Annotated in this window: 57 protein-coding genes and 1 pseudogene (2 of these 58 running past the window's edge); 18 read left to right on the forward strand and 40 right to left on the reverse strand. The window is 64.8% G+C overall.

The features are described 5' to 3' along the window. From MUG94_RS13265 to MUG94_RS13280, 4 genes are all read left to right on the forward strand, one after another. On the forward strand, positions 1-53 hold the final stretch of the coding sequence (locus MUG94_RS13265) for an acyl-CoA dehydrogenase family protein (protein WP_227906558.1). 1,198 nt of this gene lie to the left of the window's left edge; the window shows 53 of its 1,251 coding nt (coding positions 1,199-1,251); the start codon falls outside the window, past its left edge; the stop codon is at positions 51-53. After that, positions 53-883, forward strand: a complete 831-nt coding sequence (locus tag MUG94_RS13270) for a DUF8021 domain-containing protein (RefSeq protein WP_227906560.1) — start codon at positions 53-55, stop codon at positions 881-883. Before MUG94_RS13265 ends, MUG94_RS13270 begins: the two co-directional genes overlap by 1 nt. Further along, a complete protein-coding gene (locus tag MUG94_RS13275; protein WP_227906562.1) occupies positions 880-1,650 on the forward strand; it encodes an IclR family transcriptional regulator in 771 nt (256 codons plus the stop codon). The genes MUG94_RS13270 and MUG94_RS13275 overlap by 4 nt, the downstream gene beginning before the upstream one ends. Positions 1,651-1,980: 330 nt before the next feature. Continuing rightward, positions 1,981-3,525, forward strand: a complete 1,545-nt coding sequence (locus MUG94_RS13280) for an FAD-binding oxidoreductase (protein WP_227906564.1) — start codon at positions 1,981-1,983, stop codon at positions 3,523-3,525. Positions 3,526-3,936: 411 nt separating this feature from the next. Here MUG94_RS13280 and MUG94_RS13285 read toward each other — a convergent pair whose 3' ends face one another. Beyond that, the gene (locus MUG94_RS13285; RefSeq protein WP_227906577.1) at positions 3,937-4,398 is read right to left on the reverse strand and encodes a hypothetical protein; all 462 of its coding nucleotides are present in this window, start codon (positions 4,396-4,398) and stop codon (positions 3,937-3,939) included. Between the two features lie 380 nt (positions 4,399-4,778). Between MUG94_RS13285 and MUG94_RS13290 the strand changes: the two genes are divergently transcribed. Continuing rightward, entirely contained in the window at positions 4,779-5,123 is a 345-nt protein-coding gene (locus MUG94_RS13290; protein WP_227906578.1) for a hypothetical protein, read from the forward strand. 257 nt (positions 5,124-5,380) lie between these two features. Here MUG94_RS13290 and MUG94_RS13295 read toward each other — a convergent pair whose 3' ends face one another. From MUG94_RS13295 to MUG94_RS13320, 6 genes are all read right to left on the reverse strand, one after another. Then, positions 5,381-5,833, reverse strand: a complete 453-nt coding sequence (locus MUG94_RS13295; RefSeq protein ID WP_227906580.1) for a hypothetical protein — start codon at positions 5,831-5,833, stop codon at positions 5,381-5,383. Positions 5,834-6,055: 222 nt separating this feature from the next. Continuing rightward, complete coding sequence (locus MUG94_RS13300; RefSeq protein ID WP_247098817.1) at positions 6,056-6,577, reverse strand: hypothetical protein; 522 nt, start codon at positions 6,575-6,577, stop codon at positions 6,056-6,058. A gap of 153 nt (positions 6,578-6,730) precedes the next feature. After that, on the reverse strand, positions 6,731-7,237 hold the full coding sequence (locus MUG94_RS13305; protein ID WP_227906584.1) for a hypothetical protein: 507 nt from the start codon (positions 7,235-7,237) through the stop codon (positions 6,731-6,733). Positions 7,238-7,910: 673 nt separating this feature from the next. Next, positions 7,911-8,996: a redox-regulated ATPase YchF gene (gene ychF, locus MUG94_RS13310; protein WP_227892240.1), complete on the reverse strand. Its 1,086-nt coding sequence runs from the start codon at positions 8,994-8,996 to the stop codon at positions 7,911-7,913. 22 nt (positions 8,997-9,018) lie between these two features. Next, positions 9,019-10,098, reverse strand: coding sequence for a 4-hydroxy-3-methylbut-2-enyl diphosphate reductase (locus MUG94_RS13315; RefSeq protein WP_227892241.1), 1,080 nt, complete (start codon positions 10,096-10,098; stop codon positions 9,019-9,021). A gap of 104 nt (positions 10,099-10,202) precedes the next feature. Then, positions 10,203-11,021 (reverse strand): hypothetical protein, encoded by an 819-nt coding sequence (locus tag MUG94_RS13320; protein ID WP_227906585.1) that lies wholly within the window; start codon positions 11,019-11,021, stop codon positions 10,203-10,205. 65 nt (positions 11,022-11,086) lie between these two features. Here MUG94_RS13320 and xseA point away from each other — a divergent pair, with 65 nt between their 5' ends. Together xseA and MUG94_RS13330 are read left to right on the forward strand one after the other, a co-directional pair. Next, positions 11,087-12,358: an exodeoxyribonuclease VII large subunit gene (gene xseA, locus MUG94_RS13325; protein WP_227892243.1), complete on the forward strand. Its 1,272-nt coding sequence runs from the start codon at positions 11,087-11,089 to the stop codon at positions 12,356-12,358. A 47-nt stretch (positions 12,359-12,405) separates the two neighbouring features. Beyond that, entirely contained in the window at positions 12,406-12,645 is a 240-nt protein-coding gene (locus MUG94_RS13330) for an exodeoxyribonuclease VII small subunit (RefSeq protein WP_227906586.1), read from the forward strand. Positions 12,646-12,683: 38 nt separating this feature from the next. Here the strand turns inward: MUG94_RS13330 and MUG94_RS13335 are convergent, their stop codons facing one another. The 11 genes from MUG94_RS13335 to galU all read right to left on the reverse strand — a co-directional run bounded on the left by MUG94_RS13335 (position 12,684) and on the right by galU (position 23,126). Continuing rightward, positions 12,684-13,901 (reverse strand): pyridoxal phosphate-dependent aminotransferase, encoded by a 1,218-nt coding sequence (locus MUG94_RS13335; RefSeq protein ID WP_227892246.1) that lies wholly within the window; start codon positions 13,899-13,901, stop codon positions 12,684-12,686. 82 nt (positions 13,902-13,983) lie between these two features. Beyond that, positions 13,984-14,946: an ABC transporter substrate-binding protein gene (locus tag MUG94_RS13340; protein ID WP_227906587.1), complete on the reverse strand. Its 963-nt coding sequence runs from the start codon at positions 14,944-14,946 to the stop codon at positions 13,984-13,986. Next, positions 14,943-15,731: an ABC transporter permease gene (locus MUG94_RS13345; RefSeq protein ID WP_227892251.1), complete on the reverse strand. Its 789-nt coding sequence runs from the start codon at positions 15,729-15,731 to the stop codon at positions 14,943-14,945. Before MUG94_RS13345 ends, MUG94_RS13340 begins: the two co-directional genes overlap by 4 nt. Before the next feature lie 10 nt (positions 15,732-15,741). After that, positions 15,742-16,515: an ABC transporter permease gene (locus tag MUG94_RS13350; RefSeq protein WP_227892253.1), complete on the reverse strand. Its 774-nt coding sequence runs from the start codon at positions 16,513-16,515 to the stop codon at positions 15,742-15,744. Position 16,516: 1 nt separating this feature from the next. Beyond that, entirely contained in the window at positions 16,517-17,659 is a 1,143-nt protein-coding gene (locus tag MUG94_RS13355; protein WP_269438430.1) for an ABC transporter ATP-binding protein, read from the reverse strand. Between the two features lie 115 nt (positions 17,660-17,774). Then, entirely contained in the window at positions 17,775-18,227 is a 453-nt protein-coding gene (locus MUG94_RS13360; protein WP_227906588.1) for an NUDIX hydrolase, read from the reverse strand. Further along, a complete protein-coding gene (locus MUG94_RS13365) occupies positions 18,220-19,146 on the reverse strand; it encodes an N-acetylglucosamine kinase (RefSeq protein ID WP_227906590.1) in 927 nt (308 codons plus the stop codon). Before MUG94_RS13365 ends, MUG94_RS13360 begins: the two co-directional genes overlap by 8 nt. A 39-nt stretch (positions 19,147-19,185) precedes the next feature. Further along, positions 19,186-20,424 (reverse strand): phosphotransferase, encoded by a 1,239-nt coding sequence (locus MUG94_RS13370; RefSeq protein WP_227906592.1) that lies wholly within the window; start codon positions 20,422-20,424, stop codon positions 19,186-19,188. A gap of 25 nt (positions 20,425-20,449) precedes the next feature. Then, the gene (locus tag MUG94_RS13375) at positions 20,450-21,514 is read right to left on the reverse strand and encodes a hypothetical protein (protein WP_227906594.1); all 1,065 of its coding nucleotides are present in this window, start codon (positions 21,512-21,514) and stop codon (positions 20,450-20,452) included. An 87-nt stretch (positions 21,515-21,601) separates the two neighbouring features. Continuing rightward, positions 21,602-22,216: a GNAT family N-acetyltransferase gene (locus MUG94_RS13380; protein WP_227892260.1), complete on the reverse strand. Its 615-nt coding sequence runs from the start codon at positions 22,214-22,216 to the stop codon at positions 21,602-21,604. Between the two features lie 4 nt (positions 22,217-22,220). Continuing rightward, the gene (galU, locus tag MUG94_RS13385; protein WP_227892261.1) at positions 22,221-23,126 is read right to left on the reverse strand and encodes a UTP--glucose-1-phosphate uridylyltransferase GalU; all 906 of its coding nucleotides are present in this window, start codon (positions 23,124-23,126) and stop codon (positions 22,221-22,223) included. A 78-nt stretch (positions 23,127-23,204) separates the two neighbouring features. Here galU and MUG94_RS13390 point away from each other — a divergent pair, with 78 nt between their 5' ends. Next, complete coding sequence (locus MUG94_RS13390) at positions 23,205-23,828, forward strand: 5-formyltetrahydrofolate cyclo-ligase (protein ID WP_227906597.1); 624 nt, start codon at positions 23,205-23,207, stop codon at positions 23,826-23,828. Positions 23,829-23,922: 94 nt separating this feature from the next. Next, positions 23,923-24,015 (forward strand): annotated as a pseudogene (locus MUG94_RS13395) (FmdB family zinc ribbon protein); the annotation flags it as partial. 62 nt (positions 24,016-24,077) lie between these two features. On the opposite strand, the gene MUG94_RS13400 reads toward MUG94_RS13395, so the two are convergent. Continuing rightward, a complete protein-coding gene (locus tag MUG94_RS13400; RefSeq protein ID WP_227892389.1) occupies positions 24,078-24,224 on the reverse strand; it encodes a hypothetical protein in 147 nt (48 codons plus the stop codon). A gap of 171 nt (positions 24,225-24,395) precedes the next feature. On the opposite strand from MUG94_RS13400, the gene cpaB reads away from it, so the two are divergent. Then, positions 24,396-25,016, forward strand: a complete 621-nt coding sequence (cpaB, locus tag MUG94_RS13405) for a Flp pilus assembly protein CpaB (RefSeq protein WP_227906599.1) — start codon at positions 24,396-24,398, stop codon at positions 25,014-25,016. 21 nt (positions 25,017-25,037) lie between these two features. On the opposite strand, the gene MUG94_RS13410 is transcribed toward cpaB, so the two are convergent. From MUG94_RS13410 to groES, 11 genes are all read right to left on the reverse strand, one after another. Then, positions 25,038-25,226 carry a hypothetical protein gene (locus tag MUG94_RS13410; protein WP_227906601.1) on the reverse strand — a complete coding sequence of 63 codons (189 nt, stop codon included), beginning with the start codon at positions 25,224-25,226 and terminating at the stop codon, positions 25,038-25,040. After that, positions 25,223-29,131 carry a DUF4011 domain-containing protein gene (locus MUG94_RS13415; protein ID WP_423724216.1) on the reverse strand — a complete coding sequence of 1,303 codons (3,909 nt, stop codon included), beginning with the start codon at positions 29,129-29,131 and terminating at the stop codon, positions 25,223-25,225. Before MUG94_RS13415 ends, MUG94_RS13410 begins: the two co-directional genes overlap by 4 nt. Before the next feature lie 158 nt (positions 29,132-29,289). Then, the gene (gene guaA / locus MUG94_RS13420; protein WP_227906603.1) at positions 29,290-30,879 is read right to left on the reverse strand and encodes a glutamine-hydrolyzing GMP synthase; all 1,590 of its coding nucleotides are present in this window, start codon (positions 30,877-30,879) and stop codon (positions 29,290-29,292) included. Positions 30,880-30,934: 55 nt separating this feature from the next. Then, positions 30,935-31,375, reverse strand: a complete 441-nt coding sequence (locus MUG94_RS13425; protein WP_227892266.1) for a DUF3817 domain-containing protein — start codon at positions 31,373-31,375, stop codon at positions 30,935-30,937. Then, positions 31,372-32,196, reverse strand: coding sequence for an SURF1 family protein (locus tag MUG94_RS13430; RefSeq protein WP_227906607.1), 825 nt, complete (start codon positions 32,194-32,196; stop codon positions 31,372-31,374). The genes MUG94_RS13425 and MUG94_RS13430 overlap by 4 nt, the downstream gene beginning before the upstream one ends. An 89-nt stretch (positions 32,197-32,285) precedes the next feature. Then, positions 32,286-32,726 (reverse strand): PTS sugar transporter subunit IIA, encoded by a 441-nt coding sequence (locus MUG94_RS13435; protein WP_227892380.1) that lies wholly within the window; start codon positions 32,724-32,726, stop codon positions 32,286-32,288. Between the two features lie 67 nt (positions 32,727-32,793). Then, positions 32,794-34,518, reverse strand: a complete 1,725-nt coding sequence (locus MUG94_RS13440; RefSeq protein WP_227906609.1) for a glycerol-3-phosphate dehydrogenase/oxidase — start codon at positions 34,516-34,518, stop codon at positions 32,794-32,796. Between the two features lie 62 nt (positions 34,519-34,580). Next, entirely contained in the window at positions 34,581-35,720 is a 1,140-nt protein-coding gene (locus MUG94_RS13445) for a GuaB3 family IMP dehydrogenase-related protein (protein ID WP_227892270.1), read from the reverse strand. Between the two features lie 104 nt (positions 35,721-35,824). Further along, a complete protein-coding gene (gene guaB / locus MUG94_RS13450) occupies positions 35,825-37,345 on the reverse strand; it encodes an IMP dehydrogenase (protein ID WP_227906611.1) in 1,521 nt (506 codons plus the stop codon). Between the two features lie 212 nt (positions 37,346-37,557). Beyond that, positions 37,558-39,168 carry a chaperonin GroEL gene (gene groL / locus MUG94_RS13455; RefSeq protein WP_227892272.1) on the reverse strand — a complete coding sequence of 537 codons (1,611 nt, stop codon included), beginning with the start codon at positions 39,166-39,168 and terminating at the stop codon, positions 37,558-37,560. An 80-nt stretch (positions 39,169-39,248) separates the two neighbouring features. Then, complete coding sequence (gene groES / locus MUG94_RS13460; protein WP_227892273.1) at positions 39,249-39,545, reverse strand: co-chaperone GroES; 297 nt, start codon at positions 39,543-39,545, stop codon at positions 39,249-39,251. Between the two features lie 373 nt (positions 39,546-39,918). Here groES and MUG94_RS13465 point away from each other — a divergent pair, with 373 nt between their 5' ends. From MUG94_RS13465 to MUG94_RS13480, 4 genes are all read left to right on the forward strand, one after another. Further along, positions 39,919-40,878 carry a siderophore ABC transporter substrate-binding protein gene (locus tag MUG94_RS13465; RefSeq protein ID WP_227906612.1) on the forward strand — a complete coding sequence of 320 codons (960 nt, stop codon included), beginning with the start codon at positions 39,919-39,921 and terminating at the stop codon, positions 40,876-40,878. A gap of 86 nt (positions 40,879-40,964) precedes the next feature. Continuing rightward, positions 40,965-42,011, forward strand: coding sequence for an ABC transporter permease (locus MUG94_RS13470; protein WP_227906613.1), 1,047 nt, complete (start codon positions 40,965-40,967; stop codon positions 42,009-42,011). Beyond that, positions 42,004-43,020 (forward strand): iron chelate uptake ABC transporter family permease subunit, encoded by a 1,017-nt coding sequence (locus MUG94_RS13475; protein WP_227906614.1) that lies wholly within the window; start codon positions 42,004-42,006, stop codon positions 43,018-43,020. The genes MUG94_RS13470 and MUG94_RS13475 overlap by 8 nt, the downstream gene beginning before the upstream one ends. Continuing rightward, a complete protein-coding gene (locus tag MUG94_RS13480) occupies positions 43,017-43,775 on the forward strand; it encodes an iron ABC transporter ATP-binding protein (protein WP_227906615.1) in 759 nt (252 codons plus the stop codon). Before MUG94_RS13475 ends, MUG94_RS13480 begins: the two co-directional genes overlap by 4 nt. Here MUG94_RS13480 and MUG94_RS13485 read toward each other — a convergent pair. The 5 genes from MUG94_RS13485 to MUG94_RS13505 are packed head-to-tail and all read right to left on the reverse strand — an operon-like array spanning position 43,772 to position 47,230. Further along, positions 43,772-45,163 (reverse strand): hypothetical protein, encoded by a 1,392-nt coding sequence (locus MUG94_RS13485; protein WP_227906616.1) that lies wholly within the window; start codon positions 45,161-45,163, stop codon positions 43,772-43,774. The genes MUG94_RS13480 and MUG94_RS13485 overlap by 4 nt on opposite strands. Next, entirely contained in the window at positions 45,160-45,555 is a 396-nt protein-coding gene (locus MUG94_RS13490) for a hypothetical protein (protein ID WP_227906617.1), read from the reverse strand. Before MUG94_RS13490 ends, MUG94_RS13485 begins: the two co-directional genes overlap by 4 nt. Positions 45,556-45,596: 41 nt before the next feature. After that, on the reverse strand, positions 45,597-45,950 hold the full coding sequence (locus tag MUG94_RS13495) for a hypothetical protein (RefSeq protein ID WP_227906618.1): 354 nt from the start codon (positions 45,948-45,950) through the stop codon (positions 45,597-45,599). A 9-nt stretch (positions 45,951-45,959) separates the two neighbouring features. Beyond that, entirely contained in the window at positions 45,960-46,898 is a 939-nt protein-coding gene (locus tag MUG94_RS13500) for a hypothetical protein (RefSeq protein ID WP_227906619.1), read from the reverse strand. Continuing rightward, positions 46,898-47,230 (reverse strand): hypothetical protein, encoded by a 333-nt coding sequence (locus MUG94_RS13505; protein ID WP_227906620.1) that lies wholly within the window; start codon positions 47,228-47,230, stop codon positions 46,898-46,900. Before MUG94_RS13505 ends, MUG94_RS13500 begins: the two co-directional genes overlap by 1 nt. A 230-nt stretch (positions 47,231-47,460) precedes the next feature. Between MUG94_RS13505 and MUG94_RS13510 the strand changes: the two genes are divergently transcribed. Next, positions 47,461-47,757, forward strand: coding sequence for a hypothetical protein (locus tag MUG94_RS13510; protein WP_227892282.1), 297 nt, complete (start codon positions 47,461-47,463; stop codon positions 47,755-47,757). A gap of 30 nt (positions 47,758-47,787) precedes the next feature. Here the strand turns inward: MUG94_RS13510 and MUG94_RS13515 are convergent, their stop codons facing one another. Continuing rightward, positions 47,788-48,963, reverse strand: a complete 1,176-nt coding sequence (locus tag MUG94_RS13515) for a MalY/PatB family protein (RefSeq protein WP_341482147.1) — start codon at positions 48,961-48,963, stop codon at positions 47,788-47,790. A 54-nt stretch (positions 48,964-49,017) separates the two neighbouring features. Between MUG94_RS13515 and MUG94_RS13520 the strand changes: the two genes are divergently transcribed. Then, the gene (locus MUG94_RS13520; protein WP_227906621.1) at positions 49,018-50,241 is read left to right on the forward strand and encodes a class I SAM-dependent methyltransferase; all 1,224 of its coding nucleotides are present in this window, start codon (positions 49,018-49,020) and stop codon (positions 50,239-50,241) included. A gap of 10 nt (positions 50,242-50,251) precedes the next feature. Here the strand turns inward: MUG94_RS13520 and MUG94_RS13525 are convergent, their stop codons facing one another. Next, positions 50,252-51,064, reverse strand: a complete 813-nt coding sequence (locus MUG94_RS13525) for a shikimate 5-dehydrogenase (protein WP_227906622.1) — start codon at positions 51,062-51,064, stop codon at positions 50,252-50,254. Between the two features lie 162 nt (positions 51,065-51,226). On the opposite strand from MUG94_RS13525, the gene MUG94_RS13530 reads away from it, so the two are divergent. Together MUG94_RS13530 and MUG94_RS13535 are read left to right on the forward strand one after the other, a co-directional pair. Continuing rightward, complete coding sequence (locus MUG94_RS13530; protein WP_227906623.1) at positions 51,227-52,375, forward strand: glutamate--cysteine ligase; 1,149 nt, start codon at positions 51,227-51,229, stop codon at positions 52,373-52,375. A 199-nt stretch (positions 52,376-52,574) separates the two neighbouring features. After that, the gene (locus MUG94_RS13535) at positions 52,575-54,125 is read left to right on the forward strand and encodes an HNH endonuclease (RefSeq protein WP_227906624.1); all 1,551 of its coding nucleotides are present in this window, start codon (positions 52,575-52,577) and stop codon (positions 54,123-54,125) included. Positions 54,126-54,179: 54 nt separating this feature from the next. Here the strand turns inward: MUG94_RS13535 and tsaD are convergent, their stop codons facing one another. The 3 genes in view from tsaD to tsaB are tightly spaced (at most 38 nt apart) and all read right to left on the reverse strand, a layout consistent with a single transcriptional unit that may run on beyond the window. Further along, on the reverse strand, positions 54,180-55,247 hold the full coding sequence (gene tsaD, locus MUG94_RS13540) for a tRNA (adenosine(37)-N6)-threonylcarbamoyltransferase complex transferase subunit TsaD (protein ID WP_227906625.1): 1,068 nt from the start codon (positions 55,245-55,247) through the stop codon (positions 54,180-54,182). After that, on the reverse strand, positions 55,244-55,714 hold the full coding sequence (rimI, locus tag MUG94_RS13545) for a ribosomal protein S18-alanine N-acetyltransferase (RefSeq protein ID WP_227906968.1): 471 nt from the start codon (positions 55,712-55,714) through the stop codon (positions 55,244-55,246). Before rimI ends, tsaD begins: the two co-directional genes overlap by 4 nt. Positions 55,715-55,752: 38 nt before the next feature. Further along, positions 55,753-55,910 carry the 3' portion of a tRNA (adenosine(37)-N6)-threonylcarbamoyltransferase complex dimerization subunit type 1 TsaB gene (gene tsaB / locus MUG94_RS13550; RefSeq protein WP_227906626.1) on the reverse strand. It continues 511 nt past the right edge of the window, so the window shows 158 of its 669 coding nt (coding positions 512-669); its start codon lies beyond the right edge, outside the window; it ends in the stop codon at positions 55,753-55,755.

Below are 55,910 nucleotides of genomic sequence, written 5' to 3' on the forward strand. Positions count from 1 at the left end.
CGATCAACTACGGCCGCACGCACTTTGGGCATGAACCAGTGGGGGTCGCCTGATGAACAAGAGCAGCCTATTGGCACTTCTCGATGATTATCTGGCAGCGGTAACCACCGGCAATACGAGCGGACTTCTGCTGGCGGACGACTTGCGCTGCACCGAGAACGGTGCGTTTGTCCCGACGCGCGGTGGGATCTGGCTCCAGGCACCTCGCTTCGAGGGGATCATTGCGTTCGCCGACGAGCTCACCGGACAGGCTGTTTGCATGGGTGTTGCCGTCGTGAGCGGCAGGGAACGACCGTTCGCCCAGCGAATCGCAGTGCGTGATGGTGTCATCACCGAGGCGGAATCAATCGTCGGATCGGACTCGAACGGACACTTTGCAGATGTCCAGCAGTTATTGCGACCGGACATCATCTATTCCGCAGTGGTGCCGCCGGAGCGGCGCGTCGATCGCGACGGGCTGCGTGACGCCGCAAACCGTTACTGGGAAGGCTTGGAGCAGAGTGACGGCCTCATCCCCCGATTCAACTATCGGTGCGACAAATACGATAACGGCGCAAAGACGACGAACACGCTGCGCACGCTGCTGTCGCCGGATGGAAAAGTGCACACCTGTGCGTCTGCACTCAATGACACTCGAGCTGCGCGGCCGCACGCACGCGAGCGTCGTTTCCCCGTTCTAGATGTGGAACTAGGTGTCGCTGCGAGTTTTGTCGTCGTAGATTTTCATCCGATCGCGGACCAGCCCCGCCCTGACGCCGGGGCAATGTATATGCTGGGTGTTTTCAAGGTGGTAGACGGCGAACTTCGGATTATCGATGAGATCCGCGAATTCCTCCCCCTTGGGACGGCTACGGGCTGGCAGCCCGAAGGAGTAAAAGCGTGATCGAGGATTTCCGAAGCAGGGCGCAGCATGGGTCCAGTTCCGACAGGATGATGTCGGTCATGGGTTTGTTCTCTCCCGAGCGTCCCGAATGGACGGTCGAGGAGGCTTGTGCCGTCCTAGGCCAATCGGAGAGTACGGTATACCGGCACTTTCGGACGCTGACCGCGGCGGGGTTGATTTTTAGCTACTGGCCCGGACGCTACCTACTGGGGCCAGGCATCGCCTACTACGATCGGCAGCTCAGGCTCTCGGATCCGTTGCTGAGGGTCGCAGGGCCCGCACTGTCGGAACTTGCGTCGCAGTTTGAGGGTCCAGGATCACTCTTCGTCAGCAGGCTCTTCCGCGACCATGTTATGACCATGCACGAGCATCGCCTGGGTGCGGGAGTCCCCGAGGGACTGTTCGCTCGTGGCCGGCTGGCACCGCTGTTTGGCGGAGCACCGGCGCTCGCAATCCTCTCCTTCTTAGAGGTCAGGGCTGTGCGAGTTATGTTTCAACGCTCGGGATGCGACGCCACCGAATGGTCAGAGATCAAACGTGTCATGCGTGCCATTCGCACGAATCGGTATGCGGTGGCAGTAGGAGATCCAGACCCGGGCATCACTCACCTATCAGTCCCGCTCCTGCAGGATGATGGCGGGGTTGTGGGAAGCCTCAGCCTCGCAACCCCGAGCGGGCCTAACGCGGCGACCGAGAAAGTTGCAGAGCTATTGTTGGCGTCCGCGAACGACATGGCGTCTCAGATCCGCGGAGACGCCATCCGCTAACCGGTGGTGCCAAGCGCCTCCGCAGCGGGATTCGTCGCGCTTGGGATTGGTCGGCCAGATCGACAAATGAAGGCCGCGAATACAAGCACCTGGTCGACCTCAGCCCACTCCCGCGGCTAACTCGCACTCGAACTGGTCACGCTGCACCGTTACAGCCTGCTGATTGGCCTCACCATCGCCTCAGCGATGATCGATCGGATCGCCCTCCACGTTTACAGTCGGCAGAAGTGGCCCCAATTTCGGATGGCTCTAAGACATGAATTCGCGTATGTTAGGAATCGAGGCCGCTTTGATGGGGCCCAGCCCCAGTGTTCACTACGAAGGAGTAGCATGACTGAGCGTCCGACCCTTGCCCCCGCCGTCCTCGACGAGCTCGTCGCCGTCCTTTCCGCGGATCGCGTCGTCAGCGACGATGCCGGCGTCGACGAGTTCAAGGACCCATACTGGATCCCCGGCGACGACACCTACGTCGGCTCCGCCGTCGTCTACCCGACGAGCGTCGAGGAGGTCCAGGCGGTGATGCGGACCGCGAACCGCCACGGCGTCCCAGTCTGGCCGCACGGTCAGGGCCGCGGCGGCTACGGCGGCCCATCACCGGTTGTTCGCGGCTCGATCCAGATCAGCCTACGGCAGATGAACCGGGTCCTCGAGATCAACGAGGAGCTCGCCTACGCCGTCGTCGAGCCGGGCGTGCGGTGGTCGGACCTCTACGATCAAATCGAGGCGGGCGGGCATTCGCTCCAGCTTTCCATCCCCGACCTTAGCTGGGGATCGGTGATCGGAAACTCGATGGATAACGGCATAACCTACATGCCACACGGGGCCGATTTCCAGCTTCTATGCGGCCTCGAGGTCGTCACGCCGACCGGGGAGCTTGTCCGCACTGGCATGGGAGCGATCCCGGATAACAAGGCGTGGCACCTCTATCGCCGCGGCCTCGGCCCTTCCTTCGGCGAGATGTTCGCGCAGAGCAACTTCGGGATCGTCGTGAGGGCTGGCGTCTGGCTGCAGCGCAAGCCCGAGGCATACGCCCCGCTCCTGCTCACGGTGGCGAACGACGAGGACCTCGAAATCCTCGTCGACACGCTCCGCGACCTGCTTCTCGAGGGCACGGTCACAGCGGTTCCGGGGGTCATGTCGACGCTCACCACGATCTCGACGATCTATGAAGCCCCCGTCCCGCCGGCGGACCTCCTCGACGAGGCGGGCGTCCGGGCGCTTGCCGAGCAGTACGGGGTCGGCGCCTGGGCGGTCCGCACCGCCCTCTGGGGTCGCAAATCCGTCGTCGACGCGAAGCTCGCCCGCATTCGGGAGGTCTGGGAGGCGATCCCCGGCGCGACGGTCGACAGCCATCGGATCTTCGCCCCGCACGAGTACGGCGAGATCGACCGAGAGTCCGATAAGGTGCAGGCCGGCATCCCGACGATGAAGCTCCTGGAGTCCGGCCAGTGGCCGGCCGACCTCGGCCACGCCGCCTTCGCCCCGATCGTCCCCCTCGTCGGCACTGAGGTCCGCTATGTAATGGACCAGATCAAGCTGCGCTTCCACGAGAACGGACTCAACTTTATCGGCGGCTTGTTCGCATTCAATCAGCGCACCGCCTGCGTCGTTGCCGGCTTGACCTACAACATCCACGACAAGGAGCAGGTCACGAAGGCGTATGCCGTCGCGAAGCAACTGGTCCAGGAGGTCGGCGAGCTCGGCTACGGCGAGTATCGGGCACACGTTGACTTCATGGATGAGGCGCAGGGCATCTTCAATTGGAACGACGGCGCGTATCGGCGGTTCGCGGAGACGATCAAGGACGCGGTCGACCCGAACGGCATCCTCTCCCCCGGCCGTCATGGCATCTGGCCGGCGAAGTACCGGGAATAGCAGCCTGGCCGTCGAACGGCGGCACGATTTGTCAGCCAGCGTTCCGTCGCGTCGCCCGCGAGACATTCTCGCGGGCGACGGCTGTGTCTCCGAAGACGCTGTCCCAACCAGCGAATGTCAGATTGCCGGTCAGGATCAGCGAGGCGGGTTAGTAGCGGGACGAGTCGAGTCGGAAGGCTCGGCCGGCACACAACAACGACCTGCCCCGTGCCTACCGAAGCAGGTGGAGCAGGTCGTTGTGCGAATCGCTCAAGCCGCCAGGGAGTCCTGAGGCAGCCTCGCTACATAGCGATTCAGGATCTAGACATTGAAGCGGAACTCCACCACGTTCCGTAACCGAGGAACCTGGTGGGCCGGCCGCATCCGACGACGACCTCAGGCTCGGCGGATGCCGACTCTCACCAAGCGGCATCACTGTCCGGGATGCCTAAATGGGTCGGGCCACCACCAGCGATGCCGTGACCTGCGCTTTTGTGTACGCTCTGCCGTGCGTCGGGCGGCGTTGTAATAGTCCTCGCGCGCCGCATCAAAGACCGCCTGAGGCAGGGTCAGCGGCGCACGGCTCAACTCTCGTCCTGCCAGAATCTCGCTGATGGCGCTCGGGATCATCCGCATCCCTTGTCTACCTTTGACGGACCGCCTGACCTGTTCCCCCTCCTCCGTGAGCAGCATTCCCCATGACGAGTCCAACTCTGCCAGGCCGGAACCAACCAGGATCGACATCGCCGTCTCCATCTGTTCCCGTGAAGGGACATTGACCTGCAGCATGTCCCACCCCGGCAGCAGCGTACGGAGCGTTGAGGGGCGCTTTCCACGATGCAGCAAGGTCATAAGCGTTGCTGCATCGAAGATATCCATTTCTCTGCGGTCCATGACGGTCAGGCTAGCGCAGCCTGTCCCCAAAGCCGGAAAGGCCTGGGATGCAATCAGCACCCCGGGCCTTCCTCAAGCAATCAACTGAAACCTACACGTTAAATCTAAACTCAACCACGTTCCGAACCAGAGCAACGTCATATTAGAAACAGGATGTAGGCCGGGTCGCCTGCTCGGGCCATTTTATAATGACGAACGAAAAGTAACGCTTCTTGGGGCGCCTGCCTAGGAATGTGAACCCGATAGACCCCCAGTCTGCACATAACGCCCAACAAGGATGGGATATAGCAGACGCGGTAGCTTGAGTTGCTACGCAGAGAAATGACGGTACTGGAAGTAGGCTAAGTCCCAAGCACGAAATTAAATTACTGGAGGAAGATATGACCGGAAAACCGGACTGCAAGCCTTGGTGTAAAGACCACCAAACCGAATTCGGAGAGAACGACTGCCAGACGAGCTTCATGATCTACGACGACGGAAGAGAAGAAGAAGTTCCTCCGGCTCCTGGATCTATGGAGGCTTTCATTCAGGACGGTATGCCATTGGAAGTCTCGCGGATCACTTTAACGGCATGGCAGAACGAAGAACACAAGGAGCCCTTTATGGACCTCGAGTTCTTCGAGGCGGGAGATGACCCGATGCAAAGTGCGATCATGCATGTGAAATTGGACGACATAAGGACTCTCCACTCTAGGCTCGCTTACATACTCAAAGACCTTTCATAGCTGGTGCATTCCCATGAAGGTCCTGGCACATTCTTCACGAGGATCACCTGCAGAGTGTCGCCCTGTACGCAACGAGAGGCCCGGGATGCTAAAGCATTCCGGGCCTCTCTTATGAATTAAACCTAAGCGGTTTTAGACATTAAATCTGAACTCCACCACATTCCGTAACCGAATAACCCCTGCTCCACACCAAATGAGAACTGTCCGACGGACGACCAGCGCTCAGCGCCGGGGCAGGCCGGGATTGCTTCGTGGAATTACTGCGGAGGCTCTTCCTGAAGGACCAGGCCTTCGTCTCCGGGGAGTACTTTGCCTTGATCCCGCTCGGCACTGTCCTCCTCATTCAAGGTCCAAGCGTCTCCCGGCGAGCAGGGAGCAGTAGCCCCGATACTGTACGACTCGTCCGATGCATCAGTATCGAATTCAGCCCTGAGGACGGGACCACCCTCGGCGAAGACAGTCGGGTGTGTTGTCGGATTTACCGTGCGTACGCTCATGCCCAGGGACTCCCAATACTCGGCGACGCGCTTGGCATCCCCAATATGGTCGGTTCCCTGGGGCGCCCAGCGGTCGTAGCTGTAACTGGCGGTGGCATCCTCCCGTCCATGGCTGCTTTCGGGGGTGCACTCCCGCGCCCCCGCTGACCCGTTGCGGGGCCACCACCCGGTGACGTCGAGCTGTTCGGCGGTATTGAAAACGAGTTCGACCACCCGGTCCCGTCCTTCCCTGGCACTGATTGTCGTACTGGGCTCCTTCTCGGCGCATGCGGTTATTGTCATTCCCATCATGAGCGCGGAAGCCGCTGCCGTGAGGATCCTTATATGTGGCTTAGCGGCGGACATTTCATTCCTTCGAGTAAGGGCTTTAGCGCACCAGACGGTCCCACCGGAACCTGCGGGCGGGGCGCCGGGCGAGGTAGTTGCTTCGTGGAGTTACTGCGGAGGCTCTTCCTGAAGGACGAGGCCTTCGTCTCCCGGGAGTACTTTGCCCTGATCCCTCTCGGCACTGTCCTCCTCATTCAAGGTCCAAGCGTCGCCCGGCGAGCAGGGGGCTGTAGCGCCAACACTGTAGGACTGGTCAGCTGCATGAGTATTGAATACTGCCCGGGCGACGGGGCCGCCCTCGGCGAAGACAGTCGGGTGCGTTGTTGGGTTTACCGTGCGTACGCTCATGCCAAGGGACTCCCAATACTCGGCGACGCGTTTGGCATCCCCAATATGGTCCGTTCCACGGGGTGCCCAGCGGTCATAGCTGTAACTGGCAGTGGCGTCGTCCCGTCCATGGCTGCTTTCGGGGGTGCACTCCTGCGCTGCCGCTGACCCGTTGCGGGGCCACCACCCAGTGATATCGAGCTGTTTGGTGGTATTGAAGACGAGTTCCACCACCCGGTCCCGTCCTTCCCTGGCACTGATTGCCGTAGTGGGCTCCTTCTCGGCGCACGCGGTTATTGTCATTCCCATCATGAGCGCGGAAGCCGCTGCCATGAGGATCCTTATATGAGTCTTAGCGGCGGACAATTCATTCCTTCGAGTAAGGGCTTTAGAAGACCAGCCGGTCCCACCGGAACCTGCGGGCGGGGCGCCGGGAGGGGTAATTGCATTGTGGGATTACTGCGGAGGCTCTTGAAGGACCAGGCCTTCGTCTCCCGGGAGTACTTTGCCCTGATCCCTCTCGGCACTGTCCTCCACATTCAACGTAAAGGCGTCGCCCGGCGAGCAGGGAGCAGTAGCCCCGATACTGTACGACTCGTCCGATGCATAGGTGTCGAATTCGGCCCTGAGGACGGGACCGCCCTCGGCGAAGACAGTCGGGTGCGTTGTCGGATTTACCGTGCGTACGCTCATGCCAAGGGACTCCCAATACTCGGCGACGCGTTTGGCATCCCCAATATGGTCAGTTCCACGGGGGGCCCAACGGTCATAGCTGTAACTGGCGGTGGCATCCTCCCGTCCATGGCTGCTTTCGGGGGTGCACTCCTGCGCTGCCGCTGACCCGTTGCGGGGCCACCACCCAGTGATATCGAGCTGTTCGGCGGTATTGAACACGAGTTCGACCACCCGGTCCCGCCCCTCGTGGGCACTGATTGTCTCCTCGGGGGTGTTTTTCTCCGACATTCTCGTGTTTGTCTCCTTCTCAGCGCACGCGGCTAGTGTCGTTCCCATCATGAGCACGGCAGCCGCGGCCGCGAAGATCTTTATACGCGTCTCAGAGACTGGCACCGTTCATTCCTTCTATTAAGGCCTTCTGCTGGTCAGTCGGCCCCAACGGAGCATACTCGGTGATCAACTCCATTTCCCCTTTAATTGCCCGGGCCGTATTTTTAGGGGTTCTGTTCCTTTGTCCAAGTATCCGGCTTGTTCACCGTTATCAGACACATGCGTGGAGTGGTCCGTGACGACCCGTCCGGCGTCACCGCCGGTATCAGTGCCGAAAGCGTGGGACCCGAACTCAGAGTCCATGGGGTTCACCTTGTGATCACGGCTGGTGTCCCGGCCGATCCAAGCCCACTGGTCCCCACTTTCGGTTTCCCAAGGCATCTTGTCTCGTGCGTGTCCGGAATATACCTGTCCGGCATTGAGATCGGCGGCGCTATCGACGTTCCGCGGCCGTTGCTTGCGGAGCGGCCAGAATACGAACGCCACTGATATTGGACCGGATGGACAAAAACGACCATCGAAGCCCTGAAACACGACCATCATGGCCTGAAGCTATTGACCCCGATTATAAGAAATGCCGCCCTCAGCGTTTCCGGTGAGGGCGGCATTCTCATTCTTTCAGGCGATAAACCTATACATTAAATCTAAACTCAACCACGTCGCCGTCGGCCATGACGTATTCCTTGCCTTCGATGCGGACCTTGCCGCGGGACTTGGCCTCGGCCATGGAACCGGCCTCCACCAGGTCATCGAAGGACACAACCTCGGCCTTGATGAAGCCGCGCTGGAAGTCGGTGTGGATGACGCCGGCAGCCTGGGGCGCGGTGTCACCCTTGCGGATGGTCCATGCACGGGTTTCCTTGGGACCGGCCGTCAGGTAGGTCTGCAGGCCCAGGGTGTGGAAGCCGACGCGGGCCAGCTTGTCCAGGCCGGACTCTTCCTGTCCGCTCATCTCCAGCATCTCGCGGGCTTCTTCTTCGTCCAGCTCCACCAGGTCGGCTTCGAGCTTGGCATCAAGGAAGATGGCGTCAGCGGGAGCCACCAAAGCGCGCAGTTCTTCCTGGCGCTCCGGGTTGCCCAGCACGGCGTCGTCAACGTTGAACACGTAGATGAACGGCTTGGCGGTGAGCAGGCTCAGCTCGCGCAGGTGCTCCATCTCCAGCTTGTCCTTCTCCACGGAGGAGAAGATGGTGTCGCCGCGCTCCAGCACGGTCTGAGCGGCCTGCATGGCAGCCAGCTGCGCGGGCTCGCGCTTCTTGATCTTGACTTCCTTCTCGACGCGCGGGATCGCCTTTTCCAGCGTCTGCAGGTCGGCCAGGATCAGTTCGGTGTTGATGGTCTCCATGTCCGAGCGCGGATCCACCTTGCCGTCCACGTGGATGACGTCGGGGTCATCGAACACGCGGATGACCTGGGCAATAGCCTCGGCTTCGCGGATGTTGGCGAGGAACTGGTTGCCCAGCCCTTCACCTTCCGACGCGCCCTTCACGATGCCGGCAATGTCCACAAAGGAGACGGTTGCCGGAAGGATGCGCGCGGAACCGTGAATCTCGGCCAGCTTGGCCAGACGCGGATCCGGAAGGGACACGACGCCGACATTCGGTTCGATGGTGGCGAACGGATAGTTCGCCGCCAGAACGTTGTTGCGGGTCAGCGCATTGAACAGGGTTGATTTGCCGACGTTGGGCAGGCCGACGATGCCAATAGTAAGAGCCACGTTGCAATCATACCGGTGCCCGTCAGGCTCCGGCGCGCCGCCCGCCCAGACCGCGCGAGGTATCCCCCATGGCCTTGAGGGTGGCGCGGATCTCCTTGGGCAGGGAGAAGATGATGTCCTCCTGCGCCGTGACCACTTCCTCGACGTCGCCGTAGCCGTACTCAGCCAGCAGGTGCAGGACGTCCTGAACCAGGTTTTCCGGCACGGAGGCACCGGACGTCACGCCTACGGTGGCAACGCCCTCAAACCAGCTCTCGTCAATCTCATTGGCGAAGTCCACCCGGTGGGAAGCCTTGGCACCGTATTCCAACGCAACTTCCACCAGCCGCACGGAGTTCGAGGAGTTCGCGGAACCCACCACCAGCACCAGGTCCGCCTCGGGAGCGATCTTCTTGATAGCTGCCTGCCGGTTGGAGGTGGCATAGCAAATATCGTCGCTGGGCGGATCCTGCAAAGTGGGGAACCTCTCGCGCAGCAGGTTAACCGTATGCATGGCTTCATCCACGCTCAGCGTGGTCTGGGACAGCCAAATGACCTTGTCCGGATCACGGACCACAACCTTGTCCACGTCTTCGGGACCGTTGACGATCTGCGTGTGCTCGGGTGCCTCGCCATAGGTGCCTTCGACCTCTTCGTGGCCGGCGTGTCCGATCAGCAGAATGTCAAAGTCGTCGCGGGCAAAACGCACCGCTTCCTTGTGAACCTTGGTCACCAGCGGGCAGGTGGCGTCGATGGTCTGCAGGTTCCGGTCCTTCGCGGACTGCACGACGGCGGGAGAGACGCCGTGGGCGGAAAAGATCAGCCGTGCACCCTCCGGAACCTCGTCGGTTTCATCGACGAAGATGGCGCCCTTTTCCTCGAGCGTCTGGACGACGTGCAGGTTGTGGACGATCTGTTTGCGGACATACACGGGCGGCCCGTAGGCCTCCAGCGCCTTTTCCACGGCAATGACTGCGCGGTCGACGCCGGCGCAATAGCCCCGGGGTGCTGCGAGCAGGACGCGGCGCGCGCCGGAGACAGGTGCGGCGGCGGCTACCTCCTGCGGGCTGCGGCGCCTGCGCGGCACGGTGGGCATAGGCACGGAAACGGCAGTGCTGGTCATGCCTCCATGCTATCGGGTGGCCGGGCACCGAACTCGCGCGACGGCCTTGCGTCCGCTGTCGGCGCACTGCTCCGGGACCACCGAACGCGGAGGCCTCACCGGGCTCAGCGGCGCGCGCGCCGCCCGCCCACTGCCCGGATGAGCAGGCCCAGCACCAGGATCACCGCGGCACCAAGCAGAAACGGAATCATCCAGGCCTGCAGGCTGGGTCCGGCCTCGGCGGCAAAGGCTGCGGCGAAGGTCTCAGCCAGGGCGCTGTAGTACGCCGGACGCGCGGCGAACGAGGGAAGGGAGCCCGCAGCAAACCACAGCGCGCCCCCGCCCAGCAGCGCACCGGCGCCCATCCAAGCCAGTGCCGCTCCCCTGCTCCGGGCCACCAGCAGTGCCAGCACCGCTGCTATCCCGGCTCCCAGGGCGAGAAACGGCCAGGCATTGGCGGCTTTGACGGCGAGTTCGATTTCGGAGCGCTGGTCCGCGCCGCCCAGCTCCAGAAGTGATTGCTCCGGTGCCTGCACGTCCGTCCCGGCGGCGCTGCCCAGCTCGTTCGTCACCAGGCCCACCACCGGCGCGAGATCCAGTGTGACTCCGCCGTCGCCGTCGAACGTTTGGGCGTGCGAGCGCTGCAGCGTTTCATCCCACGCCTGCGGATAGCCTGGCAGCGACTGTACTCCCTGCACCGCGCTGGTGATCAGCGGCTGCACAAAGGAAGCGACGGCGTCGGGCAGCTGGACGCTGTTCGTCACCTGGGCTCCCAGCTCCTCGGCGAGGTCCTGCTGGAACGCCTCATTGGTGCCCAGCGGCTGCCCCAGGGACACAAAGCCGTCTTCCGACACCACGTTGACGGCCAGCCACGCCGAGCACAGTGCGGCAACTGCCAGCAGGACGGCGGCAAAACCCAAGATGGCCGAGCCGAATGTTCGCATCGGGTGTTTCCTCACTCTGGTTACGGAACCCCGCGTTGGGGGCGGCACCTGATAGACATTAACTTATGCAAGACCCCATAGAGAGCACCGGCACCGACGAGCCCGCCGTTCCGACGAGCCTGCCGAAGACCGCTGCGGAAACCAGTCCAGAGAACCCGTGGCCGCTGCAGCTGCTGTCGCGGAACCTCAAGAGCTACATCGACCGCGCCCCCGCCACCTGGGTGGAGGGGCAGATTATCGAGCTGAACAAGCGGGCCAACGCCTCCTACATCACGCTGCGCGACGTCGACGCGGAGATCTCGCTGTCCCTGACGGTGTGGAGCACGGTGATGAACCGGCTGGAGCTGCCGCTGGAACGCGGCGCCCGCGTGGTGGCCCAGGTCAAACCCGATTTCTGGGTCAAGACCGGGCGGCTCTCCATGCAGACCCGGGACATCCGTCCGGTGGGCATCGGCGATCTCCTGGCCCGGATTGAACGGCTGCGCCAGTCCCTTGCAGCGGAAGGCCTGTTCAGGGATGACCGGAAGCTGCCGCTGCCGCTGCTGCCGGGGAGGATCGGACTCATCACCGGACGCAATTCCGATGCCATGAAGGACGTTATCCGCAACGCGTCGCTGCGCTGGCCGGCCGTGGTCTTTGAAGTGCGTGAAGTGGCGGTGCAGGGCGTCAACGCCGTGGCAGAGGTAACCCGGGCACTGGCCCAGCTCGACGCCATGCCGGAAGTTGACGTGATCGTGATTGCCCGCGGCGGCGGTTCCCTGGAGGATCTGCTCCCGTTCAGCCACGAGGACCTGGTCCGGGCCGTGTCCGCCGCGCAGACACCGGTGGTCAGCGCCATCGGCCACGAAGCGGACCGCCCGCTGCTCGACGAGGTGGCGGACCTGAGGGCCTCCACCCCCACCGATGCCGCCAAACGGATTGTTCCCGACGTCGGTGAGGAGCTGCAGCGCATTGGTGCGGCCCGGGCACAGCTGCGGCGCATCGTGGAGCTGACCGTCGGCCGGGAAACGGAACGGCTGAACCACATCAGGTCCCGTCCCGTGATGTCCGCTCCGGAAACCATGGTGGATGTGCGCCAGCAGGACGTGTCCCGGCTGCGCGAGCGTGCCCTGTCCTGCATCACCTCCGAAGTGCGGCGGGACACCGACCGGATCGCGTACCTGCGGGCGCAGGTCCGCGCCCTCTCACCGCAGAACACGCTGGACCGCGGCTACGCCGTCGTGCAGTTGGCCGACGGCTCGGTGGTCCGGGACGCAGCGGCAGTTCCCGACGCCGCGCGCCTGCGCATCCGGGTGGCCGCCGGCGAGCTGGCGGCCACCGCCGCCGTCCCGGAATGATCCAGCTTCCTCAGAACCAGTTGCTCCAACCGAAAGAAGACCCAGAGATGAACCCCGCAGCAAACGAAGCATCAACCATTCCGGCAGAGATTGAAGCCATGAGCTACGAACAAGCTCGCGACGAACTGGTGTCAGTGGTCAGCCGGCTCGAGACCGGTGGCGCCTCGCTGGAGGAATCGCTCGCCCTCTGGGAGCGCGGCGAGCAGCTTGCCACCCGGTGTGAGTCCTGGCTCGAAGGTGCCCGCCGCCGCCTCGATGCAGCGCGCGAATCGGCCGCAGGCGAATAGTTCCCGGGCCGCAGCGAATAGGCCCGCCCCGAATAGGCCTATTGCTTGTAGGTGCTGAGGAAATCGGCGAGCCGGATCATGGCGTCCTCGATGTCATCCACATTGGGCAGGGTCACCATCCGGAAATGGTCCGGCCGCACCCAGTTGAAGGCTGTGCCCACGGAAATCAGGATCTTCTGCTGCTTGAGCAGATCCAGGGCAAACTGCTCGTCGCTGGCGATCGGATAAACCTCCGGGTCCAGCTTCGGGAACAGGTACAGGGCGCCCATGGACAACTCGCAGCTCACTCCGGGAATGTCGTTGAGCATCTTGTGGGCCAGATCGCGCTGCGCCTTGAGCCTGCCGCCGGGCAGGATGAGGTCGTTGATGCTCTGGTAGCCGCCCAGGGCGGTCTGGATTGCATGCTGCGCCGGAACGTTGGCGCACAGGCGCATATTGGCGAGCAGGTTGATGCCCTCGATGTAATCGAGGGCCTCGTGCTTGGGTCCGGAGATGGCCATCCAGCCGCTGCGGTAGCCGGCAATCCGGTAGGCCTTGGACAGGCCGCTGAAGGTCAGGCACAGAACATCCTCGCCGGTGATCGTGGCTGAGTTCAGGTGCACGGCGTCGTCGTACAGGATCTTTTCGTAGATTTCGTCCGAGAAGATGATCAGCCCGTGTTTGCGGGCCAGGTCCACGATCGCCTTGACCACGTGCTCCGGATAGACCGCTCCGGTGGGGTTGTTGGGGTTGATCAGGACAATCCCCTTGGTCCGGTCGGTGATCTTGGACTCAAGGTCCTCGACGTCAGGCCACCAGTGCTCGTTTTCGTCGCACAGGTAGTGCACGGCGGTGCCGCCGGCCAGCGAAACGGAGGCAGTCCACAGCGGATAGTCCGGTGCGGGCACCAGGATCTCGTCGCCGTTGTTCAGCAGCGCCTGGAGCGAGAGCGTAATCAGTTCGCTGACCCCGTTGCCGAGGTACACGTCATCGACGTCGATGTTCTGGATGCCGCGGCTTTGGTAGTACTGAACGACGGCGGTGCGGGCCGAGAAAATGCCGCGGGAATCGCTGTACCCCTGGGCCTTGGGGAGGTGGCGCATCATGTCCACCAAAATGGCTTCCGGCGCCTCGAAACCGAAGGGCGCCGGGTTGCCGATGTTCAGCTTCAGGATCCGCTGCCCGGCCGCTTCCATACGCTGTGCATGCTCCAGCAGCGGCCCACGGATGTCATAGAGAACGTTGTGGAGCTTGTGGGACTGCTTGAATTCGGCCATAAAAACATGGTGCCACAGGCAGGGACCCCTCCCCGCACATATGAAGCGGAAAGGGGTCCCTGTAACGACGGTGATTCAAGGGTTAGATGAAGCCCTTTTCCTCCAGCCACATGCGGGCGGCTTCACTGGGATCCATCTTCTGGTCCCCGCTGACGGCCTGGTTCAGGTCGATGAGGTCCTCGGTGGTCAGTTCAGCCGACACTTTGTTCAGCACCTCCACAGCCTGGTCACTGACCGTTTGCGAGGAGGCCAGCGGAACCACCTGCTGGGCGGGCCAGTTCTGCAACGGGTCCTCCAACACCACCAGGTCATTTTCCTCAATGGCCGGAGTGGTGGTGTAGATGTCGGCGACCTGCACGTCGTCCTTGAGCAGGGCATCCACGGTTAGCGGACCGCCGCTGTCACCGATGGGCGTGAACTCCTTGAACTCGCAGCCGTACTTGTCCTTCAGCCCGATCAGCCCCTGGACGCGTTCCGCGAATTCCGCCGGGGCGGCCAGGGTCAGCTGGTCGCAGACCTTCGCCAGGTCCTCGATGCTCTCCAGGGAGTACTTCTCCGCAGTGGCCTGGGTGACCACCATGGCGTCCTTGTTCTCGGCGTCGGAAGGCTCGAGGATCACAAGGCCCTCGGGCAGGGCGCCGGGCAGGGCATCAACGATTTCGCCCGCATCCACGAGCTCGGTGTCCGGATCCACTCCCACCAGCAGCGCGCCGGTGTATTCCGGGATCAGATCGATGGACCCGTCTTCCAGCGCGGGGAGGTAGACCTCGCGCGAACCGATGCCGAGCTTGGTCTCTGCGGGGATGCCGGCACCGTTCAGCGCACCGGCATAGATCTCCGCCAAGGTGCTGGATTCGGGGAAGTCCGCCGATCCCACCACGATTGTTTCGGCAGCGCCGGACGCAGCGGTTTCCGACGGCGCTTCCGAGGCCAGCGGGTCACCTCCGCCGCCGCTGCACCCGGCCAGTCCGAGGGCCAGGGTGAGGCCTCCGGCCAGGACGATCAGTCCCTTGGGCCGGGCGATCCGGCGCTTGTGCTGCGTCATTGTTTTCCTCCTTGTGAGCCGGCGGCGGCAAATCCGCCGCCGCCGGTGGGTTTGGTAACGGTCGAAGCTGCAGGACCGGCCGCGGCAACGCGCCCCTTCTGCAGCCCGGGTGAAATCAAAAGACGTGCTGCCAACGCAATCACGGCATCCACTGCGAGCGCCAGCAAAGCGATGATGACCGCACCTCCGAAGACCCTGCCGTAGTCGCCGACGGCCAGTCCGTCGATGAGATACCGTCCCAGTCCGCCGAGGTTGATGGTGGCCACCACGGCGGCGGTGGCTACGACCTGCAGTGCGGCGCCGCGCAGTCCGCCAAACAGGACCTTGAGCCCGTTCGGGATCTCCACCCGGAACAGGATCTGCAGTTCGGTCATGCCCATGCTGCGCGCCGAGTCCACGATGCTGCGGTCCACGGCCGCTATCCCGGAATAGGTGCCGGCCAGCAGCGGCGGCACGGCCAGCAGGACCAGGGCCCAGATGGGCGGCATGAGGCCCAGGCCGGCCAGGAGCACAAAGAGGGTCAGCATGCCCAGTGTCGGCAGGGCTCGCAGCAGGCCGGAGATGGTCACCACGGCCACCTGTCCGCGTCCGGTGTGTCCGATGAACAGGCCGATCGGCACGGAAATGGCCAGGGCGATCAGCAGCGTCAGTCCCGTGTACTGCAAGTGTTCCAGGGTGCGCAGGGGAATCCCGGCGGTGCCGGTCCAGTTGGCGGGATCCGTCAGCCATTCCCAGCCCTGGCCCAGGGCATTGGTGGAGGTGTATTCGGTGCGGGGAATCGTCACGGCCACCGGGCTACGCCCCCTTCAGCGCGACGTCGGGCGCTGCTGCCGGGGTGCCGACGGGAGCCTGTGCGCCGGACCCCAATGCTCCGGCCGGGCTGCCGTGCCGGCGCTTCCGCAAACCGAACATGCCGGCGGAGGTGCCCGGCACCCGGCCAGCCCGCAGCCAGGGTGTCAGCGCACGCTGCAGCAGCACGAACACCAGGTCCATCAGGAAGGCCAGGACCAGGGTGGCAACAATGCCCACCACGATTTCGGTGATGAAGTAGCGCCGCAGCCCGTCCCGGAAGAAGAACCCCAGGTTTTCCACTCCGATGAGGGCACCGACGCTGACCATGGAGATGTTGCTGACCGATACCACCCGCAGCCCGGCAATCAGCACCGGCACGGACAGCGGCAGGTCCACGGTGAGGAAGCGGCGCAGCGGACGGTACCCCATGGCAACGGCTGCCTGCCGGACGCCGTCATCCACGGAGTCGAAGGCGTCCACGGCAACGCGCAGCATCAGTGCCACGGCGTAGATTGTCAGCGCGATGATGATGTTGCTGATGTCCAGGATGCGGGTTCCGAGGATGGCCGGCAGCGTCACGAAGAGTGCCAGGGACGGAATGGTGTAGAGCAGCGACCCGGCGGCGAGGACGGTGCCGCGCACACGGCTGCTGTTGCGGACCAGGGCGGCCAGCGGCACGGCAATGATGATGCCCAGGACCAGCGGCACGATGGACTGGTAGAGGTGCAGTCCGGTCAGCCGGAACACCTGGTCGGTGTGGGCGAGGAACCATTCCATGTCAGCCCGCGCTCCGCTGGAGCCTGGCCCGCTCGATGAGGTCCAGCACCTCGGCCGCCCTAATGGTTCCGGTGACCCGGTTTTCTGCGTCCACGGCCACACCCATCCCGGCAGGGGAGGACAGGGCGGCGTCGAGCGCCTGGCGCAGGGTCTCCCCCTCGCGGTACAGCGACCCTCCCGGAACCAGCTGATCCGCAGCAGTGATCGATGCCCGGCGGGACGCCGGCACCCAGCCCAGCGGCCGCCCGCCGTCGTCGACCGCGAGCGCCCAGTTCCCTTCCACGGCCGCCGAGGGATTCGCCAGCTCGGCGGGCGTCAGAAGCTGCACCGGATGAAGCGGCACACCGTTGCCTGCCTGGAAGGAGAGGTGACGGAAGCCGCGGTCCCGGCCGACAAAGCCCGCCACGAAGTCATCCACGGGAGCCCGCAGGATTTCTTCAGGGGCCGCGTACTGGGCCAGTCGCCCGCCGGCGCCGAAGACGGCAACCCGATCCCCCAGAATCGTTGCTTCATCAATGTCGTGGGTGACGAAAACGATGGTTTTGGCCAGATCCCGCTGCAGGCGCAGCAGTTCCTGCTGCAGTTCGGCGCGCACCACCGGGTCCACGGCGCTGAACGGCTCATCCATGAGCAGCACGGGCGGATCGGCGGCGAGTGCGCGGGCCACGCCCACCCGCTGCTGCTGCCCGCCGGAAAGCTGGGCCGGGTACCGTCCGCCCATCGCTGAGGCCAGCCCGACGACGTCGAGCAGTTCCGCGGCACGGGCCCGGGCAGCGGCTTTGGACTGCCCGTTGAGGCGCGGAACGGTTGCGACGTTGTCCAGCACGGTGCGGTGCGGCATCAGGCCGGCGGACTGCATCACGTATCCCATGGACCGCCGCAGCTGGGGAGCCTGAACCCCGCTGACGTCGGCGCCGTCCACCTTGATGGTTCCGGATGTGGGTTCCACCATGCGGTTGATCATGCGCAGGGAGGTGGTTTTTCCACAGCCGGAAGGTCCAACAAAGACGGTGATGGCACCGCGGGAGATATCCATGGTCAGATTCTCAACGGCGGGCACAGGAGATCCGGCGAAGGACTTGGTAACGCTCCGGAAGGTGATCATCGGCTCGGCTGCCTGTGGCGCGGATTCCGGCAGGGTCATGGGGAAACCTTCCGTGTTCTGTGCGGGAGTACCGCTTGTGGATGCGGGGGTTCCGCAGACGGGGTGTCCTGCCGTGTGATTACGGTAGGACACCCGGAGGATGTAGTCCAGCAGATCATTCGGAACTAACTGCCGTGCGGATGGCTGCCATCTTCAACCCCACCTGCACCAGGGGCGTCGCTCCCAGCTCCGGAACCTGCTCCAGCGGAACCCAGGCAGCCTCGTCGGTGCTGCCGTCCAGTTCATGGGTCAGCGTCCCAGAAAGGACACGGGCCCGGTAGATGATCCGCAGCGCGTGGAGCAGGCGCCGGTGTTCACCGGGAAAACGGTGTTCCGGTTCAATGAAGATGCTGTCCACCCCCAGCAGCTCCTCGGCTTCCACGAAATAGCCGGTCTCCTCGCGGACTTCCCGCACGACGGCGGCGGGCGCGTCCTCGCGCAGCTCCAGTCCCCCGCCGGGCAGGGTCCAGCCGGAGTAGCCGTGGTCATGCCAGTGGGAGAGCAGGACGCTGCCGTCGCGGATGACGACGGCGTAGGCGCCCACGCGGGTATCAAAGCCTTCAGCCACGCTGTACCTCCCGGGCGTCCAGGTACCGGACGCCGTGCACGGGGTCCTGCTCCAGGAACCGGATGCCGGTCAGTCCGGCGCGTTCCAGATCCTGCCTCAGCAGGTCCTGGAGCAGCGGCTGGTTCATGCCCAGTCCGCCGCCCACCACCACGGGACCGGTCATGTCCAGCAGCCGGGCAGTATCTGCCGCCAGACCGCTGAGGTGGCGCGCAGCTGCCGCCACGATTTCGCTGCCTGCGGCGCTGCCCTGCGTTGCGGCATCAAAGACCACGGAGGCTTTCGAGGACCAGTACCGCCGCCCGGTGCCGGTGTCGTGGAACAGGGCGATGAGCTGCTCCGGGTCGGTCACTGAGCAGGCGGTCAGCAGCGCTGCGGACAGCTCATCAGGATCCTGGCCGAGGTTGAAGCGGCGCAGAGTGTGCCGAACAGCTTCACGGCCCACCCAGTAACCGCTGCCTTCATCGCCAAGAAGGTAGCCCCAGCCGCCGCAGCGAGCTTCTTCTCCGGCCGGGCTGAGCCCCCAGGCCACGGATCCGGTGCCTGCAATCAGGGCAATACCGGCCGGTGTCTCGCCCGCCGCCAGGATCAGGCGGGTGTCATGGATGACGTCCACCGTTGCGCCCGGAACATGCGGGCTGATGAGCGCACGCAGCGCCGCGGCGTCGTCGGCGGTGTCAATACCGCCGGAACCGGCGATGACGCGGTCGGCCGTGACGGAGCCGAGGGCCCTGAAAATCTCGGCGAGATTGGCAGCGGCCTGCGCCGGCGGAACGTTCTGGACGTTGGCGCTACCGCTGACGGCTTCCGCAGCGGGAACCCCGTCGACCAGGAGCAGCCCCTGGGTTTTGGTTCCGCCGATGTCCAGGCCAATGACGATGCGTCCGGAACCTGCGGCCGGAGCCCCGCGGAGAATGTCCATTTCTCCACCCTACTTTCCAGCAGGGCCCAGCGGCACTTCTCAACGGTCGCGGGAACGAACCAGGAGCTCCTCCGCTGTGCTTAGCGTCCGTTCCGCGGCTCCCGGACCCCGGCCGGCGGCACCGGCCACGAGGGTCAACGCCACGGCGGCAGCCCGCGAATAGAGCGCGCCCGGATCCGTTGCGGCGGCGAAGGCAGCCGCAAAGCGTTCCGCCGCGGTCCGCAGACCGGCCCGCCGGGGATTTACGGCTGCAAAAACATACAGGTGACCCGCAAAACAGGCGAGGTCGTCCACCAGGTGTCCCGGGCCGAGTGCGTCCACATCAAGCATCCCGCTGATCTTCCAGCCGGTCCGGCCCTTGTCGGGGAGCAAGTTGCCGAGGAGCAGATTGTTCACGGGCGAGTCGTCGACGAGCAGGTTTCCGCCGTGAAAGTCGCCGTGCGCGGGCACCAGCGGTCCCGGGTCGGCAGCGCAGACCGCTGCATGGGTTTCCGCTGCGCACCGGGCGATTCGTTCCGCCTCCTGCGGAAGCGCCACGACGGCGCCTGCGGCATAGTCCATGACGCGGTCTGCCCACGCCGGTTTGCGGGGAAGGCTCAGGGCCGCTGCCGGGAGCCCGGCCAGAAGCTCAAGCAGGGCCTGCGGTTCAATGCCGGCAGGGAAGGCGTGGAGGTGCTGATGCAGGGAGCGGCCGGGAAGGGCTCCCAGCGCCAATATGCTGTCCGGCTCCGGTACGGCTCCGGAGGTGATGTCCAGCAGCGGGGGTACGGGAAGGCCGGCAGCTGCAGCCGCTTCCAGCCGGCGGCGGAGCCCGGGAACCTGGCCCGGCTGCAGGACCTTGAGGTAGGCGGTGGATTCCTCGAAGGTGCAACGGATAACCGCACGGCGCAGCGGCCGGTAAGCCGCCAGCGTCAACGATGCCCGGGCGCCGTCTGTTCCGGCGGCAAACAGGTCCCGGGCCACAGTGTCGGGATTGGTGGCCCAGGCCAAACTTGGAAGGACGGGGTCCCGGGGGTGCACCCAGAGCCGGACCGCCGTACCGTCCACGGATCCCCGCACCGTCCGGCGGCCCTGTTCCGGTGTCAGGGCAGCAGTGGTTGCACCGACCTGCAGTTGTACGGGTTGGCGGGGGCTGTCGGCTGAGCTGCGGCGGGGCACGCCGGCCACCCGGTAAAGGGCACTGATTCCTGCACCCGGACGGTGATGAGTGCGCAGGTGGCTCCAGGAGAGGGGCACCAGCCCCAGTGGACGCAGCGCGGCCGTCAACGGCCCGGACATGCCCGGGCCCTCCAAACGGGATTTACTAAGCGCGGCGGCGCTGGAGCACATCGTCGAGATTGATCTTGCCGGTGCCGGGAGCTGCATCGGAACCGGTGGAGTCCGAGGACTCTGCAGCCGCGGCGGCTGCACCGGCGCGGAGGGAGGTGCGGGCGGCAGGCTTGGGTGTCTGCGGCGGAACAAGCGGTTCCGGTGCCGGCCGCTGGGCTACGGGGGCTTCCACGTAGACGGGCTTGGGCACCGCCACTGGTTCCCAGGGTGTCGTGGAGGTTTTCGGCGGCCCGGCAGGAGCCTGCGGGGTTGATGCGGCAGCAAACTCGAGTGCGGCGCTGCGCAGTTCAGCTGCCGTCAGCGGCCGGTCGGAGGAGCCCGGGGCGGTGGTGACTGTAGCCTTCCCGACGGCCTCGTCCGCGGTTTCGGCGGACCCGTTCTTGGCACCCGGGAAGCTCTGCGCGTCGAACAGGACCGTCTCGCGCTGCGGCCGCACGGGTTCTGCGGCGGCCGCCGGCTGCTCGGCTGCCGGCTCGGGTGCGGATACCGGAACCTGCCGGATGCCGGCGCTCATGGCAGCCCGGAAGGCGGCATCGACGCGGTGTCTGCGGTCCCGCACAGCGAGGACGCGAAGAGATGCGATTGCTGCCCCGGCCACTGCTGCTCCGCCCAGGGGCATCCACCACGAAACAGCACCGAAAACGGCCAGCGGCAGTCCAAGAACAACCATGAGCAGGGCCAGCGCACCGGCCAGCGCCAGAGCGGTTCGGCCGTAGCGGATCCGGAAGCCCTGCTGCGGACTCTGCGGACGCCCGGATACACCGGCGGCCCGTGTGCCGGGAGCAGCAGTGCCGGACCGCACGGCTGACGCGTGCTGCGAGGTGGACTCGTTGTACATGGTTTTCCCCTGCTGGGACAGTCCATCGGCGGAGATGGAAGAGCGGATGGCTGTTGAGGAGGGAGCCGGGCGCGCTGCCGGCCGGGAGACTGCCGACACCGGAACGGTGTCTGACAGGCGGAAAAGGTAGGGGGCAACCCACAGCAGCCAGAGACCAACGGTGACGGCCAGGATCAGGGAGCTGTTAAGAGGGAAGTCCACATCTACGACGTTATGAGCTAATGCACAGGTCGCTGCGCATTACTGGCGGTGTGTCGGCGTTCAGTGGCAAAAAAGGATGCGCCAGGGTCACCTAGTGGCCAGCCAGCGGTTCAACAGGCCGTCAGGAACATCCTCCGTGGTGAGCGCAAAGCTGCGGTGGTCAGCCCAAACACCCGCGATGTGCAGGTACCGCTTCCGCAGTCCTTCGTCACGGAATCCCAGCTTCTCGACCACACGCAGGCTGGGGGCATTGTCCGGCTTGATGTTGATTTCCATCCGGTGCAGCCCCAGGGCACCAAAACAGTGGTCCGTGGCCATTGCCACCGCTGTTGGAGCGATCCCGCGGCCCGCCCTCGCTTCATCCACCCAGTAGCCCAGGGTGGCCATGCGGGCGGATCCCCAGACGATCGTGGAGACGGTCAGCTGTCCGGCGATGGCAGGCGGGGACCGCAGATCGTCACGTTCAGTGATGAGGAAAGGAAGGGCAGATTCCTGACGCGCCTGCTGGTTCAAGCTGCGCACCATGGCCGCATAGGAGGGAAGGGCACCGCCGGGAAGCGGATTGCTCGCCTCCCAGCGTGCCATCCATTGGGCATTGCGGATGCGGAGGCCGGTCCATTCACGGCGGTCGCGGTAGCGGATGGGACGCAGTCCCACATCTCCGCATTCCAGCGTCACCGGCCAGATGGCCGACCCCCACATGGCATCAGCTTTCGAGCGTACCGGTAAAGCCCTTGAGCCACTCGCGCAGGTCCGGGCCCAGGTCTTCGCGCTCGGAGGCCAGCGTGACCACGGCCTTCAGGTAGCTGAGCTTGTCGCCGGTATCGTACCGCCGGCCTCGGAAAACGACGCCGTAAACGCCGGCGCCTTCGCCTTCCTCCCGTGCAGCCAGAGTCTGCAGGGCATCGGTCAGCTGGATCTCTCCCCCGCGGCCCGGTCCGGTTTCCTCCAGCACCTCAAACACTGCCGGGTGAAGGACATAGCGGCCGATGACTGCCAGGTTGGACGGCGCCTCGTCAACATCGGGCTTTTCCACCAGCTTGTTCACGCGGACGTAGTCTTCGCCTTCGACCACGGAGATATCGGCGCAGCCGTAGGCGCTGATCTGCTCCGGCTCCACCTCGATGAGGGCAATGACCGAGCCGCCGGTCTTGGCCTGGACCTCAACCATTTTGGTGAGCAGTTCATCGCGGGCATCAATCAGGTCATCACCCAGGAGGACGGCGAACGGCTCGTTTCCTACGTGGAGCTTGGCGCGCAGCACGGCGTGCCCGAGGCCCTTGGGGTCGCCCTGGCGCAGGTAGTGAATCTCGCCAAGTTCCGATGCCGCCCGCACCAGGGCGAGCTTCTCAAGATCGCCCTTGTCTTCAAGCGTCTTTTCAATAAAGGGAACGCGGTCAAAATGGTCTTCCAGGGACCGCTTGTTGCGGCCGGTAATCATCAGAATGTCGGACATGCCGGAATTAACGGCCTCCTCCACCACGTACTGGATGGCGGGCTTATCCACTACCGGCAGCATTTCCTTCGGCATGGCTTTGGTGGCCGGCAGGAAGCGGGTACCCAGCCCGGCGGCGGGAATTACGGCTTTGGTTACGGTGGCGCGTGAAGTCATGTCCGTAAGAGTACATAAGCGCGGCCCCATTACACCAAATAGGCGTTGATTCCGGACGACAGTTGCGACAATGGACGAATGGTGAACACTGCTGCTCCCAAGGACCTGGCCCGGAACGATTATCGGCGGCTCCGCCGTGAATTGCCCCCTGAGGCTCCGCTGGCTGCCGGCAGGGCGTTGGCGTCCCGCGCTTTCAGCGTCATCCCGGATCTGGTGTCGCCCAAGGCCACGGTGGCCGCGTACTTGTCCGGCGGACGCGAACCTGACACGGCCGAACTGCTGGCGGGACTGCACGGGAGAGGATACGACGTCGTCGTTCCCGTGTGCGAGCCGGACCGCAGGCTTTCCTGGTGCCGCTGGACGCCCGATTCCGTCCTCGTGCCGGGACTCTTCCCGTCCGTCCCCGAACCCGCGGGGCCCCGCTTGTCAGTGCAGGATTTGCCGGGCCTGGAACTGCTTCTGGTTCCGGCCCTGGCCGTGGACATGGCCGGAATGCGCATGGGAAAGGGCGGCGGCTACTATGACCGATTCCTGGCCGGTCTTCGGGCCGCAGGCAATGCTGCACCGGCCGTGGGCGTGGTCTATGACCATGAAGTCGCTCCCGCGCAGTCCTGGATTTCCGATTCCCTGGACCAGCCGGTCAACGCGGTGCTAACCCCGTCACAGTGGACTGAGCTGCCGCTGGAGCCGGTGTATAGTTAGCACTCAAGGCCACCGAGTGCCAACCGCCGTGACACCAGTTCATGGGCCAGCCGGATCGGGGCCTGACATCTTGGTTCTCAGGAGGAGTAAGTAAGTGCCTACGTATGCCTATGCCTGCAAGGACTGCAGCCACACTTTCGATATCCAGCAGTCCTTCACCGATGACACCCTGACTGTTTGTCCTGCGTGCAGCGGGAACCTGCGCAAGAAGTTCAACAGCGTGGGGGTCGTGTTTAAGGGGTCAGGCTTCTACCGCACCGATTCCCGCGACGCCAAGAGCACGGTTCCGGCGGCACCGGCCAAGACTGACAGCGCAACATCGGCTTCCTCGTCGACGACGGCTTCCTCCTCTTCCTCTTCCGCAGGCTCCGCGAATGCCGGCTCCTCTTCGGGCACGGGATCTTCCGCGGCCTAGCACGCACTGCTCCTCCCCAGCCGCTCTTTGGCGGAGGAGGATCCACAGCATCCCGGACGGTCCGTGCCTGCCACTGATCCCGCGCCTATGTTCAGTGTGTGAGCCCTTACCCCGCGCCGAACGCCAGCCTCTCCTCCAGGGTTCGCCTGCGGATGAGGAGATTCCTGCTTCGCCGCCGGCGCCTGCTCGCCGCCCTGCTGTGCTGCGCCGCCGCCGGCACTGCCGTTCAGGCGCTGCTGCCGCCGGAAGCAGGTGAACTCTCCCTGGTGGTATCCGCCGCCGATCTTCCAGCCGGCACAGTGCTGACGGAACAGGATCTCCGGACGGCAACGGTTCCGGCCACAGCGGCACCGCCGGGATCGTTCACGCTGTCCGCCCAAGCGGCCGGGCATCGGCTGGCCACTCCCCTGAAGCAGGGCAGCCCGGTTCTGGAAACATCTTTAGTGGGTACCGGACTCCTGACCGGCGCGCCACCGGGGTCCGTGGCAGTTGCGGTCCGTCCCGCGGATCCGGCTCTGGTCCGTCTGCTGACACCGGGACAGCTTGTGGACGTGGTCCTGGCGAACCCTGACGGGCAGCCCAACCCCGGCGGGCCGGCACTCCTGGCCGCCGGTGCCCCCATCCTGTGGACTGCCGTGGACGGCGATTCCGCCTGGCCCGGCTCCACTGAAAGCGGAGCCATGGTGGTGCTGGCGGCAGCAGCGGACCAGGCTGCCGCTCTTGCCGCAGCCTCAGGATCCGGACAAGTTCACCTGATTCTGACCGGCGGCTGAACTTTTACAGCGTCGGCAGCCTCAGTGCCAGTGCGGCGGCCGCTGTTCCAGCAGCCAGGAGTCCCGGTCCTCGGGCTCGTCGCCCCAAGCACGGGGATCGTCCTCCTCGGCCTTGGCTTTGAGTACAGGCGGCACTTCTTCCTTCTGCGCCGCCGCCGGGCGGGGAACGGTTCCCCCGCTCGCGCGGCGGTGCGGCTTCCGGGGCGTCACGGCCGCCGGGCCTCCCGGTTTGAGGCGTCGGGATCGGTCTCAGGGTTGGACACGACCGTGCCGCGTTCCCTGATGCGGCTGCTGCCGTGCGCTACCGGCGGCATGCTGCCGCGGCGCGCCAGCGACCCGCTGACGGAGGCTCCGGCGGCACGGGCAGCCTTTTCCTCGCCCTCCTTGGGTGCGGGCAGGTTGAGGTAGCGTCCCACCAGATCCGCGCACGCCGACGGATCGCTGAAGACCTCGATGGTCCACAGCGGCATGTAGCGCCAGCCCAGCCGCTCCAGCAGCTGGGGCCGCAGGCGGCTGCGCTCACGCACGCTCATCGTCCGGTACCGCTCAGTGCCGTCGGACTCGATCGCCATTGGCACCGCGGGTTCACCGTCGGTGCTGTTGCGGTCAACAGTGGCCACGATGTCGATGGTTCCCTGGTAATGGTCCCAAACCTTGGCACCGCGGGCACGAAGCCGGTTGACGAGGTCCGCGACCAGCGGGTCCTCGTCCATGATCCCGCCGGCACTGCTGTCAGCGCCGCGGGGCGCCGAGCCTGTTTCCGCCGCATCGCTGCGCCGGGCGGCCGATGCGGGGGACGGATCCAGTTCCCGGTTGATGAGGTCGTAGAAATCAAGGGCCCCGTATCCCAGGCGTGATTTGTCCAGGTCCTCCGGACGGAAGCAGGTCAGTACATGCAGCCTGCTGCGGGCGCGCGTCATGGCGGTGAGGAACTTGCCCCGCCCGTCAGACGCAGACAGCGGCCCGAAGGTATGCAGCGCCCGTCCATGCGGGGTGCGTCCGAAACCGAGGGAGAAAATCACGCTGTCGCGCACCAATCCCGCCGCACGGTCCACGGGGACCACCCGGAAGGATTCCTTGCCCGGGGTGAAGAAGTCGGAGGCCCAGGGGAAATTGGCCATCTGTACCCGGATTGCCTCGGCAACGCGCACGGCGTGCCGCGGACTGGCCGTGACAACGGCCAGGGACTGGTGCGGGCGGCGGCGGATGTGCTCAAAGACCAGGTCGACAACCCGGTTGACCTCGGCCGCCACGCTTTCGACGCCCTCGTGGTCTGCACTGGGCATGCCCGTGCCGTCCGCGAGGTACTCAACGATGATCGGACGTTCGCCCGAGGAAATCTCGTCGCCGCGGGGAACCGTGGTCAGGCGGCCGTCGTAGAAACTGCGGCTCAGCTGGTTCATGAGGGCGCGGTCGGTGCCGCGGTAGACCGTGGACAGCGTCCGGGTGGGGAGGACCTCTGCGAGGGCTTCGTAGACGCTGACGAGGTCGTGCTGTTCCCCCGCCGGCCGGGACGGCTCAACGTCAATCGTGAAGGGCCGCGGACCGCCGAGCTGCCCGTCGCCGAACACAACCACTTGGGCAGCCCGTGCCAGGGCCGGAACCGCAGACTGCAGGGAGGTGGATTCGGCATCGAGCACAATAACTGCGTCGAAGGACCTGCTGCCCGGCAGTACCATGGGCAGGACCAGCGGGCTGGCAGCCCAGATCGGCAGCAGTGCGGAAACCAGCTCCGTTGACTGCGCGCACAGGTCCGGAAGGGTCAGCGGGCCGCTCTTGATGGCGTCCCTCAGGGTGGCGGCGTCGGAGGGCGCTGCCTTCACGCCGCGGCGCCACCGGTCGGCCAGGGCAAACCGTACTCTGGAACTGCCGGAGGCAATGTGGGCATTGTCGGCCAGCCGGTATTCGGCTTCGAGCCGGCGTAGGCTGTCGCCGTCGGACATGGCCAGGTAGTCATCGCCGCTGATCATTGCTTCGAGCGCGGACTGCCACCAGGCAAGTTCCAGCTCGTAGCCAACCTGACGCGGCTGGACTTCACGGGCTTCGAGGTCGTCCAGCAGTTCGCCCAAGCCCTGACCGCGCATTTCATCCAGCAGGAGGGTGCGTTCGGGCAGGGTTTCCAGCGTTTCCCGGTCTCCTGCCAGCGCATCGAGCTGCTTCTCCAGCTCGTCCAGCGTCAGCTCGGCGAGGTTCGGCTTGGCCGGCGTCCCGTCGAGGATGCCGGTGAGGGTGTCCAGTTGTTCCTTGACGGTGATGTAGGACCGGTTGATGTCGGCCAGTCCGGTGGGCACCGAGGGGTGGCGCTGCGTCGTGGCATAGCGGCCCCATACGGCGCGCTGCTGCTGGACCTCGACGAGTGAAGAGTGCAGGTCTGAGATGTGCACCCCGGGACGGATGTACTCCTTGGCGACCCGCCGCAGGCGGGAACGGGTCATGGAACTCATGTCCACTGCGCGTTCACGCCGCCAGGACGAGGACGCCGTGGCGGAAATCAGATCGCTGACCGGACGGTCGAAGATGTCCGGGGTGAACTTGTCCAGGCTTTCGCGCACGGCCACGAGCAGCTCCAGCTGCTCGCCCCACTGCGCGAAGGTTTCACCCAGCCGGATCTGCGAATGCTCGGCCACTGCCTGCACCTGGGCGCGCAGTTCCGGCAGGTCCCGGGCCAGGCTTTGGGTGAGTTCGTAGGCCTCTTCCGTTTCCTTGCGGTTGAGAAGTTTGGCACCGAACCAGGGGCTGCTGGTGGCGGCACGGCTGAAGCTGCCCAATTCCGCGGCCCGGCGCAGCCGCCCGGTCAGCTCGGTGCGGTCCGTGATGCTGTCCAGGACGCTGCGCTTGAGCCGAACGGTGGTGGCGGGGGCCGGGCTCATGGACGTCAGTTCCGCAAGGGACTGCATGGCCTGGTACGGAGAGCAGCCCCAGCGCCGGCGCACGTTGTGCAGTGATTTGACGTGGTCCCGCAGCTGGTGCCGGTTGGAGACCAGGACCTTGTGCAGGCTCTCCAGATCCGGGTCTGCGGCCTTCTCGTTGCGGACGATGGCCCGGATCAGCTGATCCTTCAACTGCTCCTCAGTCAGGCCCGCATTGAGTTGGAGGACGGCGGATCCGAGGTGCAGGGAATCCAGTTCGGAGACGAACTGATTCAGCGTGCCGCGGCGTTCCGCCACGACCAGCACGGACTTTCCGGCATGGACCAGCGCGGCGGCGGCATTGAGCGCGGTTTGCGTCTGTCCGGTTCCGGGAGGCGCGGAGACCACCAGGGACTGGCCGTCCAGGATCAGGTCCAGGACGGCCTGCTGTTCGCGGTCGGCGTCCAGCACCAGCAGTTCATCAGCCGGCAGGCGGTCATCCAGGGGCGGAAGCGCGGGTTCCTTGGCGGCCGGGGCCCCTGTGCCCTTGCCTTGGGCGGAATCCATCAGGGCGCGAAGGATGGGATGGGCCGGATCAAGGGCGCTGTCCTCGGCCAGGTCCGACAGATCCGCGAAGGTGGAAACCAGGAGCCGGTGTTCGATGTTGATGCCGCGGACGCCGTCCGTGACGGCCCGCAGTTTCTCCAGGACGGGGTGCGGATCAAACCGTGCGGTGCCGTAGGCCAGGCGGGCCAGGGCTTCGACGTCGATGTCCAGTTCCTGTTCATGCTGCAGGTGCCGGACAAACGCGGGGTTCAGGGCTGCCTTGTCGGTTAGCTGCAGCTCATAGTCGTCCTGCGAGGGGTGCACGGTCAGCGAGACCGGTGTCAGCAGGACCGGAGCGGTCAAGGACTCGGGACGGACGGCGTCGTCGTCGGCATAGCGCCAGGAGGCGGTGCCCGCGGCAAGGTAGCCGACGTCGATCCCGCGGTCGGTACCCAGCTCGTAGATCTTGGCGCGCAGGAGGCGTCCGGCCTTCATGGCGGCTCCGTACTGCTCGGAATCGCGCAGCAGGGTGGACAGCCGTGTGCGGCGTCCCGCCAGCAGCTGGGCCAGCCCGGACGGATGCGCATGGGTCAGATCGATGCTGTTGGAGGGTGACGGGGTGAAGTGAAGCAACGTGTCCGATCCGGCATGCTGTCCCAGTTGCCCCAGCCACGGCAGCAGGAAGTCCGAGGCGTTGTCCCCGGGATTCTGCTCAGACACTGGTGCCCTCTTTTCTGCACTTCCGCGCGACGTTCTTGACCAAATTGGCATACCTTCCAAACTATCGCTTCTCGCCGGGTTTGCCCTACATAGCAACGCGGGGACGAAGCAGGGAACGAAACGGGGGACAGCCTGTACGGCTGTCCCCCGTGTTCAATCTACTCCCACTCGATGGTTCCCGGCGGCTTGGACGTTACGTCCAAAACCACGCGGTTAATCCCGTCGACTTCGTTGGTAATGCGGTTGGAGATGCGTGCCAGCAGGTCATACGGCAGGCGTGACCAGTCGGCGGTCATCGCGTCTTCGCTGGAGACCGGACGCAGGACGATGGGATGGCCGTAGGTGCGGCCGTCGCCCTGAACGCCCACGCTGCGCACATCGGCCAGCAGGACAACAGGCATCTGCCATACGTCGTTGTCCAGGCCGGCTGCGGTCAGCTCGGCGCGGGCGATGGCGTCGGCGCGGCGCAGCAGGTCCAGACGTTCCTGGTTGACCTCGCCGATGATGCGGATACCCAGTCCGGGGCCGGGGAACGGCTGGCGTCCCACGATCTCGGCCGGCAGGCCCAGCTCGCGGCCCACGGCACGGACCTCGTCCTTGAACAGGGCCCGCAGGGGTTCCACCAGTTCAAACTTCAGGTCCTCGGGCAGCCCGCCCACGTTGTGGTGGCTCTTGATGTTGGCTGCGCCCTCGCCGCCGCCGGATTCGACGACGTCCGGGTACAGGGTGCCCTGAACGAGGAAGCGGATGGGTTCGCCGGCAGCAGCTGCCTCGGCCATGATGGCGCGCTCGGCTTCTTCGAACGCGCGGATGAACTCGCGGCCGATGATCTTGCGCTTGGTTTCCGGATCCGTGACACCGGCGAGGGCTTCGAGGAAGCGCTTCTGCTCATTGGCGACGTAGAGGTTGACGCCGGTGGATGCCACGAAGTCGCGCTCCACCTGCTCGGCTTCACCTTCGCGCAGCAGACCGTGGTCCACGAACACGCAGGTCAGCTGGTCGCCGACGGCACGCTGTACCAGTGCTGCGGCAACGGCGGAGTCGACGCCGCCGGAGAGCCCGCAGATCACGCGGGAGCTGCCCACCTGCTCGCGGATGCGTTCGACCTGCTCTTCCACAATGTTGCCCGTGGTCCAGCTGCGGTCCAGGCGGGCGCCCTTGAACAGGAAGTTCTCCAGGACGGACTGGCCGTGCGCGGAGTGCTTCACCTCCGGGTGCCACTGGACGCCGTAGAGCTGCTTCTCTTCGTTGGCGAAAGCCGCAACGGGGGCACCGGCCGTGGTGGCCAGCACGTCGAATCCGGGCGGAGCTTCCTGGACGCTGTCACCGTGGCTCATCCACGTGTTCTGCTGTTCCGGCGTGCCCTCAAGGATGGAGCGCGGGCCTCCGACGGCGGTGGCGTCGGTGGAGCCGTATTCGCGCAGGCCGGTTTTGGCGACCTTGCCGCCCAGGGCGTTGGCCATGGCCTGGAAGCCGTAGCAGATGCCCAGGACCGGAACACCTGCATCAAACAGGCCTTCACTGACTGCGGGGGCGCCTTCGGCGTAAACGCTGGAAGGGCCGCCTGAAAGGATGATCGCGGCCGGGTTCTTCGCCAGGATCTGTTCCGTGGTCCAGGTGTGGGGCACCACCTCGGAATAGACATCTGCATCGCGTACCCGGCGGGCAATGAGCTGGGCGTACTGGGCGCCGAAGTCCACAACAAGGACAGGGCGCTCTTCTATGGGAGGGGTCGCGGAATTAGTCACGCTTCAAGGATAGTCGCCGGAGCATCCGCGCCGCACATCCGCGCGGGCCGGTGCCTCAGTAGCGCTTGGCAGCTTCCGGATGGGCAGCGAGTTCCGCAAGGACCTGTTTGTGCGTGCGGCCCTCCACAATGAAGGACAGGAAGGGCACCACACCGCCCAGGGCGATCAGGATGAACTTCGAGAACGGCCAGCGCATCAGCTGCCACAGGCGGAAGTCAGCCAGCAGGTAGACCACGTACAGCCAGCCGTGGGCAATCAGCACACCCGTGAAAAGGTTCAGCGGGCCAACGGTGATCTCCTCGATCTTCAGCCCGTATTTGAGGATCATCTCAATGCACAACAGGAGAAGAAACACACCGGTGACGTAGGAAGAAACCTTGTAAAAGGTCAGGGCCGAGCGGATCTGGGCGTGGGTGCCGCCAAAGCGGCGCTTTTTCCGGCGCGGTTTCTTGGTTGCTGCGGGTGCCCCGGCGGGGGCCTGTCCTGGATCGCTCACTTCTGTACCTCACTGGTTGGGGCCGGCTGTCCGGAGACGGGGCCCTCGTCGTCGTCGTCTTCGTCATCGTCGTAGTACTCGTCGTCGTCCTCGAGGGAACGCTGGTGGGCATCCGCCACGAGGCGCCACCACAGGAAGACGGAGAACCCGGCGAAGACCACCCACTCAATGGCGTAGAAGATGTTCATCCAGTTCACCGAGGTTTCCTGGGGCTGCGCGTCCACGTTGACCACCCGCATGTTCCCGGTTTCCGGAGCCTCCCCGTCCACCGTGATCTCGTCAGCGGTGACGAACGCCGAGTACCCGGGAGTGTCCCAGACATTGACCAGTTCGGCGCTGGAAAGGCTGGGCAGGACGCCGTTCTCTTCGGGGGCCTGGGCGACGGGGCCTTCGGGCGGCAGCAGGCGGCCGACGACGACGGCGTCCCCGGACGGGGCGGGCGCAACATCATCGGGCTCGGCGACCCAGCCGCGGACCACCGGCATAACCGCGCCGTCGGGGGCTCCGTCCACGGCGAACGCAGTGACCACCCAGTATCCGCGGTCCCCGTCGTAGAGACGGTGGTCAATCAGGACCGTGTCCTCACCGCGAAAGGAACCGTTCATGGAGACCATCTGGTCCGCCTGCGTACCCATCAGTTCCACCCCGGGGGTGAACACCTCGGTCAGGGGACGGACGTTTTCGGTTTCACCGGCGTCGGGCGGAAGCTCGCTCTCGGCTGTCGAAAACTGCCACTGGCTCAGGAGCACGAAGACCGTGGAGATCGCGAGGGCAAAAAGCAGGGCGGCGATCCAGCGGGGTTGCAGGGCAGTTTTCAGCACTCCTTAACCGTACTTCGTCCCCGTGTAGAAAACCCAATGCCTGCTGTCCGCGGCCCCGGCGCTGACGCCAATGCCAAAGCAGGGCGCCGTCAGTGGTCAAAAAACACCAGCGAGGAGTTGATCAGTTCTGAGATCACCTCGGCATCATTGGCGCGGCGGAGCGAATCCCGGAAGGCCGGGCGGAACAGCGACCGCGCGATGGTGGCCAGGACCTCCAGGTGTTCGGAGAAGGCTCCCGCGGGGGTGGCTATCAGCAGAATCACTGTGGCCGGACCGTCCGAAGCACCGAAGTCGATACTGTGGCCGTAGCGGGTGATTCCCACGGCGATGGAGGTCTGCATCACTTCCTCGCTGCGGGCATGCGGCATGCCGATTCCGCCGGGCAGCCCCGTGGCCATCTGATGCTCCCGGGCGTTGACCTGCTTCAGGAACGTCTCAAGGTCGCGGATCCTGCCCTGCTCATGCATCCGCTGTGCCAGCTGGGCCGCGGCGTCGGAGCGGTCGGTGGCCTCCATCTGGAGAATGACCATTTCGGGCACCGTTAGCACGGCGCCCTTCTCGTTCAGGGAGAGTTCAGGTTCCACGGGCCGTTCCGGTTCAGGCCAGCGGAGCGATGTCATGGGCCTTCAACCGTGCGGCGTCAGCTGAAACGTCATCGGGCTGTTCCTGGCTGAGCCGCTCGGCTTCCACCCGCGCCTCATAGTGGGCCACCTCCTGCTCCACCCGCTCCGGACTCCAGTTCAGGATGGGTGCCATGAGTTCTGCCACGACCGGGGCCGCGGAGACGCCCCGGTCCCATGACTCGATGGAGATGCGGGTGCGCCGTGCCAGGACGTCCTCCACGTGCCGGGCGCCTTCGGACGTGGTGGCGTACACCACCTCGGCGCGCAGGTAATCGTCTGCTCCGGGCAGGGGCTCCCCCAACTCGGGATTGGCACGGATCAGTTCCAGCACCTCGGTGGCCAGTGAACCGTAACGGTTCAGTAGATGCTCCACCCGGACCACATGGACTCCGTAGTGCTCCGCAGTGCGGTGCCGGAGGTTCCACGCAGCTTTGTATCCCACCGCGCCCAGCAGCGGGATGGTGGAGGTGCAGCTTTCCGGAACCTTGTCGTCCAGGGCGCGGGCCGCCTCGTCCACGGCGTCCTTGGCCATGACGCGGTAGGTTGTCCATTTGCCGCCTGCCACGACCACCAGCCCGGGCACCGGATGCGCCACCACGTGCTCGCGGGACAGCTTGGCCGTGGAATCATTCTCGCCGGCGAGCAGCGGGCGCAGCCCGGCATAGACGCCTTCGACGTCTTCGCGCGTCAGCGGGGTCTTCAGCACCCGGTTCACGTGTTCCAGCAAATAGTCGATGTCCGCGGACGTTGCCGCCGGATGTGCCTTGTCCAGGTTCCAGTCGGTGTCAGTGGTGCCCACGATCCAGTGCCTGCCCCAGGGGATCACGAAGAGCACGGACTTTTCGGTGCGCAGGATCATGCCGACGGTGGACTGGATCCGGTCGCGGGGAACCACCAGGTGCACGCCCTTGGAGGCGCGGACCTTCAACTGCCCGCGGTCGGTGACCATGGCCTGGGTTTCGTCGGTCCACACACCGGTGGCGTTGACCACCTGGCGGGCGAACACATCGAATTCCCGGCCGGTCTCGGAATCCTTCACCCGGGCGCCAACCACGCGCTCGCCCTCCCGCAGGAAGTCCACCACGGACACCCGGTTGGCCACGGTGGCGCCGTAATGCGCCGCGGTGCGGACCATGTTGGCCACATAGCGGGCGTCATCCACCTGGGCATCGTAGTAGCGGATGGAGCCGATCATGGCGTCATCCTTCAGGCTGGGCGCGGCCCGGAGCGTGGCCTTCTTGCTGAGGTGCTTGTGCACGGGAACCCCGCGGGAATTACCCGAGGTCAGCCCCATGGTGTCGTACAGCATGATGCCGGCGCCCACGTAGGGCCGCTCGTAGAACCGGTGTGTCAGCGGGTACAAGAACGGCACGGGCTTGACCAGATGGGGAGCGATCCGCTGGATCAGCAGACCGCGCTCCTTGAGGGCTTCGGCAACGAGCGCAAAGTCCAGCATCTCCAGGTAGCGCAAACCGCCGTGGATGAGCTTGGAGGAACGCGACGAGGTGCCCGACGCCCAGTCCCGGGCCTCGACCATGCCCACCTTGAGTCCCCGGGTGACCGCGTCCAGAGCGGCACCGGCACCCACCACGCCGCCTCCGACGATCAGGATGTCCAGTTGCCGGCCAGGTTCCGCGGTGGACCGCAGCGCGGCCAGGGCGTCCTCCCGGTATTCCGGGCTGAGTGCATCTTTGCTCATGGTCAAGATTCCTCTCTGGGACCCGCCGGTCGCGCTGCGTCCTTTGCAGCCACTCTAGGGAACTACATGGTGGATAGGTAGGGCGCGACCAGCACCTCGATGCGCTGGAAAGCTTTCACGTCGGAGTAACCCGTGGTGGCCATGGCCCGGCGCAGGGCGCCCATCAGGTTGGAGGTGCCGTTGGGGTGGTGCGACGGACCCCAGAGGACTTCCTGCAGCGGGCCGACGGTGTCCAGCCGGACCCGGTCGCCGCGGGGAAGTTCGCTGTGGTGGGCTTCCTGGCCCCAGTGCCATCCCTGTCCGGGGGCCTCTTCCGCCCGGGCCAGAGCCGATCCGAGCATCACGGCGTCCGCGCCCATGGCGATCGCCTTGACGATGTCACCGCTGGTGCCCATTCCGCCGTCGGCGATCACGTGGACGTAGCGTCCGCCTGACTCGTCCATGTAATCGCGGCGCGCCTCGGCGATGTCCGCGATCGCGGTGGCCATGGGGGCGTGGATGCCCAGGGCGCGGCGCGTGGTGGTGGTCGCTCCCCCGCCGAAGCCGACCAGGACGCCGGCGGCTCCGGTGCGCATCAGGTGCAGGGCCGGGGTGTAGCCGGCCGCGCCGCCCACAATGACGGGAACGTCCAGTTCGTAGATGAACTGCTTGAGGTTCAGCGGCTCAACGGTCTTGGAGACGTGCTCCGCGGAGACGGTGGTGCCGCGGATGACGAAGATGTCCACGCCGGCGGCCAGGACGGTCTTGTAGAACTCCTGGGTGCGCTGCGGGGTGAGGGAGCCGGCAACGGTCACGCCGGCGTCGCGCACCTCGGCCAGACGGGAGGTGATCAGCTCCGCCTGGATGGGTGCTTCATAGATTTCCTGCAGCCGGCGGGTGGCCGCGGGATTGAAGTTGTCTTCACTGAGGACCGCTATCTCATCCAGGAGCGGCTGGGGGTCCTCGTAGCGGGTCCACAGCCCTTCCAGGTTCAGTACGCCCAATCCGCCCAGGCGGCCCATCGTTATGGCGGTGGCCGGGGACATCACCGAGTCCATGGGAGCACCCATGACCGGCATCTCAAACTGGTAGGCATCGATCTGCCAGTTGATCGAAACATCCTGCGGGTCCCGTGTACGCCGGGACGGCACAATTGCCACATCATCGAGGGAGTAGGCTCGGCGCCCACGCTTGCCACGGCCAATTTCTATCTCATTGCTCACAGCTCTAGGTTATCCCAGCTTTGGAATCCCGGCCTTAAAGCAAGCAGCAGCCGCTTCCCTGCCCTCGATTGAGGGGAGGATGCGGCTGCTGCTATTGCGCGCGGCTAGCGGCGGGTGCCGTAGTTAGGCGCCTCCGCCGTCATCATGATGTCGTGCGGGTGGGATTCCTTCAGCCCTGCCGGAGTGATCCGGACGAACTTTCCCTTCTGCTTCAGCTCTTCGATGGTGCGGGCGCCGGTGTAGAACATGGTCTGGCGCAGGCCGCCCACCAGCTGATGGGCGACGGCGGACAGCGGACCGCGGTACGGAACCTGGCCTTCGATGCCTTCCGGGATCAGCTTTTCGTCGCTGGGGACGTCAGCCTGGAAGTAGCGGTCCTTGGAGTAGGACGTGTTCTTGCCGCGGCTCTGCATGGCGCCCAGCGAACCCATGCCGCGGTAGGACTTGAACTGCTTGCCGTTGACGAACACCAGGTCCCCGGGGCTTTCGGCGGAGCCTGCCAGCAGGCTGCCCAACATGACGGTGTCTGCGCCGGCAACGATGGCCTTGCCGATGTCGCCCGAGTACTGGAGGCCGCCGTCGGCGATCACCGGCACGCCGGCCGGGATGGCGGCTTTGGCTGCTTCGTAGATGGCGGTGATCTGGGGAACGCCCACTCCGGCCACCACGCGGGTGGTGCAGATGGAACCGGGTCCCACACCCACCTTGATGGCGTCGGCGCCGGCGTCGATCAGGGCCTGGGCACCTTCGCGGGTGGCTGCCTGGCCGCCGATGATGTCCACATGCGCAACCGCGGGGTCCTTCTTCAGGCGGGCGATCATGTCCAGCACGCCGGCGCTGTGGCCGTTGGCGGTGTCCACGACGAGGATGTCCACGCCGGCGTCAACGAGGGTCATGGCACGCTCGTAGCCGTCGCCGAAGAAGCCGATAGCCGCACCCACGCGCAGCCGGCCTTCCTCATCCTTGGTGGCCAGCGGATACTGCTCGGCCTTGTCGAAGTCCTTGACCGTGATCAGGCCCTGCAGGCGGCCGTCGTCGTCCACCAGAGGCAGCTTCTCGATGCGGTGCTTGCCCAGCAGTTCCACGGTTTCTTCGGCGCTGATGCCCACGCGGCCGGTGATCAGCGGCATGCGGGTCATGACTTCGCTGACCTTGCGGCGGGGGTAGTCGGCACGCGGAATGAAACGGGTGTCGCGGTTGGTCACGATACCCAGCAGCTTGTTGTCGGGGTCCACGACCGGCAGTCCGGAAACACGGAAGTGGGCACACAGGTCGTCCAGCTCCTGCAGGGTGGCATCCGGGGAGATGGTGACCGGGTTGGTGATCATGCCCGACTCGCTGCGCTTGACGCGGTCAACGTGCTCGGCCTGGTCAGCGATGGACAGGTTCCGGTGGATGACACCGAGTCCGCCCTGGCGTGCCATGGCAATCGCCATCCGGGATTCGGTCACCGTGTCCATGGCAGCGGAAAGCAGCGGGGTGTGCACGGTGATTCGCTTGGACAGGCGGGAGGAGGTGTCCGCCTCGGACGGAATGACATCCGTGGGGCCGGGCAGCAGCAGGACGTCGTCGTAGGTCAGGCCGATGAAGCCGAACGGGTCATGCTCTGTGGACTGCTGGCTCAAAATTGCGCCTCTTTCGCGGAAGACCGGAGGGATGGGGGTTACCGGGAAAACACCGGCTGGCTTCTTTACATCCTAAAACGAAAGGGCGCCCACCCCTATTCCAAATTGTTCCTGGTGTCATCGGTCACAGCCGTCAGGCACGCAAAGTTCCGGACAGACAAAAGGTCCCGGCACCGCAGCGGGCTGCTGCGGCACCGGGACCTATCTGTCAGCTAGTGCTGGTGGCCGTGATCTTCTTCGTCGTCGGCAGGCTTCTCCACCACAAGAGCTTCGGTGGTGAGGACCAGCGCGGCGATGGAGGCGGCGTTGCGCAGAGCTGAACGAGTGACCTTGACCGGGTCAATGATGCCGGCCTCGATCAGGTTCTCGTAGACGCCCGTTGCGGCATTAAAACCGTTGTTGACCTCGAGGTCGGTGACCTTGGCAACAACAACCATGCCTTCGGAACCGGCATTCTCGGCGATCCAGCGCAGCGGCTGCGCCAGGGCGCGGCGGACCAGGCCCACGGCGGTGGCGGCGTCGCCTTCCAGCTTCAGCACCTCCGGATCCGTGTCCAGGGCCTTCGCAGCGTGAACCAGCGCGGAACCGCCGCCGGCCACAATGCCCTCTTCCAGAGCGGCACGCGTCGAGGACACAGCGTCTTCGATGCGGTGCTTCTTTTCCTTCAGCTCCACCTCGGTGGCTGCACCGACCTTGATGACGCCGATTCCGCCGGAGAGCTTCGCGAGGCGTTCCTGCAGCTTCTCACGGTCCCAGTCGGAGTCCGTGCGTTCGATTTCGGCACGGATCTGGGCCACACGGTCCGCCACATCGGCTTCCGAGCCGGTGCCGTCAACAATGGTGGTGCTGTCCTTGGTGACCGTGATGCGGCGGGCGGAGCCCAGCACCTCAAGGCCAACCTGGTCCAGCTTCAGGCCCAGGTCCGGAGAGACAACCTGCGCACCCGTGAGGGTGGCAATGTCCTGCATCATGGCCTTGCGGCGGTCGCCGAAGCCCGGAGCCTTCACGGCAACCACGTTCAGGGTGCCGCGGATCTTGTTGACCACCAGGGTCGACAGGGCTTCGCCTTCGATGTCTTCGGCGATGATGAACAGCGGCTTGGAGGTTCCCAGCGCCTTTTCGAGCAGCGGCAGGAACTCTGCAACCGAGGAGATCTTGCCGGAGTTGATCAGGATCAGCGCGTCTTCGAGGACGGCTTCCTGGCGTTCCGGATCGGTCACGAAGTACGGGGACAGGTAACCCTTGTCGAACTGCATGCCCTCGGTGATGACCAGTTCGGTCTGCGTCGAGGAGGATTCCTCGATGGTGATGACGCCGTCCTTGCCGACGGTGTCAAAAGCCTTGGCCAGCAGCTCGCCGATCTCCATGCTCTGAGCGGAGATCGCAGCTACATGGGCAACCTGGTTGCCTTCAACTTCCTTGGCGTTTTCCAGCAGCCGTGCAGCCACCGCTTCCACAGCCGTCTCCATGCCGCGCTTCAGCTGGCCCGGAGCGGCACCTGCAGCAACGTTGCGCAGGCCTTCCTTGACCAGGGCCTGGGCCAGGACGGTGGCCGTGGTGGTGCCGTCGCCGGCAACATCGTTGGTCTTGGTGGCTACTTCTTTGGCCAGCTGGGCGCCGAGGTTCTCATACGGATCATCCAGCTCGACTTCACGGGCGATGGTCACGCCGTCGTTCGTGATGGTGGGAGCGCCCCATGTCTTGGCGAGCACTACGTTGCGGCCGCGCGGGCCGAGGGTCACCTTGACGGTGTTGGCCAGCTTGTCGACGCCGGCCTCCAGCGAGCGGCGGGCGGAGTCGTTGAACTCCAATTGCTTTGCCATGTGTGTGTCCTTTCCGACAGCTACATCTGCACCTGCATCAGAAAACCCCGGCCAGATTGGCCGGGGTTTTCCTGTTTCAACTACTTAACGACGATGGCCAGTACGTCGCGGGCGGACAGCACCAGGTATTCGGAGCCGCCGTGCTTGACTTCGGTTCCGCCGTACTTGGAGTAGATGACAACGTCACCTTCGGCTACGTCCACGGGAACGCGGTTGCCGTTGTCGTCAACGCGGCCGGGGCCTACTGCAACAACTTCGCCCTCCTGGGGCTTTTCCTTGGCGGTGTCCGGGATGACGAGGCCGGAAGCAGTGGTCTGCTCGGCTTCGAGGGGGCGGACAACAATACGATCCTCAAGGGGCTTAATAGAGACCGACACTCGGGCTCTCCTTTGCGTAGTTACTAACGGATAGGGACCGTCGGTGGGCGCTGGCCGTCGTCGCGGTGCCGGATGGCGCTTCCCTCAGGAATTAGCACCCTCACATGGAGAGTGCTAGCTCCGACTTTATGCAAGGGCTGGCACTCGGTCAAGGTGAGTGCCAATTTTTGTTTGGCGCTTCGTTACGCCCGGCAACCTGGCCCGCAGAATCCGGTTCGTAAAAGTTGCTTAGCCTCACCTAACAAGGTAGTTTTCAAGGGCGCGCAAAATTAGCAAACATTTATATGTCCTAAATACGCAAACTTCTTTGTCCTATTGGCGGGCCTCCCCCGCCGGGCCGGACGCTGGACCCGAATAACTGGAGCCCCCTGCCGTGAAAAAAACCCTCAAGTCCCGCCTTGTCGCCGGGACCGCCCTCGCTTCCCTCCTGGCCCTGAGTGCCTGCGGGTCGGACACCTCGGCCAGTGCGGACGCGACCGCTGATGCCTCCGAACCCACTACGGTTACCGTTGAGCACACGCAGGGCACCACCGAAGTTCCGGTGAACCCGGAGACTGTTTATACGTTTGATCTCGGCGCACTGGACACCTTGGATGCCCTGGATATCGAGGTTGACGGCGTTCCCGCCGCGAACTTCCCCGAAAGCCTCTCCAAGTACGGCTCGGATGACTACGCCAAGATCGGCAGCATGAAGGAACCCGACTTCGAGGCCATCAGCGCCGGAGCTCCCGACCTCATCATCATGTCCGGACGCACGGCGGATTCCTATGAAGAGTTCTCCAAGATCGCCCCCACAATCAACCTCAGCACCGATGCCCAGGATCCGTGGAATTCGTTCGTCTCCAACACCGAGATCATCGGTGAGATCTTCGGCAAGGAAGCCGAGGTTGAGGACAAGCTCGCCGCGCTGGACACCAAGGTCGATGAAACCAAAGCAGCCGCTGCCGATGCCGGCAACGGCCTGATCATCATGACCAGCGGCGGCGAAATGACCGCTTACGGCGAAGGATCGCGCTTTGGCCTGATCCACGATGTCCTCGGTGTCGCCACTGCTGCTGACATCAAGTCCGAAGCACAGCACGGCGAATCCGTGTCCTTCGAATACATTGCCGAGATCAACCCGGACAACCTGTTCGTGATCGACCGCGACGTCGCCGTCGGCAACGCCGGTGAAGTTGCCTCCGCTGTCCTGGACAACGAACTCGTGATGGGTACCAAGGCGGCCAAGAACGACCGCATCACCATGCTCGATTCCTCCAGCTGGTACCTCGTGGGCTACGGCCTGAACAACGTTGACGCCATGGTCAGCGCTGTCCAGGACGGCATCTCCTAACCCGTCCCCACTACCTGCTAAATCCGCGGGCCGGCCTCCAGAAAATTCTCGGGAGGCCGGCCGTGCGCGGAAGATGGAAAGCAAACATGACTGCAGTTCTCTCCCCCACAGCTCCGGCACCCGCCGGGGCTGCCGGTGTTTCCGGGGTTTCCGGCCGCCGCCGGTTCCTCGGCCCCGGAGCCAAGCTGCTGCTGGGAGGAACAAGCGTCCTGGTGCTTGCCGTTGTCAGCATGTTTGTCGGCGTGAGCGACGTTTCGCTTCCCGGCCTGCTGTCCGGTGATGAACACGCGTGGGACATCTTTTGGATCAGCCGGGTTCCCCGGACCCTGAGCATCATTCTTGCCGGGATGGCGCTGAGCGTCGCCGGTCTCATCATGCAGCTGATGGCCCGCAACAAGTTCGTTGAGCCGTCCACGGTGGGCACAGTGGAATCCGCTTCCCTGGGCATCCTGGTGGTAACGGTGTTCCTGCCGGGTGCCTCGCTGTTCCTCAAAATGTCTACCGCCACCGTCTTCGCCATGGCCGGAACAGCCCTCTTCCTGCTGGTCCTGCGCCGGATTCCGCTGCGCAACACACTGATCGTTCCCCTGGTGGGAATCATGCTTGGCGGCGTTATTGCTGCCGTGACCACGTTCTTTGCCTACCGGTTCGACCTGCTGCAGACCCTGAACAGCTGGATGGTCGGAGACTTCTCCGGTGTACTGCGCGGGCGGTACGAGCTGCTGTGGATAGTCGGTGCCCTAACCCTTATCGGCTACCTGGCAGCGGACCGCTTCACCGTCGCGGGCATGGGCCAGGAGTTCACCACCAACCTCGGCCTGAACTACAACCGGGTGATGACGCTTGGCCTGATCATCGTTTCCCTCATCAGCGCCGTCGTGGTCGTCAGCGTCGGCTCGGTCCCGTTCCTCGGGCTCATCGTTCCCAACCTGGTTTCGCTGATGATCGGGGACAACGTCCGCCGGGCCATTCCGTGGGTCGCCATTTTCGGTGCAGGGTTTGTCCTGGCCTGCGACATCATCGGCCGGACCATCCGCTACCCCTATGAAATCCCGGTCGGGGTCATCGTTTCCGCCATTGGCAGCGCCCTGTTCCTCTACCTGCTCCTGAGAAAGCGCTCCGCCCGTGCCTAGCAGTCCCGTCAGTGCCCTTCCCTCCGCACTTACCGTGCAGCGCCGCCGTCCGGTGCGCAACCTCTCCCCCCGGTTCTGGATCATTGCGCTGTCCGTGGCGGCAGCCGCCCTGGTTGTGGTCTTTATGACCATCGATCTGCGCGGGAACATCGGCTATGTCCTTCCCCGCCGCGCCGTCAAGGTGGGCTCGATGATCCTGGTGGCCTACGCCGTCGGCGTCTCCACCGTGCTGTTCCAGACCGTCACCGCCAACCGCATCCTGACGCCCTCCATCATGGGCTTCGACGCCCTGTACGTGCTGATCCAAACCATCCTGGTGTTCACCCTCGGCGGCGGGCTTGTCCTCGCGATGTCCGATCCGCTGCGCTATGGCATGGAAGTTGCCCTGATGGTGGGATTCTCCTTCCTGCTCTACCGGTGGCTTTTTACCGGCGGCGGCAAATCCCTGCATCTGATGCTGCTGGTCGGCATTGTGCTGGGCACGCTGTTCCGGGGCGTGTCCTCGCTGCTGCAGCGGCTGATCGAGCCCAGCGAGTTCATCATCCTGCAGGACCTGTTCTTCGCGTCCTTCAACAACGTGGACGGCAAATTGCTCGGCTACTCGCTGGTCGCCGCCGCCGCCGTCAGCGTTCCGGCCTGGCGCCTGAGGCACCAGCTCGATGTGCTCTCCCTGGGCCGGGAAACCTCGATCAATCTGGGGATCAACCACAAACGCACAGTGACGCTGGTGCTGGTGATCTGCTCGGTGCTCGTTGCAGTGTCCACCGCACTGGTGGGGCCGGTTACCTTCTTCGGACTGTTGGTCGCGTCCCTGGCCTATCAGCTGTGTTCGCACTTCAAGCACGCCGCCGTTGTTCCCATCGCAGTGCTGCTGGGCATCATTGCCCTGGTGGGCGGCCAGCTGGTCCTTGAGCGCGTGTTTGCGTTCGATACAGCCCTGAGCATCGTCATTGAATTCGTCGGCGGGATCGTCTTTTTGATCCTGCTCCTGAAAGGCTCCATCAAATGATCTCCGTCAACGGCGTCACCAAAAAATACGCCAACGCCACAGTCGTGGACGAGGTGAGCTGCCATATCAAGGAAGGCGGAGTCACCTCGATCATCGGTCCCAACGGGGCCGGCAAGTCCACACTGCTCTCCATCATCAGCCGTCTGCTCCCCGCCGACGCGGGAACCGTAACGGTGGACGGGCTCGACGTCGCGAAAACACCGGGCAAGGACCTGGCCCGAAAAATGGCCATCCTGCGGCAGGACAATCACCTCACGGTGCGCCTGACCGTGCGCGACCTGGTCGGCTTCGGCCGGTACCCGCACAACGGCGGGCGCCCGACGTCGGTGTGCCGGGAAAAGATCGAGCAGTCCCTGGCGTTCCTGGACTTGTCGGATCTGGCGGACAGGTTCGTAGACGAACTCTCCGGCGGCCAGCGCCAGCGTGCGTTCATTGCCATGGTGCTGGCCCAGGACACCGACTACCTGCTGCTCGATGAGCCGCTGAACAATCTGGACATGAAGCACTCCGTGGAAATGATGCGGCTGCTGCGCCGGCTCACCGACGAGCTCGGCAAAACGGTGGTGCTGGTCATCCACGACATCAATTTCGCTTCCTGCTATTCCGACGACATCATCGCCATGGCGGACGGCAAGCTCCTGCACCAGGGGCCGCCGTCCATGATCATGCAGCCGGAAGTCCTGAAGGACATCTATGAAATCGATATCCGGATTGAGGAGATCGAGGGCAACCGGATCGGCGTGTACTTCGCCTAGCCGTTGAACCCCGGCACCTCGGGCAGCCGGAGCGGGATCCCCTCCACGGAAGCATGGATAAACCGCACGAGGATGTCCCAAACCACAGCCGGGGACATGGGTTCGAGACGTACGGAGTGTCCCTTGTCCTGATCTCCCTCGCCGGGGAAGAGCCGGTATTGCCCTGCCGGTCCGGCATTCACCCAGCCGAAACACCCGCCGGTGCGTTCATCCAGAATCTGCCACTCGGTCCACGGCGGCCGCCACATCCGCCCGGCAGCTTGATCCATGTCCTGCGGTGCCGGGGTTTGCCCGGACATGAGCCGGGCCTCATACTGATCCATGCTCAAGGCCACCGGCTCGTGCGGGATGCTCCAGCCGGGAGAGAGCCCAACCCAGTCGGCAATCCGTCCGGGCACCATGGTGGCCGGCAGAATGCCGGTCGACAAGTCATCCGGCCCAAAAGCCGCCGTGGCCGTCCGCGCCGCCGGGAACAGCGACGGCTCAGCGGTGATCTTCGCGAGTCCGCCGCCAATCCAGGCCTGCAGCACTGACCCGCCTGCTGCGTTGCAGGCTTGCACCTGAAAGGAAGCGTCCAGCTTCCGGACCGGCATCAGGAATTCATTTCCCGCCGCAGTCAGCGTTGCCTCGGCAGTGAGCAGACCTGCCGCCCGGAGTGTGGCCGCCGACGGGTCCCTGCGTTGGAACCGTCCCAGCCGGTCCCTCGTCAGAAGCGTATCGAGCAGCTCGAGCGCCGGAATCGGCAACAGCGTTCCGCGCTCCCGATAGGACTGAGCTGCGGCGATGCTGCCCAAATCCTCCAGTTCGGCACCGGCCCACCGGGAGGCATCTTCGTCCAGCCGGGGTTCCTGCGGGGCTATCCGGTCGATGTCCGGCTGACCTGCCCCGGCGAACGGGTTGCCGGGCATTTCCAGAACGGCTTCATCGATACGGATATCCCGAACCATCTGCGCAAACAGCAGTTTCATTCCGGCATGCTGCTCAATGGTGTAGCTGGCGGCAGCTTCTACGGCGAACCCGCCTGCTATCCAGATCCAGCGGTCCACGCAGACCGGATGCTGACCCACCCGGTGGAAAAAGCGCTGCGCCCGGCCCTGACCTGCTGTGCCCGCCGCACCGGGGCTCCAGAGATCGTTGGAGAGCATCCGTGCGTCCTGCAGTTCTTCCAGCACTGAGGCGATGGCCGCAGTGGCATACCGGGCAATGGAAACCCCGTTTGCCGGACGCCAGCGCAACACCAGGTTGGGCCGGAAGACTCCTGCCGGCACCGGCGGATGAGCCACTGCCAGCATCCCGGCTTCCGCCTCGATCCGCTCCCACCCATCCGGACGAGGCAGGCGGAAAGCGTCCAGGCACTCGTAGCTGAATCCTTCGGTAGCCGTTGTCATCGCACGTCCTTCTTCTTGATATACCGTTTGGTGTACTGGTCTTCTCCGCGGGCGATGAGCCGGTCCCCCTCTTTCATCCACGCCGGCTGCATAAACTTGGGCATCCAGAACCAACCGAGTATCCCTATGCCCTGGCAAGCGAACGTCAGCAGGGCATAAGGAATAAAAATGACTTCGTTGGCTGTTATCTCCCGGAAGTTCGACGCCGGCAGAAGCATGACCCACATACCCAGGAAAGTGCAGGCCAGCGAGGGTTTTCCGGTGGAAAAATCGTCCAGGACCACCAGGTGCACATACTTTTTCAGGTAAACCAGCAGTCCGGCGATGAAGACCATCAGCCCGAAGGGGAACATAACGGCGAAGAGTGCCCAATCGTTCGTTTCAGTTTCCATATCTCTTCCCTTGCCTCGCTGAGCGGTGCATTGGTGGGGGACTACCGACCAAAGAGCTTGTTCCAACAGTCGGCAACAGCATCCCCCGCTTCCCGCACCGCCTTGCCCGCGCCGGATTTCATCAGGTCTGATTCCATGAAACCGTCAACCAATTCCAGGGCGGTGTCTGCAGCTGCATCCTTGATGGTGCGGTCATCCAGGAAACCGAATTCGAGGGAGGTGACAACGGAAATACCGATGCCGATCGCGGCACCTGCCATCGTTCCGACTGGTCCCCCTATTGCGCTGCCGATCACGGCGCCGCTCGCGGCCGCCGAAAGATCGATGCCAGCCTTGACTCCGCCCTTCACAAGTCCCACTGCGTCCGCCCGCTCGTTCAAGTCCCCGGGATTCATTCCCGGATGCTACTGTAAGAGCTTGTGATAGGCATCCTGGCGCTCGTCGGCAATCGTAAATCCTGCCGTCGCCAGGGACAGCACCCCGCCGCCCGCTTTGAAACCCGCAGCGGTTTTGGTCAGCTCGCGCCACCCGCCCGTGGGGAGAGCCCACTTCGATCCGTTGGCATCCACCCGGTTCCTGTAGCCGGGCGAGTGCTCGTAAAGCATCTTGCTGGGTTTGGGCCTGTACTCCAACACGTTGATGGACTTGAGGATCCACCGCCCGTCCGTCACCCACCGCCCGCGTGCCCAATGCCGCACACGTTCAGCTGCAGTCAGGTAGCGGATGTAGACGGGGGAAGGGGTTGGAATTTTCACGACCGTCTGCCGCGACGAGGGCAGCTTGGCCAAATTGCCCATGACCCCCGTGATCACCGTGCCGGTCCGGCCCGTGACAACGTTTGTGAGGGCATGGTCCCCCAAAACGATGGCGGTCAGTTTGCCCGCTGTCTCTTCCTCCAGCCGGTTGTAGTTCCCGGCCAGGACTGCAGCTGAATCCGCTGCCCGCCCCAGCCGGAGCTCCGGGGAAGGAAGCATGGACACCGGGCTGCCTTCGGGTTGGCCTGCAGATTCCAGCACCTCCTGGTTGATGGAGTCAATGTGCAGCATCAACGCATCCCGCTGTGCCACAAGCTCTCTGATTTCCACCGCGAACTGCGCCAGCACGCTGCTTGCCTGGTCCGCCATTTGAGCCAGCAGCCCGGCGTGGGGCATGACGGTGCCGAAGGCCTCCTGGATTTCCGGGGCTCCGTCTCCCGAGTAGTGCGCGTCCAGCTGCATCCATGTGGCCGCGGTTCTTTCCACACTTGTGAGATAGGCCTGCCCGGCGGCACCGACGCCTGGAGCGGCAGCCTCGACGGCGTCCGGCGAAGCCCACGCGAAAAGAGCCTCTGTGTCAGCAGACATCAATTTGTCCTTCTCAGGAAGGTTTCGCCTCGAACGCCCGGCAGTGCCGCTGCCAGGCTCGACCCCGCTGTGCCCGCCATCACCCTGTCCGCTTCGGCGATAACGTTCACTGCCTGACGGACGCCGCCCACCGCATTGCCTATCCTCGTTTCGGTCGCCTCGGACTGGAGCAGCATGTTTTGCCAAAGTTCGTCCAGAGCCCGCACCACGGTTCCGGATCCGCCGGAGCACGCCCACTGCGCGTCCATCAGGCGGTGACGCAGTGTTGACAGCGCTGCCTCCCTGGCGTCGCTGTCCTCAACCTGCGCGAGAGTGCGTTCGCAACCTTCCACATTTACGCTGTAATGTCCCAGCGGCATGGTCCCCACTCCCCTAGTCCGTTCGGTGTCTGCCTCTCAACCTAGGGGGTTCCCCGAGCCTCGTCCATGGACGGAACTACCCGGTGGATAACGCAAAATGCCCCCCCGTTGAGGGAATATCCGCTGTGCTCATTGCGGCACGCCTCGGGGGTCTCTTACGTTGGGTCTCCGGCCACCCGGCCAAACACACTGAGGAAGGTCTTATGGAGCCCAAGCTGCGCGTCGCCATCCAGTTCGGCATCGACCTCCGGCAGGTACGGCTGGTGGTTCGAGGCCGGGTCACGGAACAGAACTCCAAGGTGCTGTACGTGCTGGCCCGACGCGCCAACGCCACTCTGCCCGGCCTGTTGGTAGTGCTTGACCTTCATCTGGCGACGATTACCGCTGCCGCGCTCACGGAACTTCGCCGCAGTTCCGAAACCGGTGCGCTGCCCCTGCTGACCGGTCATGCCGAGTCGCTGGCCCCGCGGCAGCTGAGCATCCTGGCTCCCGCCGCCTGAGGGCTTCAGAGGGATAAGGGCGCCGAAGGCCTAAGGTTCCAAGGGCCCGACGGCGGGCCTTGCCTGCACTGCGGCCAGTCGCGTCACCGCCTCCGTCAGCACCTCCGGTGAGCAGGCGAAGTTCAGCCGTGCGAAGCCTGTGCCGTGACGTCCGAATTTCAGGCCCGGTTCCAGCGCAACCTGCCCCTGTTCCAAGGCTATTGCCGCCGGATCCCCGCCCCAGCCGAGACCCCGGAAGTCCAGCCACGCGAGGTAGCCCGCCGCAGGGGGACGGTAGATAACCTCGGGCAGATGCGCTGACAGAAGCTCGGCCAGCAGTTCCCGGTTCGTTGCCAGGGAGTCCAGGACCCCTGCCAACCACGGCCCGCCGTCGTCATAAGCCGCCACCGACGCATGCAGGCCCAGGATGGAGGTCCGGGCCGAGACTTCCTCGGGCATCGAATCCAGTTGCAGGCGGGTACGGTCGCTCGAGCCAACCATCACCGCGCATTTGGTTCCGGCAATGTTCCACGCCTTGCTGGCTGCCGTGACGCAGATGCCAAACTCCCGCGCCGCCTCAGACACGGACAGATAGGGAGTGAACGCCTCGGAGTCGTAGGTCAGCGGCGCGTGGATTTCGTCGCTGATCACCGCGACTCCATACTTCGCGGACAAATCCGCGAGCGCCCGCAGGGTTTCGGCAGAATGCACCAGGCCCAGCGGATTGTGCGGGTTGCACAGCAGCATGGCATCCGCTCCCCGCGCGAACGCACGCTCCAGTGCAGGAAGATCCAGCCGCCAACCGGTTCCCGTGAGCAGCAGCGGAACTTCCACCACTGTGGCCTCGGCTTCCGGCGGCAGCTCATAGAACGGCGGATAGACCGGCGGAGTGATCACCACCGAGCCGTCCACGGGCACCGTCTGACGCAGGCATTCGACGATGGCAACACTGACGTCGGTGGTGGTCCGTATATCCCCCGGATCCACCTGCCAGCCCCAGGTCCGCCCCGCGTATCCGGCAAAGGCTTGGGCGACGGGTTCCGGCCCCGCTATGTAGCCGGTGTCCGAGGCCAGGACCCGGGCGATAATTGCCTGCTGCACCGGTTCGGCCAGCGGATAGTCCATCTCCGCCACGAACAACGGCAGGACATCGGCCGGGTAGGTCTGCCACTTGTAACTGGTCCGGGCCCGCAGCACGGACAGCGGCTCGGCGACGATCTTCATCATGGCGCCCAACCTACAGCTAACGCGCCCGGCTGCAGAAGAACTAGGCTGGTAGTCATGCCGGATACTTCCCTTGCCCATGTCCTGTCCTCCGAAGGCTGGGAACTGCTGAACTCCCTCGGCCCGTATCTGGAGTCCGAATCCTTCAAACTCAACACTGACCTGCGCAAGGCTGGGCATTCCCCCGAGGTGGTTGCCGCCGTCCTAACCCAAGCCCGGCTGCGAATGAAGGCGCGGACCAAGTTTGGACCGTTCGCGGAGCACATGCTGTTCACCGCCCCCGGTCTGGAACAGGCCACCCGGCTGAATGTTGCAGCCCTGCACGCCCAGCGCTACGTTCAGGCCGGTCTGGACAAGATTGCTGACCTGGGCTGCGGAATCGGCGCCGATTCCCTGGCGCTCGCCACCTTGGACCGGCAGGTCACCGCCGTCGAACTTGACGAGATCACTGCCGCCGCGGCCACCATCAACCTCATGCCCTGGCCCAACGCCACGGTGGTCCAGGGCGCCGCCGAGGACTTCGATCTGGACGGGTTCGACGGCGTGTGGCTGGATCCTGCCCGCCGCACCACGTCCACCTCCGGCACCACCCGCATCTTCGATCCGGAGGCCTTCTCCCCTCCGTTGTCCTTCGTGGAATCCCTGGCCGACCGCGGCCTGCCGGTGGGCGTGAAGATGGGCCCGGGCATTCCGCACGAGGCCCTGCCGGCAAACTGTGAAGCGCAGTGGGTATCAGTGGACGGTGACGTCACCGAGGCGACGCTGTGGTTCAATGCCCTGCGCCGCGACGGCGTCCGCCGAGCGGCCCTGGTGATTGGTCCCGAGGGTGCCGCGGAGCTCACCTCGCCGGTGGATTACGACGCCGGGTCCCAGGACGTGGGCATTGGTCCCGTGGACGCCTACTTATATGAGCCCGACGGCGCGGTGATCCGCGCGGGCCTCGTCGCCGACGTCGCGCGTTCCCTGGGCGGGCACCTGCTGGATCCGCACATTGCCTACATTGGTGCCCCGGAGTTGCTGCACACGCCGTTTGCCCGCGCCTACAGGGTGCTTGAGGTCCGCCCGTACAACGTCAAGGCCCTCAAAGCCTGGGTAAAGGCCAACGGAATCGGCGTGCTGGACATTAAGAAGCGCGGCATGTCAGTGACCCCCGAGGAACTGCGAAAGCAACTGCTCACCGGTTCCGGGAAGGGCCCCAACAAGGCAACCCTGGTGCTGACGCGCTTGGGCGAGGACCGGGTGGCCATCGTGGTGGAGCCGGTGGCGCTGCCCGCCGCGTAGGTTCCGCAGCCTACGCGCGGGAGAACTCGCTGGCCTCCCGCACCTGCTCCGCAGTGGGCCGCACCCCGGTGTACAGCACGAACTGTTCCTCTGCTTGGATGGCAATGACTTCCGCACCTGTAATTACGGGCTTTCCTGCGGCGCGGGCTGCAGTGATGAGCGGCGTTTCGGCTGGAAGTGCGACGACGTCGAACACTGTGCGTGCCGCAGCGATGGCCGGGTCAGTGAATGCCTGAACGGTTTCATGCTCGCCGGTCATTCCCAGCGGCGTGACGTTGAGGAGCAGGTCCGCGGTGCTTTCACCCTGAACGGGCTGCCAGTTGAAGTCGTAAAGATCGGCGAGTGCCCGCCCGGCAGCCTCGTTGCGGGCCACGATTGTCACGTCCGTGAAACCGGCATCCCGCAACGCTGCCGCAACAGCCTTGGCCATGCCTCCCGATCCCCGGAGCAACACAGACCAGGACGCCGGCACGTGGTGGTCCCGCAGAAGCCGGGCGATGGCCAGGTAGTCGGTGTTGTAGGCGGTGAGGACGCCGTCGTCGTTCACTATCGTGTTGACCGACTGGATAGCTTCCGCGGAAGGATCCAACCGGTCCACGAGTGCTATTACGTCCTCCTTGTACGGCATGGACACCGCACACCCCCGGATCGGCAGGCCGCGGACACCCGCGATGGCCTGGGCCAGGTCCGCGGGAGCAAACGCTTTGTAGACGAAGTTCAGGTCCAGCAGGTCGTACAGGTAGTTGTGGAAACGCGTTCCGATGTTCGACGGCCGGGCAGCGAGGGAGATGCACAGGGTCATGTCTTTGTTCAGGATGGGCATCCTCCCATTATGTCGGTGGATCCGCGGCGTACGGGAGGTCCCGGATGAGGAGCCGGTGAACGCAATGTCGCTTTCCCGCGGATAGGATTGGATCCGGGTTCTCAACCGCGACGATGCGGAAACCGAGTTCCTCCAACAGCTACGTAAACAGCAGGAGACAGTTTGGAAATCGGTTTCGCCCAGTCGGCACAGTCAACCCTCGGCGTTGAATGGGAGCTGGCACTTGTCGACCGGAGCACCGGGGAATTGGTGTCCGTTGCCGACGAGGTTCTGCGCGGTGTCAGCGCCGCGCACCCCGGGATCAGTGAGGGCGACGAGCACCCGCACATCAAGCAGGAGCTGCTCGAAAACACCGTCGAGCTGGTGACCGGCGTGTGCAACACCGTTGCTGATGCCAAGGCTGATCTGACCCGTTCCCTCGAAGCGCTGCGCCGGGTGACCGATCCCATGGGGGTAGAGCTGTTCTGCTCCGGTTCCCATCCGTTCAGCGCCCCGCGCTCGCAGCCGGTGACCGACAAGGAACGTTACGCGAAGCTGATCGACCGCACGCAGTGGTGGGGACAGCAGATGCTCATCTACGGGGTCCATGTACACGTAGGCCTCGACAGCCGCGACAAGGTGCTGCCGGTGCTGGACGGCCTGGTCAATTATTTCCCGCATTTTCAGGCGCTGTCCGCCTCCTCGCCTTACTGGTCGGGCGAGGACACCGGCTATGCCTCGCAGCGTGCCCTCATGTTCCAGCAGCTGCCCACCGCCGGCCTTCCTTTCCAGTTCGGTTCCTGGGCCGAGTACGAGTCCTACGTCCAGGACATGTTCACCACCGGAGTCATCGACTCGATCAGCGAGATCCGCTGGGACATCCGTCCCGTTCCGGGCCTGGGCACCATTGAAATGCGCGTGTGTGACGGGATGGCCACCATCCAGGATGTGGGCGCCATTGCAGCCCTGACCCAGTGTCTGGTGGACGAGTTCTCCACCATCCTGGACAAGGGCGGCAGCATCCCCACAATGCCTCCGTGGCACGTGCAGGAAAACAAATGGCGTGCGGCCCGGTATGGCCTGGACGCCATCATCATCCTTGACGCTGCCGGCAACGAGAAGCTGGTGACGGACCATTTGCTGGAGGATGTCCTGCCCCGCCTGGCTCCTGTTGCGGAGAAGCTCGGCTGCTCTGCCGAGTTGGCTGACGTGGCATCGATCATTGAACGCGGGGCCGGTTACCAGCGCCAGCGCCGCATCGCAGCAGAAAACGGCGGCGATCTGCGCGCGGTTGTCCAGGACGGAATCAGGCAGCTCCGCGGCGAGGCCTGACCTGTCGCCCCGGTTGGTTGAGTCGGCCGGCTGGCTCAGTTCGCTGGCTCAGCTGGCTGGCTGGCTGGCTGGCTGGCTGGCTGGCTGGCTGGCTGGCTGGCTGAGCAGCATAACGGGCAGGAGCTAGGCAGAAAATCGAGTATGCCTCCCGTAACTTCAAACCACGGTTCATGTGATCTACAGCACTAAAATAGAACACATGTACGAGTCATTGATGGGCGGAGCACCGGACGACAAGCGCCGAGACCCGGCCCGGACCAGTAGGAACGCCGCTCCGGATGCTTCCGGGCTGAGCTCTGATGCGTCCGTGAGGAGCCCGGCTGCGTCCGGTTCGAGCCCGGAGGCCATAGTACTAAGTCCGGACGTCGCCCTCGTGAAAAGCTGGGCCGGAACACTGGCAGGCTCTGTCTCCCCGGACATTCCGGATACCCCGCCCCGCCCCGGGACTCAGGTCCTGGCGGCACTGATCGACCAGATCCGAGTGTTGGAAGAACTCAAAGCGGCCGCTTCCGCCGCGCAGGCACGGGCAACCGCCGTGTTCGACGTCCTCACCCGCCGCGCCCAGGCCGCCGCCGGTGCCCGGGCCGAGGATCTGGGCAAGGGCATCGGCGCCCAAATCGGCTTCGCCCGCCGGGAATCCCCGCACCGCGGCACCCGCCTGCTGGGCCTGGCCCGGATCCTGACCCGGGAAATGCCCCACACCCTGCACGCCCTCACCACCGGGATCATCAGCGAATGGCGTGCCACCCTCCTGGTCCGCGAAACAACCTGCCTGACCCTGGCCGACCGGCAACGCATCGACGAGATGGTCGCCGGAAACCCGGACGTCCTGGAACGCCTCGGAGACCGGCAATTGATCGCCCGGATCAAAACCCTCTCCTACGCTTTGGATCCCCACGCCGTGGTGAACCGGGCCGCGAAAGCCACCACGGAACGGTTCGTGTCCTGCCGGCCCGCCCCGGACACCATGACCTACGTAACCGCCCTGCTCCCCGTGGCCCAGGGTGTGAGCGTTTACGCGGCCCTGACCCGCGAAGCGGACCGGCTGCGGGCTGCCGGTGACCCCCGGACCAAAGGCCAGATCATGGCCGACACCTTCGTGGAACGCACCACCGGACAGGCCCGGGCCGAAGACGTACGGATCGAAGTGCAGCTGATCATGACCGACCACACCCTGCTCGCCGGGTCCGCGGAACCCGCGGTCCTGCCCGGTTACGGGATGGTTCCGGCGCAGGTCGCCCGGGACCTGGTCCGCGCAGGACATGCCCCGGCCAGTGATCAGCACCCACGCAACCCGGCCGACAGCGCCGTTCACACCTGGCTGCGGCGGCTATATGCGGAACCGTCCACCGGGCAGCTTGTGGGCATGGATTCGCGGGCACGGCTGGTGCCGAAGGGACTGTCCCGGTTCATCGCGGTCCGGGACCAGGTCTGCCGGATGCCGTGGTGCGGAGCACCGATCCGGAACATCGACCACATCCGGCCCTTCCACCAGGGCGGACCCACCGCTGCGGAGAACCTGCAGGGACTGTGCGAAGCGTGCAACCAAGCCAAAGAAGCCCCCGGCTGGAGTTCCGCGGTGCTTCAGCAGGAACCGAAGCCTTCGGGTGCTCCGGCAACGCGGCACACGGTCCAAACGCGCACACCCGCCGGCCACGTCTACCGATCCACAGCCCCGCCTCAGCCCGGAACGGGCAACCCGGACGGACAGTCCCGGGGAAGGAATCCCGTCCGATTGGGAGCCGGCTAAACCTGGTCCGATTGGGAACCGGCTAGACCTGGCGGGTGTCGATTTGCGCGCTGGTTAGAGATGGATGCTGGTGACCGGCATCGAGGGATCCGGCGCAAAGGTGATGCCCGAGGGCTCTGCTCCCGCCATCACCACTTGGGCACCGAGAGCGGCAACCATGGCACCGTTGTCGGTGCACAGGGAAATGGGCGGAACGCGCAGGGAGATGCCCTTGGCCTCGCAGCGCTGCTTTGTCAGCTCCCGGAGCCGGGAGTTGGCCGCCACTCCCCCGCCCAGGAGAAGGTTCGTGATGCCGTGTTCCGTGCAGGCGAGGACAGCCTTGGCCGTGATGACGTCCACCACGGCTTCCTGGAAGGAGGCGGCAATGTCGGCCACGGGAAGGTCTTCGCCGGCAGCTTCATACGCTTCGACGCAGCGGGCCACCGCTGTCTTCAGCCCGGAGAAGGACCAGTCATAGCGGTGCGGCCCGGGTTCCTCGGCAGAACCCATGTATTTGGGCTGGGTCAGTCCGCGGGGAAAACGGATGGCCTTGGGATTTCCCTGCCGGGCCAGCTTGTCGATGGCGGGGCCGCCCGGATAACCCAGTCCGAGGATGCGGGCAACCTTGTCATAGGCCTCGCCGGCAGCATCATCAATCGTGGATCCGAGCAGCTGCACATCACCCGTCAGCGACTTCACGCGCAGAATCTCCGTGTGGCCGCCGGATACCAGCAGGGCACCGAGATTATCCGGCAGTGCACCGCCGTCGAGCACGCCCACGCCCACATGGGCCACCAGGTGATTGATCGCGTAGAGCGGCTTGCCGGTGGCGACGGCAAGCGCCTTGGCTGCGCAAACTCCCACCATCAGTGCACCGGCGAGTCCGGGACCTGAGGTCACGGCGATGGCATCCACCTCGGCCAGTGTCACCCCGGCCTCATCAAGGGCCTGCCGCAGCGTGGGCACGAAGGCATCCAGGTGCGCGCGGGAAGCGATCTCCGGAATCACGCCGCCAAAACGGACATGCTCGTCCATCGACGAAGATACGGTGTTGGTCAGCAGCTTGTCTCCGCGGACAATTCCAACACCGGTTTCGTCACAGGATGATTCGATGCCAAGCACCAGGGGTTCGGTGCGGTTCATTTCGAGTCCTTCGTTGTTGCGTGCGGGGACCCGTTCCAAACGGAAAGGTCCAGCCGCATGATGAGTGCGTCGGCGCCGTCGCGGTAGTAGCGCGGACGGATGTGGATTTGCTCGAATCCGAACCAGCGGTAGAGCCGCTGGGCACGCGGGTTGTCCGCGCGCACTTCCAGCAGCACGTCGTCGGCGCCGCGGGCCTTGGCTTCTTCGATGAGCGTGGCCAGGAGTGCGGAACCGATCCCCGCGCCTTCAGCCTCGGGCGCGACGGCGATGGTTTGGACGTCGGCTATGGGCAGGACACACATCAGTCCGGCGTAGCCAATCACCCTGCCGGCCTTGTCCTCGGCGACGTAGTAGGAGCGGGTATCTGCCTGGTTCAACTCGTCGTAGAACATTTGCAGCGGCCACGCGTCAACCGGGAACAGTGCCCGTTCGAGCTGGTCCACGGCGGCAATGTCGTCAACGGTCATGGTACGGATCGACGCGCCGCCGGCAGAGGCTTGGCCGGTCACAGTGCGCGCTTCCGCGGTCCGGGCACCTTGGCATCGGATTCGCGCAGATACAGCGGCGTGGAGTCCAGCAGCGGAAGTCCGCGGACCAGCCGCACGACGGCGGTGCGGCCCAGGGCGGCAGCGGTGGGCTGGGTATCGGCAAAGTCAGCGACGC

The organism is Arthrobacter gengyunqii, from assembly GCF_023022985.1.
GTDB classification, from domain to species: Bacteria; Actinomycetota; Actinomycetes; order Actinomycetales; family Micrococcaceae; genus Arthrobacter_B; species Arthrobacter_B gengyunqii.

What these genes read in the sequence shown, in the direction of transcription:
- MUG94_RS13285 (WP_227906577.1), bottom strand. Translation starts at nt 4,398, where the DNA reads ATGGACCGCAGAGAAATGGATATCTTCGATGCAGCAACGCTTATGACC.
- MUG94_RS13290 (WP_227906578.1), top strand. Translation starts at nt 4,779, where the DNA reads ATGACCGGAAAACCGGACTGCAAGCCTTGGTGTAAAGACCACCAAACC.
- cpaB (WP_227906599.1), top strand. Translation starts at nt 24,396, where the DNA reads ATGAGGAGATTCCTGCTTCGCCGCCGGCGCCTGCTCGCCGCCCTGCTG.
- rimI (WP_227906968.1), bottom strand. Translation starts at nt 55,714, where the DNA reads ATGACCGTTGACGACATTGCCGCCGTGGACCAGCTCGAACGGGCACTG.
- MUG94_RS13470 (WP_227906613.1), top strand. Translation starts at nt 40,965, where the DNA reads ATGACTGCAGTTCTCTCCCCCACAGCTCCGGCACCCGCCGGGGCTGCC.
- MUG94_RS13535 (WP_227906624.1), top strand. Translation starts at nt 52,575, where the DNA reads ATGTACGAGTCATTGATGGGCGGAGCACCGGACGACAAGCGCCGAGAC.
- MUG94_RS13300 (WP_247098817.1), bottom strand. Translation starts at nt 6,577, where the DNA reads ATGACAATAACCGCGTGCGCCGAGAAGGAGCCCACTACGGCAATCAGT.
- MUG94_RS13370 (WP_227906592.1), bottom strand. Translation starts at nt 20,424, where the DNA reads ATGTCCGGGCCGTTGACGGCCGCGCTGCGTCCACTGGGGCTGGTGCCC.
- MUG94_RS13365 (WP_227906590.1), bottom strand. Translation starts at nt 19,146, where the DNA reads ATGGACATTCTCCGCGGGGCTCCGGCCGCAGGTTCCGGACGCATCGTC.
- MUG94_RS13490 (WP_227906617.1), bottom strand. Translation starts at nt 45,555, where the DNA reads ATGGAAACTGAAACGAACGATTGGGCACTCTTCGCCGTTATGTTCCCC.
- MUG94_RS13315 (WP_227892241.1), bottom strand. Translation starts at nt 10,098, where the DNA reads ATGACCAGCACTGCCGTTTCCGTGCCTATGCCCACCGTGCCGCGCAGG.
- tsaD (WP_227906625.1), bottom strand. Translation starts at nt 55,247, where the DNA reads ATGAACCGCACCGAACCCCTGGTGCTTGGCATCGAATCATCCTGTGAC.
- MUG94_RS13340 (WP_227906587.1), bottom strand. Translation starts at nt 14,946, where the DNA reads ATGACGCAGCACAAGCGCCGGATCGCCCGGCCCAAGGGACTGATCGTC.
- MUG94_RS13495 (WP_227906618.1), bottom strand. Translation starts at nt 45,950, where the DNA reads ATGAATCCCGGGGACTTGAACGAGCGGGCGGACGCAGTGGGACTTGTG.
- groL (WP_227892272.1), bottom strand. Translation starts at nt 39,168, where the DNA reads ATGGCAAAGCAATTGGAGTTCAACGACTCCGCCCGCCGCTCGCTGGAG.
- MUG94_RS13320 (WP_227906585.1), bottom strand. Translation starts at nt 11,021, where the DNA reads ATGCGAACATTCGGCTCGGCCATCTTGGGTTTTGCCGCCGTCCTGCTG.
- MUG94_RS13270 (WP_227906560.1), top strand. Translation starts at nt 53, where the DNA reads ATGAACAAGAGCAGCCTATTGGCACTTCTCGATGATTATCTGGCAGCG.
- MUG94_RS13330 (WP_227906586.1), top strand. Translation starts at nt 12,406, where the DNA reads ATGAACCCCGCAGCAAACGAAGCATCAACCATTCCGGCAGAGATTGAA.
- MUG94_RS13355 (WP_269438430.1), bottom strand. Translation starts at nt 17,659, where the DNA reads ATGACCCTGCCGGAATCCGCGCCACAGGCAGCCGAGCCGATGATCACC.
- xseA (WP_227892243.1), top strand. Translation starts at nt 11,087, where the DNA reads ATGCAAGACCCCATAGAGAGCACCGGCACCGACGAGCCCGCCGTTCCG.
- MUG94_RS13515 (WP_341482147.1), bottom strand. Translation starts at nt 48,963, where the DNA reads ATGATGAAGATCGTCGCCGAGCCGCTGTCCGTGCTGCGGGCCCGGACC.
- MUG94_RS13480 (WP_227906615.1), top strand. Translation starts at nt 43,017, where the DNA reads ATGATCTCCGTCAACGGCGTCACCAAAAAATACGCCAACGCCACAGTC.
- MUG94_RS13380 (WP_227892260.1), bottom strand. Translation starts at nt 22,216, where the DNA reads ATGTGGGGGTCGGCCATCTGGCCGGTGACGCTGGAATGCGGAGATGTG.
- MUG94_RS13520 (WP_227906621.1), top strand. Translation starts at nt 49,018, where the DNA reads ATGCCGGATACTTCCCTTGCCCATGTCCTGTCCTCCGAAGGCTGGGAA.
- MUG94_RS13390 (WP_227906597.1), top strand. Translation starts at nt 23,205, where the DNA reads ATGGTGAACACTGCTGCTCCCAAGGACCTGGCCCGGAACGATTATCGG.
- MUG94_RS13435 (WP_227892380.1), bottom strand. Translation starts at nt 32,726, where the DNA reads ATGGTCATTCTCCAGATGGAGGCCACCGACCGCTCCGACGCCGCGGCC.
- MUG94_RS13350 (WP_227892253.1), bottom strand. Translation starts at nt 16,515, where the DNA reads ATGGAATGGTTCCTCGCCCACACCGACCAGGTGTTCCGGCTGACCGGA.
- MUG94_RS13510 (WP_227892282.1), top strand. Translation starts at nt 47,461, where the DNA reads ATGGAGCCCAAGCTGCGCGTCGCCATCCAGTTCGGCATCGACCTCCGG.
- MUG94_RS13335 (WP_227892246.1), bottom strand. Translation starts at nt 13,901, where the DNA reads ATGGCCGAATTCAAGCAGTCCCACAAGCTCCACAACGTTCTCTATGAC.
- MUG94_RS13485 (WP_227906616.1), bottom strand. Translation starts at nt 45,163, where the DNA reads ATGACAACGGCTACCGAAGGATTCAGCTACGAGTGCCTGGACGCTTTC.
- MUG94_RS13305 (WP_227906584.1), bottom strand. Translation starts at nt 7,237, where the DNA reads ATGTCGGAGAAAAACACCCCCGAGGAGACAATCAGTGCCCACGAGGGG.
- MUG94_RS13525 (WP_227906622.1), bottom strand. Translation starts at nt 51,064, where the DNA reads ATGCCCATCCTGAACAAAGACATGACCCTGTGCATCTCCCTCGCTGCC.
- MUG94_RS13280 (WP_227906564.1), top strand. Translation starts at nt 1,981, where the DNA reads ATGACTGAGCGTCCGACCCTTGCCCCCGCCGTCCTCGACGAGCTCGTC.
- galU (WP_227892261.1), bottom strand. Translation starts at nt 23,126, where the DNA reads ATGACTTCACGCGCCACCGTAACCAAAGCCGTAATTCCCGCCGCCGGG.
- MUG94_RS13500 (WP_227906619.1), bottom strand. Translation starts at nt 46,898, where the DNA reads ATGTCTGCTGACACAGAGGCTCTTTTCGCGTGGGCTTCGCCGGACGCC.
- MUG94_RS13440 (WP_227906609.1), bottom strand. Translation starts at nt 34,518, where the DNA reads ATGAGCAAAGATGCACTCAGCCCGGAATACCGGGAGGACGCCCTGGCC.